Raw genomic sequence first — 57,175 nt, 5'->3', positions numbered from 1 at the left:
GCGGAGCGGACGACTCCCGGGGCGCCGGTGACGGGACGGGGCCGCCGAAGATCCCGGTGAAGTTCCAGTCGATCACGGTGGGCTGAGGCGGTGCTGGCAAAAATCTCCGAGTGAAGGGCCTTTCCCGGCATCCGGGGACCCGGCGAGCGAGGGGTTCAGGGCAGGAGCACGTCGACCCGCAGGCCGCCGTCCTCGCCGGGAACGGCCGAGACCCGGCCGTGGTGTGCGGTGGCTATCGAGTGCACAATGGACAGTCCGAGACCGGCGCCGTCGCGGTGGTACGGCGGAACGGCTGGAACAGCGTGCCGGCCGACTCGGACGGCACCCGTTCGCCGAAGTTGCGCACGCTCAGCGCGGGTTCGTCGCCGACGGTCACCTCGACCCAGCCGCCCGGCCGGTTGTACTTGATCGCGTTGTGCGCCACCCACCCCGATGGGACGACGTTGCTGCCACCGTGGGGTGACGGCGCGGGAAACACCGCGAGCGTCACCGAAACTCGCCGGGACTCAGAGCGGGTTGTAGGCCCCCAGCGGAGCGGTACAGAACGGCCCGCCGACGTACTCCGCCGCGGCGCCGGTCGGCGCGGGCTTGTCCGCCAACTGGTCGGCGTAGGCCTCCGCGTTGTCGAGCGACTTGTAGCCCAGTTCCTCGGCTTCGGCGAGCGAGTAGATCCGGCGCGTGTTGTCGGAGACGCCCCAGATCAGCCGGTAGCCGGGGGAGGGGTAGCTCAGGCACGCCTCGAACAGGCGGGCGCCGTCGTCGGGGGAGAGCCAGGTCGTCAGGCCGCGCGGGCCGAGGACGAGCGGGTCTTCGAAGCACGAGCCGATCCGGATGACGATCACGTCCATGCCGAACCGCGAGTGGTACAGGCTGCCGAGTGCTTCGATGGCCGCTTTGCTGACGCCGTAGTAAGTGTCGGGGCGGGGCGTCGAGTCGGCGGGAAGGCCGTTCTCGCCTGCCTGGTCGTTGCGACGGAAGCCGACGGAATGGTTGCTGGAAGCCAGGATCACCCGCGGTACCCCGGCCGCCCGCGCGGCTTCGAGGACGGTGTGGGTGCCGTTGATGTTGACGTCGAGTGTGGCTTCCCACGTGTTCTCGCGGCTGTGCCCGCCGAGGTGGATCACCGCGTCGACACCGGCGCACGCCTTGGCCATCGCCTCCGGGTCGGTCACCGACCCGATGATCAGCTCGACGTCCTCGCCGCCCGCGGCTTCGGGCTGCGCGGCAAGGTCGAGCAGCCGCAGCACCCGGCCGGAGCGGCGCAGCCTCGGCCGCATCAGGGTGCCGACGATGCCCGCCGAGCCGGTGATCAGGACGTGCTGGTCTGCCATGAGTACCCCTTGTCAGTGGAAGAACGGGAATGATCAGCGGATACCGGCGCGGCGCAGTTGCTGGCCGAGTTCCGCGGTGATTTCGGCGAGGAGTTCGCCGACGCGTGCGGCGTCCGCGTCGGTGACTTCGGTGACCGGCATGGAGCAACTGATCGCGTCCGTGCCGGGGATGCGGTACGGGATCACAGCCGCGACACACCGGACACCGAGGCTGCCTTCCTCGATCTCCGACGCGTAGCCGCGCTCGCGGGTCTTCGCGCATTCGGCGTGCAGCGACTCGGCCGAGGTGATGGTGTTCGGGGTCAGCGCCGACAACTCCCCGGTCAGGAGTCCGTCGATCTCGTCGTGCGTCAGTTCGGCCAGTAAAGCCTTCCCCAGCGCGGTCGCGTGGGTGGGCAGGGTGCGGCCGACGCGGGAGACGAGATGCGTCGAGTGCCGTGATTCGCGGGTCTCCAGGTAGACGACGTCGGTGCCCTCACGGCGCGCGAAATGCGCGGTGAAACCGGTCTTCTCCCGGATCCGCTCCAGTGCCTCGGTCGCGAACGGGACGACCGGGTCGCGGTCGAGGTAGGCCGTGCCGCAGATCAGCGCGCGGACGCCGAGGCGGTAGCGGGCGGTGTTGGTGTCCACTTCCAGCCAGCCCGCTTCGAGCAGGGTGCGGAGCAGGCCGTGCAGGCTCGACCTGGGAAAACCGGTCCGCGCGTGGAGATCCGACAGCGAAAGCCAGACGTCGTTCGCGGCGAAGGTCTCGATGAGATCGATCGCCCGCCTGGCCGACTTGACCCCGGCGGGCTCGGGTGTGGCGGACGCGCCGTTCGCCACCGTGACAGCGGCTTCCTGCTGGGGCATCCGCACTCCTCCATCCGGCCGTTGACTTGTGACCTCGGCCATATTAGCGTCCCGAACAACGTTCTTATAGATGAACATAATCACTATAACAGACTCCGTTCATGGATGTGAACAGGTCGGGTGGGCCGCATCGCCGTGGACGCGGAAAGGAGTCAGCGGTGCATTTGCTGGACTGGATCATGGTGTCCGCGTATTTCGTGCTGATGGTGGTGATCGGCCTGTGGTCGCACAGCCGGGTCAACACGGTCAGTGACTTCTTCACCGCCGGCGGGAAGATGCCGTGGTGGCTGGCCGGGATCTCCCACCACATGTCCGGCTACAGCGCGGTGCTCTTCGTCGCGTACGCGGGCGTCGCCTACACCGACGGCATCACGGTCTACTTCTGGGGCATGGCCAGCATCGGTATCGGCGTCGGGATCGGCAGCTGGCTGTTCGCCGCCCGATGGAACCGCCTGCGTTCGAAGCTGGGCGTCTCCTCACCGCTGGAGTACCTGGCGAAGCGCTTCAACGTGCCCACCCAGCAGGCACTGGCCTGGAGCGGCAGCCTCCTGAAGATCTTCGATATCGCGGCCAAGTGGTTCGCGGTCGCGACGATCCTCAACGTCTTCGCGGGCGTGCCCTACACCTGGGGCATCATCATCACCGGTTCGATCACGCTGATCTACTGCACCGTCGGCGGTCTCTGGGCCGACGCGCTCACCGACTTCGGCCAGTTCGTCATCCAGGCCATCGCGGCGATCGTGATGCTGTGGGTCGTACTGGACAGGCTCGGCGGAGTCTCCGGCCTGTGGACCGTGTGGGGAGACCTCCCGCCCGCCCACCTGAACCCGACCACGTCGAAGTTCACCACGGTCGTGTTGCTCGTCTACGTCCTGGTGAAGACGCTGGAGTACAACGGCGGTATGTGGAACCTGGCGCAGCGCTACATGGCCGCGCCGAACACCTTCGAAGCCCGGCGCAGCGCACGGCTGTCTTCGATCCTGTACCTGGTGTGGCCGCTGGTGATGATGTTCCCGATGTTCGCCGCGCCGCTGCTGATCCCGGACATCTCGAACCCCAACAACGCCTACGCGATCATGACCACGACGTTCCTCCCGCCGGGGCTGGTCGGGCTGGTACTGGCCGGGATCTTCTCGCACACGATGGCGATGGTCTCCTCGGACGCCAACGCGATCTCCGCGGTCATCACCCGTGACATGATGCCGGTGCTGTGGAAGAAGGCCCGTAGCTTCACCGAATCACAGGGGCTGCTCGCCGCGCGCGTTTCGACGGTGGTCTTCGTCGTGCTCACCATGGCGGTCGCCACGCAGGCCGAGAAACTGGGCGGTGTGCTCGGTATCGTGGTGCTGTGGGTCGCGGCGCTGATGGGCCCGATCTCGGTACCGTTGCTGCTGGGCATGCTCCCGGCGTTCCGCCGCTCCGGCTCCCGCGCGGCGCTGATCTCGTGGGCGGGTGGTCTCATCGCCTACGCGATCGCCTACTACGGCTACAACGCCACCCTCGCGGTCACCGTGTCCACCCCGATCCTGGTCTCGCTGGCGCTGTTCATCGGGCTCGGCTACCTCATGCCCGAGCGCAAGACCACCACCGACGAGATCATCGACACGATCGACCGTGACGACGACCTCACGTCCAGCAAGTCGCGGGACGGCACCACCGTGCCTGCCTGACCGGGCCCCGAACCCGGGATCAACCACAGAGAACGAAAGAGAAATCCATGGCACAGCCCAAGATCGAACTCGACGGCCTACTGGCGTTCCCCTTGACCCCCTTCACCGAAGGGCTGGAACTGAACCTTGACGCGTTCGCGGAAAACGTCGAGAGCCACGTGGCCGCCGGAGCCGGCGCGCTGTTCGTCGCCTGCGGTACGGGCGAATTCAGCTCGCTGTCCCCGGACGAGCACGCGGCGATCCTGCGTAGGGCTCGTGAGGTCGTCGCCGGGCGCGTGCCCGTGTGGGTCGGGGCCGGTGGTGGCGCGGCGTCGGCCCGTGCCGGGATCGCGGCGGCGGAGGCGGGCGGCGCGGACGGCGTCCTCCTCCTGCCGCCCTACCTGGTCACCGGCCCGCCGTCCGGGCTGGTCGACCACGTCCGGTACGCCGTCGGGGATTCCTCGATCCCGGTGATCGTCTACCACCGGTCCACCGGGGTGTTCACCCCGGACTCCGCGGTGGACCTCCTCGACATCCCGTCGGTGGTCGGGCTCAAGGACGGTTTCGGCGACGTCGAACTGATGAGCCGGATCATCACCACGATCCGCTCCGTTGACAGCGACCGCGCCCGGGATTTCCTGTTCTTCAACGGTCTTCCCACCGCCGAGGTCTCCGCGCGCGCGTACGCCGCCATCGGGGTGGCGCGGTACTCCTCGGCCGTGCACTGCTTCGCCCCCGAGATCGCGGCGCGCTTCCACCGCGCGCTCGCGGAGAACGACGACGCCGTCATGGAGGCGTTGCTCGCCGGGTTCTACCTGCCGTTGGTGGCGCTGCGGGACGAGGGACAGGGCTTCGCCGTGTCGCTGGTCAAGGCCGCCGCGCGGTCGCGCGGTGACAAGGTCGGCTCGATCCGGCCGCCGCTGGTCGAGCCCACCGCGGACCAGATCGCGCGGCTGGAGAAGATCGTCGACGACGGATTCGCCGTCCTCGAGTCCGTCGGGACCGGTGCCTGAAAGATGAAGGTTCTCGACGTCGTCCTGACCCCGGTCGCCTTCGCCGACCCGCCGCTGCTCAACGTGATGGGCGTGCACGAGCCCTTCGCGCTGCGCGGTGTCGTCCAGCTGATCTGTGAAGACGGTGTGGTCGGCCTCGGCGAGTCCTACGGTGACCTCGCGTTCCTCGAACAGGTCCGGAAGGTGCTGCCAGAACTCAAGGGACAGGACGTGTTCGACCTGCCCGGCCTGCGCCGGAAGGTCGCCACCACACTCGGCGAGGTCGTCTTCGCCGACGCACACGGGCTCACCGGCGGTTTCTCCGTCAGCAAGACGGTCGCCAGCGTGTACTCGCTGTTCGAGGTGGCCGCGCTCGACGCGCAGGGCCACTACCTCGGCAGGCCGGTCGTGGACCTGCTCGGCGGCAAGGCACGCGATGCCGTCGACTTCTCCGCCTACCTGTTCTACAAGTTCGGCGCCCACATCGGCGCCGAAGAGGACTCGTGGGGCGAGGTGACCACGCCTGAGGCGCTCGTCGGCGAGGCGCGGCGCATGGTCGAGGAGTACGGCTTCTCCTCCATCAAGCTCAAGGGCGGTGCCTTCGACCCGGATCAGGAGATGGACGGCATCCGCGCGCTGGCCGAGGCGTTCCCGGACCACCCGCTCCGCATCGACCCGAACGCGGCTTGGACCCCGGAAACCGGGATCCGGGTCGCCGAAGAACTCGACGGCGTCCTGGAATACCTCGAAGACCCGACGCCGGGCATCGAGGGCATGGCGCGGGTCGCCGAGCGCGCGAGTATGCCGCTGGCCACGAACATGTGCGTCGTGCGCTTCGCCGACATCGAGCCCGCCTTCCGGCAGCGAGCGGTCGGCGTAATACTTTCGGACCATCATTACTGGGGTGGCCTGCGGGACACCCAAGCCCTCTCCGTCACGGCGGAATGCTTCGACGTGGGGCTGTCCATGCATTCGAACAGTCATCTCGGGATCAGTCTGGCCGCTATGGTGCACGTGGCCGCGGCGACGCCGCACCTGACCTACGCCTGCGACACCCACTGGCCGTGGAAGACGGCCGACGTCATCGCCCCGGGTGCGCTGGAGTTCGTCGACGGTGCGGTCGCGGTGCCCGACAAGCCGGGGCTCGGGGTCGAACTCGACCCCGACGCGCTGGCGCGGGCCCATGAAGACTATGTCCGAAGTGGACAGACCAAACGGGATGACGTGACCTATATGCGGAAGTTCGTCGGAGACTTCGAACCGAACACGGCGCGGTGGTGACAGGGTGAAGGTCACCGGATACGCCTACCCCTGGGACGTCGTCGACGACCCGGGGTTCGTCGAGCGCGTACGGGAACTCGGCGTCGACGAGGTCGCCGTCGCCGTGTCGTACCACAGCGCCCGCGCGGCGACGCCATGGTCGCCCGACCGCACCTCGGTCGTCGCGCGCCACGCGGCGCTGTACCGGCCGGTGCGCGAGGAGGCCTGGGGCGAGCTGCGGCCCGCCGAACCGGACTGGGTCGAGAGCCGCGACAGCGCGGGCGACGCCGTCCGGCTGCTGAACGAGGCGGGGATCCCGGCCGCGGCGTGGCTCGTGTTGACGCACAACTCGCGGCTGGGCACGGAATTCCCTGATTTCACCGTGCGCAACTGCTTCGGCGAGCGGTATCCGTGGGCGTTGTGCCCCGGGCAGCCGGAGGTCCGCGAGTACGCGGCGAACGTGGTCGCCGAGAGCCTCGCGGGGCTCGACTTCGCCACGGTCATCCTGGAGGCGTGCGGCCCGCTCGGCGCCGTCCACCAGCATCAGCACGAGAAGACCGACGGCGTCTGGTCGCCCGCCGTGGCGCGGTTGCTGTCGGTCTGCTGCTGCGACGCCTGCCTGGAGTCCTGGGCCGCCGCGGGCAAGGACCCGGCGAAGGCGCTGGACAAGCTGCGCGCCGAGGTCCGGCGGCTGATCGACGGCGGTGACCTCCGCGCGACCGAGGACAAGATCCTGCCCACCTTGCGGCAGGTCCTGCTCGACACGCGGCAGAAGGCGACGGACGCGCTCCGGCGTGAAGTGCTCGCGAAGATCCCGTCCGGGCCCAGGATCGTGCTCCACGGCGCGATGGACCCGTGGGTCACTGGCGCGTTGCCCGGGCTGACGCCGTCGGTCCCGGAGGACGTCGACGCGGTGGTGCTCCAGAACTGGGTACCTGGGCACGCCAGCCGGGAGTCCGTGGCGACAGCGCGGGCAAAACTGCCGCGCAAGGTCGCCGTCGGCAGTTACATCACCGCGGTGGCGGCGAGCCCGGTGCCCGACATCGAGGCCTACACCACCGAACTCGGCAAGGCAGGCGCCACCGAACTGCACCTGTACCACCTCGGACTGGCAGGCCCGGGGCGCTGGGCGGATCTCATCGCCGCCGTCAGCGCCGCACAAGAACTCTAGGAGAAGCAAGAAATCATGAGCCAGGCAACAGATCCCGCCACGCTCGAACAGATCCTCGCGGCCGCCGCCGCAGCGGCAGGCACGGCGGCGGCNNCGGCGGCCGCGACCCCAGCCCAGCGGGCCGAATGGCTGAACGCGGCAGCGGACGCCCTCGACGCGTCCGCCGACGAGCTGATCGCGCTGGCCAACCAGGAGACACATCTCCCGGCCTCCCCGCGATTGCAGGGTGAACTGAAGCGCACGACGTTCCAGTTGCGGCTGTTCGGCGAGGTGCTCGCCGACGGTGCGTTCCTCGGCGCCACCGTCGACCACGCGGACGCCGCGTGGCCGATGGGGCCGCGGCCGGACATCCGGCGGCTGCTCACCCCGATCGGGCCGGTGCTGGTGTTCGCCGCCAGCAACTTCCCGTTCGCCTTCAGCGTCGCGGGCGGTGACACCGCGTCGGCGCTGGCCGCCGGGTGCCCGGTCGTGCTCAAGGCGCACTCCGGGCATCCGGAGCTGTCCGCCCGCACCGGCGAGGTCCTGCGGGCGGCGCTGGTCAAGGCCGGTGCGCCGGAAGGGATCTTCGCGGTCGTCTACGGCCAGCAGAACGGTGTGACCGCGTTGAAGGACCCGCGGATCCAGGCGGCGTCGTTCACCGGTTCGGTGCCGGGCGGGCGCGCGCTGTTCGACATCGCGACCTCGCGGCCGTCGCCGATCCCGTTCTACGGCGAACTCGGCAGCGTGAACCCCGTCGTCGTCACCCGGACGGCGATCGAGGCGCGCGGCGAGGCCATCGCCAAGGGCTACGCGGGCTCGTTCAGCCTCGGTGCCGGGCAGTTCTGCACGAAGCCGGGTCTGCTGTTCCTCCCCGAGGGGCACGGTCTCGAGGACGTGCTGCGCGAAGCCGTCTCGGCGATCCCTGCGCAGCCGATGCTCAACGAGCGCATCGCGGCCGGTTTCGCCGACGGGCTGGCGAAGCTGCGTGACGTGGCGGGTGTCGAGGTGCTGTCCGAATCCGGTGGCACGGAAGGGATCTCTCACGGCGCGACCCTGCTCGCCACCACCGCCAAGGGCTTCCTTGCCGACGCCGACACGGTCCGCGAGGAGTGCTTCGGCCCGGCGTCGCTGATCGTCACCTACGCCGACCAGGCCGAGCTGATCAGCCTGCTCGAGGTGATGGAACCCGGGCTCACCGCGACCATCCAGGGTGAAGAGTCCGATGTGGACTGGATCCGCCCTGTCCTTCCGTCGCTGACCCGGGTCGCGGGTCGTCTGCTGTGGAACGACTGGCCGACCGGCGTCACCGTCACCTGGGCACAGGAACACGGTGGCCCCTACCCGGCGACCACCGCGCCGACCAGCACCTCGGTCGGCACCGCCGCGATCGAGCGGTTCCTGCGGCCGATCGCGTGGCAGGGCTTCCCCGACGCGCTGCTGCCGGAACCGTTGCAGGAGAACAACCCGTGGGGCCTGCCCCGCAGGACCGACGGGAAACGCTAGAAAGCTCGTGAGGCCCTGCCCCGGGCCGACCGTTTCGCGTGATGGGATGGACGACACGCCGCGCGGTGGGCTACGCGGCGTGTCGTCCCTCTGGACACGCGTGTCGTCCATCCCGTCACACGTGTCGTCCATCTGAACACGCGAAACCGCCACCTGCACACCTCGGTAGGCCCTTGCCCCTGACCGTTCTTGCCACTCACGACGCCCCACCTCACGCCGCCGCCCCTAGTTGCCGTCTTTTGACCCCTTGGGAGGCATGTCATGTCCGGATTCGGTTATGTCGGCAGGAGAACCGCCCTGCGCTCCGGAGCGGCAGCGGCCGCTTCGGTGGCGCTCACGACGGCGATCGGGAGCCCTTCGTCGGCGCGGCCCGCGTCCTCGGTTCCGGCGGGCACGGCCTCGATCGTCACCGGCTATCGCGAGCTGCAGACCGGGATCAACCGGCCGTCGGCGGAACGGGCCGCCGCACTGGCGAACCTGGACAGGGTCGCGAGGGCTTACTACGACAGCATGACGGTCGGCGGCGGTCCACTGTGGAATGACCTTCCGCTCGGCCCCGGCAGCGAGTTCACGACGTCGATGTACGCCCGGCTTCGCGCGATCGCGGTCAATTGGGGCACCCCCGGCGGCGCGCTGGCGGGTGATCCGGCTGTGCTCGGCCGGCTCAAGGCGGCGCTGGAACTGTTGTACGCCGGCGATCAGTACAGCGAGAAGACCGCCGAGATCGGCAACTGGTACACCTACGAGATCGGCATCCCGCTCTACCTGCTGCACATTCTGTCCACAGTGGCCAATGAGCTGACCGGGGACGAACTCGCCAAGTACCTGAAGCCGGTGCTGAAGTTCTCCGGCAACCCGAACCTCCGTACGAACAACCCGAGCGTCGTCGAGACCGGCGCAAACCGCGCGGACAAGTCAACGATTTCCATCGTCTCCGGCGCGATACTCGGTGACACCGAACGGATCAAGCGCGGCGTCGGGGCGTTCACCGACGTCGAAGGCGGGGGAGCGGCGAGCGTCATCGCCAAACTGCATCGCGCGGCGGGCGACGGATTCCACACCGACGGCTCGTTCATCCAGCACGATTCGGTGCCCTATCCCGGGCACTACGGGATCGTCCTGCTCACCGCCGTCGCGTCCGCCATCCACGTCACCAAGGGCACGGAGTTCGAACTGGCCGCCGACGTCCGCGAGGCGGCGTACGCGCTGGTCCCGGACACGTTCGCGCCCTTCGTCTACGCGGGTGCGCTGATGGAGTCGGTCCGCGGCCGGTTCCTTTCCCGGCAAGGGGAATCCGCGCACGACATCGGACATCAGCTCACCGGGGCGGTCGTGCTGCTGGCGCGGTCGGCGAGCGGGAAACGCAAGGAGGAACTCGGCGGGCTCGCCGCGAAGTGGATCACCGAGGACACTTTCGCGCCGTACCTGAAGATTCCCGACCCCGAGCGGTTCGCGCCGGGCCCGGACCTCGTCGGCATCCCCGGCATCGAGTTCGCGCAGGAGTTGCTGGCGACCAAGATCCGGCCGGCGCCCACGATCGCGGCGCACCGCGTATTCGCCCAGCAGGACCGGATGGTGCACGTCACCGAAGGCTGGTCGGCCTCGCTCGGCGTCGCCTCGTCGCGGATCTCGCGGTACGAGTCGGTCAACTCCATGAATCTGCACGGCTGGTACACCGGCGACGGTTCGCTGTACCTGTTCCTGCCCAAGGCCAAGGGGCACTTCACCGATGCCTACTGGCCGACCGTGGACCCGCTGCTGCTGCCGGGCACGACCGCCAAGGCCGGGCCGACCCCGAAGCTGGAGCAAGTGCCGCTCACCGGCAAGGACCACTGCGGCGGCGTCCGCTGGGACGCGCGACACGGCGCGCACGGCCTCGACTTCGTCTCCCAGGACGGCACGCTGACCGCGAAGAAGTCGTGGTTCTTCACGCCGTCGGGTGTCGTCTGCCTCGGCGCCGGGATCACCGACACCTCTGGCGAGCGGATCCGCACCACGATCGAAAACCGCAACCTCGGCGAGAACGGCTCAGGTGTCCTGCTGGCCGACGGCCGTCTGGTCGGCGGCTCGGAGTCGTTGCGGCGCAAGCGGTGGCTGCACCTGGAGAAGGTCGGCGGGTACGTCCTGCTCGACGCCTCCGAGGTGACCGCGCTGCGCGAGGACCGGACAGGGACCTGGCGCGACGTCGACAAGGGCGCCAACACCAAGGGCACCACGGTGCCCTACACCCGGCGTTACCAGAAGCTGGTGATCGAGCACGGGGCCAACCCTTCCGGGGCGAACTACGCCTACGCCGTCTTGCCCGCCGCGTCGGTGCTGGAGACGATCGCCTCGGCCTGGACATGGCGCGTGCGGTCCAACACCGCGACGGCGCAGGCCATCCGGCTGTGGGACGCGACGCTGCTGGCGAACTTCTTCGCCGCCGGCTCGGTCGACGAGGTGTCGGTGTCCGGTCCGGCGTCGGTGGCGCTGGGGCGGGGGAGCAACGGCTGGCGGCTGGCCGTCTCGGACCCGACGCAGCGGCAGGACGTCATCAAGGTGACGGTGCGGCGCAAGACTGTCGAGGTGCCGGTGAGGGGCACCTTCGGTGCTACGCAGGTAGTCTCGCTGGGCCGCTGACCCTGCCGACGCCGGGATCGGGACCATTCAGGACAAGATCTGACCTAAAGCGCCCATACGGTCACCCCATGACCGACATCGAGCAGTTCCGCATCGACATCCCGCAGTCCGATCTGGACGACCTGGCCGACAGGCTGGCCCGCACCCGCTGGCCGTCGGCGCTGCCCGGTGCCGAGTGGAGCCGAGGCGTCCCCGTCCCCTACCTCAAGGACCTGGCCGAATACTGGCGAGACGGCTACGACTGGCGCGCGTTCGAGAAGCAGCTCAACGAGTTTCCGCAGTACACCACCGAAATCGACGGTCAGCGCGTCCACTTCCTGCACGTCCGCTCACCCGAACCGGACGCGATCCCGCTGATCATGACGCACAGCTGGCCGAACTCGATCGCCGAGTTCCTGAACGTCCTCGGCCCCCTGACCGACCCGCGGGCCCACGGTCTCGATCCTTCGCGAGCGTTCCATGTCGTCGCGCCTTCGCTGCCCGGCTTCGGGTTCTCGACGTTCCCGGAACCGGCCGACGAGCGGCCGTGGGACATCGCGCGGGTGGCGCGGACCTTGGCGGAGCTGATGAGCCGCCTCGGCTACGAACGTTATGGCGCACACGGGAACGACGCCGGCGCGTTGGTGACGCCGTGCTTGGCGGTGCACGCGCCCGAGCACGTCATCGGCTCGCACATCACGTCCGGGCTCGGGATTCCGATGGGCGATCCGGCCGACTTCGAGGGCCTCGACGACGAAGAGCAGGCGAGCCTGCGAGAACTCGCGGCACGCTTCGCGGGCGGCAGCGGGTACGCGCCATATCTGACGAACAGGCCGCAGACGCTGAGCTTCGGTTTCCTCGATTCGCCGGTCGCGCAACTGGCCTACCTGGTCGAACGGTTCAAGGAATTCGACGGCTGGCCCGACGGTGGCGCACCCGCCGAGCCGATCGACCGCGATCTCCTGCTCACCAACGCGACCCTGTACTGGCTGACCGCGACCGGCGGCACCGCGCTGTGGCCGTACTACGAGGGCGCGGCCGCGATGCCGATCGACCAGACCGTGGTGCCGACCGGCGTCTCGCACGGCGGGCCGCCCGTCCTGCGCAAGATCGCGTCGCGCAAGAACGACATCGTGCGCTGGGCGGATCACGAGAGTCCCAGTCATATGGTCGCGATGGCCGTCCCGGACGACGTGGTGACCGAGCTCCGGGAATTCTTCGGAAATCTCACGCGGCCCGTGGAAGCCCGGTAACGGTCTGGGGAGCCTGAGCGACTGGTCCCGCGTGCCGACATCGTGACGATCCGGGGAACGGGATTCGATGCAACTGATCGTGAAGCGTGATCAAGCTGACCGGCGTGGGGTTTTCGGCGGGCACAAGGGAGTCGACTTCTCGTTGTTCTTCAAGCTGGTCTTGTCGCCCGAGGAATTGAACCTGGTGCACCGCTACAAGTTCGAGGACCATCCGCTCGGCTGGTGGTTCGCTCAGGGCGCGGAGATCCCCATCGCGTCCGTCGCCGAGGCGCTGGCCGGTAAGACGATGCAGTGGCCGAGCGTGGTGGAGCTGGTGACTCGTGAGCGCGAGCTCAAGCGGGCATGCCGGTCCTTGAAGCTTCTGATCGAGGTGGCCGCCAGCTTCGGCGGCGAGGAGGTGTTCGACATCGAAGTCGATGACGTCGACGACGAGGGTCTGTAGCGTCCGGGAATTTCTCCGGCGGCGATGTCGAGGGGTGGTCATCGGCTCCGACTCAGGGGCGACGCTAAAGTCGACGTGACCCTGTGGAGGACCTGATGACCACCTCGTTCGAGACCGTGACCTCGGCCGACGGCACCCCGATCGCGTTCGAGCGCTCCGGGGAAGGCGCGCCGGTGGTCCTGGTCGGCGGCGCGTTCAACGACCGGACGACCGTCGCCGCCCTCGCGGCGACGCTGGCCACGGACTTCACCGTGTTCGCCTACGACCGGCGCGGGCGGGGCGACAGCGGCGCGGGCGCGGTCTATTCGGTGGAACACGAGGTCGAGGATCTCGCCGCGGTGATCGACCACGTGGGTGGTCCGGCGGCGGTGTTCGGGCATTCTTCGGGAGCCGTGCTGGGACTGGAGGCCGCGGCCCGGGGTGTCGCCATGACCAGCCTCGCCGTGTACGAACCGCCGTACGTCGTCGACGACAGCCGTCCGAAGCCCGCAGTCGACCTCTTCGACCGCGTCCGGACGTTGATCGCCGACGGCGATCGCGACGCCGCGGTGGAACTCTTCCTGGTCGAGGGCACGGCCACCCCGGCCGAGATCATCAAGGGGATGCGGGACGCCCCGGTCTGGGGCTGGTTCACCGGACTCGCCGACACCCTGCCCTACGACCTCGCCCTGTGTGGCCCCGGCAACGTCCTTCCCGCCGACAGGCTGGCCAAGATCTCCGTACCCACGTTGGTCATGGACGGCGGGGAGAGTGACGCCTGGATGCGTGCCGGTGCCCGCGCCGTCGCCGGCACGATCCCCGGTGCCCGGTACGTCACTGTCGAGGGCCAGGACCACGGAGTCCTTCGTGAGCCGGATGTTCTGCGCGGGCTGCTCACCGAGTTCCTCAGGTGACGACCCTCAGCGGCTCGGCGGGCAGGCCCATCGCGACGTGGTGATCCCGTGCGGCGCGGGCTTGCCCGAGCCCGGCCAGCGCGCGGGCCTCCTGGAGGCGGTAGCCGATCCGCCTCGCCGTTTCGAGCGCGAGCCGATGCTGCCGGTGCCCCGCCGACGGCTCGCCGAGCGCGAGACAGGCGGTGCCCAGGCTGTTGGCCGCCATGGCCAGCAGCGGCGGTTGGTTGAGCCGGGTGAGGATCGCGCACGCGCGTTGGGCGTGCTCGCGTGCCTCGGCGGCGCGCGGTGGACGAGCAGGACGATCCTGCAACCGCTGCGCAAGTAGTCCTCTAGTTGCGGTAGTTGCGTCTGCAAGGACCGCAACTAGAGGACTACTTGCGGTCGGTGGGCGAGGTGCCCCTACGGTTTGCGGCCGACCCCGGCGTACGGGAGCGCGTTGATCGCCGGGTCCTCGGACATGTCCCCGGCGCCCTGCGGCTTCCACATCGCGCAGCCGACGACGCCGGGCTCGACGACGTCGAAACCGTCGAAGAACGACAGGACCTGGTCGTGGGTCCGGGGGATGGGGTCGTTCCGCGTGCCCTTGTAGGCCTCGATCGCCTCGTCGAGCCCGCTCGAGTCCGCGTCGGCGGCGACGTGCGAGAGGGCGAGGAAGCTGCCGGGGGCGATCCGTTCCCGGTAGCGGGACAGGATCGCGTGCGGTTCCCACGAATCCGGCACGAAATGCAACAGCAGCAACATGAACACGCCGACCGGCTGGTCGAGATCCAGCAGTTCCTGAGCTTCGGGCGCGTTGAGGATGTCGTTGGCGTCGCGGAGGTCGGCCTGGATCGCCGCGCACCGGTCGTTGCCGCGCAGCAGGAGCTTCGCGTGCGCCACCGCCACCGATTCACGATCGACGTAGACGACCCGGCAGGACGGGTCGACCTGCTGGACGATCTCGTGCAGGTTGCCGACGGTCGGGATGCCGGAGCCGATGTCGAGGAACTGCCGCACGCCGGCTTCGACCATGTACAGGGCGGCACGGCGGAGGAAGGCGCGGTTGAGCCGGGCCGCGTCGCGGACGCCGGGCATGATCTTCAGTACCTGATCACCCAGGTCGCGGTCGGCCTGGAAGTTGTGGTCACCGTTGAGCCAGTAGTCGTAGACCCTGGCGGGATTCGGCACGCTCGTGTCGACCTCGGGGGGCACCCAGCTCAGGTTGGAAGTCACCGTCGTCGCCACCGTTTCCGTTGGGATTGGCGTTGGGGCACAGGAGTCTAGCGGGCGTCGGTGCCGGGCTCGCCATCGTCCGATCGTGTGGACATGCGGCGGCGGAACCCATTCCGCCGCCCGGCGGTCCTAAGGTGGCCGGGTTCAGCGTCCAGGCACCGGGAGACCAGCACGATGGCACCACCTCCGGACGTCCCCGTCGCACCAGGCCGGTGGCCGCTGCTCGGCCACACCGTGCCGATGCTCCGTGATCCGCTGAAACTGTTGTCGGAGCTGCGATCGCACGGTGACGTCGTCCGCCTCGATTTCGGCCCGATGCCGGTTTACCTGGTCACCACGCCGGAACTGGCCTGGCGGCTGCTCGCCGCCGACGCCGGGAAGTTCGACAAAGGCATTGTGTTCGACAAAATGCGGCCGTTGTTCGGCGACGGGCTCGCGACTTCCAACGGCGCCTTCAATCAGCGGCAACGGCGGATGATGCTGCCCGCCTTCCAGCGAAGCCGCATCGCGCTCTACGCCGAGACGACGATGACGAAGCTCGCTGTAGAGCTTGCCGACTCGTGGAAACCGGGCGAGGTGGTGGACTTCGACCGCCGGATGCAGGATCTCGCGCTGACCATCTCCGGGCGCACGCTGTTCTCCACGGAACTCGGCGACGACGCGCTCGCCGAAATCCAGCGGTCGATCCCGATCATGCTGAAGTACGTCATGGTCCGCGCCTTCTCGCCGAAATTCGTGGAACGGCTGCCGATCCCGGCGAACCGTGAGTTCGACGCCGCGGCCGCGCGCCTGAGGCGGGTCATCGGCGACGCCGTCCTCAAGGCCCGCGAGAAGGGCGGTGATCAGGGCGACCTGCTGTCGATGTTGTTGCTGGCCAAGGACGACGAGACCGGCGAGAAGATGACCGACCGGCAGGTGGAGGACGAGGTCATCACGATCCTCACCACCGGGGCCGAGACCACCGCCGTCGCGCTGGCGTGGTTCTTCCACGAGATCGGGCAGCGGCCGGACATCGAGCGCCGGTTCCACGCCGAGGTCGACGAGGTGCTGAACGGCGGGCCCGCGCTGTTCGAACACCTGCCACGCCTGGTGTACACACAGCGGATCATCAACGAGGTCGTCCGCCGGACCCCGCCGGTGATCCTGATGCGCCGCGCGCGTGAGGACGTCGAACTCGGCGGTGCGCGCGTCCCCGCCGGTACCGAGGTCGCGGTCAGCCAGCACACGCTGCACCGCGATCCGCGCTGGTTCCCCGAACCCGGCCGGTTCGACCCGGACCGCTGGGAGCCGGAGCGGGCCGCCGCGATACCGAAAGGCGCGTTCATCCCGTTCGGCGCCGGGCCCCGGCTGTGCCCTGGCCATCAGTTCGCGCCCACGGAGATCGCGTTGGTCGCGGCGACGATCGGGGCGCGGTGGCGGCTGGTGCCGGTACCAGGGGTGAAGGTCTTTCCCAAGATCAAAGCGACGATGCAGCCGAACCGGTTGCCGATGACCGCGCTGCCGCGAACATCGGGCTGACGGTGAGCGTCCGGCTACCAGGTGTAGGGTTCGTGCTCCTTCCGAGCGTTCCGATTCCGGAGAGGGTTCTGTGAGAATGCCGCTCAAACTGGCCACGGCGGTGGCTGCCTGCTGCGTGCTCCTCGGTGGTTTCCTGGTCGCCGCTCCGGCCGCGGCCGTCGAAATCCATTGTTCCGACCTGGACGTGCCGGTGACCGGCCCACTCGGCGAACCCGCGACGGTGCACGGCCGGTTCTGCCTGCCCGACGGTCCCACGCCCGAGGCGGTCCAGCTGCTGGTGCACGGTGGCACCTACAACAGCGCCTACTGGGACCTGCCCTACGATCCGGACCGCTACTCCTATCAGCGCGACATGGCCAAACACGGCTACGCGACGTTCGCCGCGGACCAGCTCGGTTCGGGTGGGAGCAGCAAACCGCTCAGCCTTCCGCTCCTGCTGCCGGTACTGGCGCGATCGATGCACGAAGTGGTCGGCCACCTGCGCGCCGGACGGGTCGGCGGCACGTCGTTCGAGAAGGTCGTGATCGTCGGGCATTCGGTCGGTTCGGGCATCGTCGCGGCGGAAGCGTCGACATACCAGGACGTCGACGGCGTGATCCTGAGCGGAATCACGCATCTGCCGTCGGTTCCCGCCTTGACGCTCGGCGTGCTGTTCGGCCTGCAACCCGCTTTCGCGGACGACCGGCTCGGTTCGCTCGGCAGTGATCCGCTCTATTTCACGACGAAACCGGGAGCGCGCGCCGGACTGTTCTACGCGACGGAAAATACCGACCCGGGCGTCATCGAGGCCGATGAAGCGACCAAGGATCAGGTGTCGGTCCCGGGAATGGGAACCGTCGCCGTGTTCGGCATCGTACTGCCGGCGACGAAGGCCATCCGGGTGCCGGTCTTCCAGGCGGTCGGGGAGAAGGACGTCCTCTTCTGCGGTCTGTTCGCGCTGCGGAACTGTTCCGACGGGGCGACGCTGCGGCCGGCGGAAGCGCCGTATTACCGGCCCGAGGCGGAACTTTCCACCTATGTTCTGCCCGGTGCCGGACATTCGCTGGCGCTGCATCGCACCGCGTCCCAGTATCGGGACGCCACCCGCGTTTGGCTGAGGGATAAGGTCGGTGTTGCAGTACCGTAGGGTTACCACCCGATTGGGTGTCCGGTAAACCGTGAGTGCCGAACGAGAATCGTGGAGGATGTTTCTCCACCACGGAACGCGAAAACGACCCCAGGACCGGCAGACGTGACTGCCCCATTTCCGGACGGCGACGAGCACCCCGCATCGCCGGACGCCCCGAAGAGAACTGCGTCCTCCGCCTCGCCGAAGAGGAAGAGTGCCGCGCCGACGCGGGCAACGCTCGCCCGCAAGTGGGCCTACCTGGTCACCGGTACGGCGTATCTTCCGTATACCCATGCCCAGATCGAAGAGCATTTCGCCGCACTGCTGGACGAGGTGTTCGCGGCGGTGCTGAGTGACGACGCCGAGCCCGCGCAGGCCACCGAGGCAGGCGCGCGGCTCGTCGCGCTCAGATGCGTCGGGCCCGACAGCCTGCGTCGCACGATGGAGGTACTGGGCAAGGGGCTCCTGCACGAACCGGAGCTGCGGAGCGTGAAGTCGCTCCCCGAACGAGTGCTGCAAGTGCTCGGCGCGCTCGCGTCCGGCTACGGCGAGGCCTTGCGCGAGAGTATCCAGACGCAGCAAGAGGATCTGACGCGCACGCTGGTCACCCTCGAACGCGAGACGCGGCGTGAACTGGTGCTCACGCAGGCGCGCTTCGAGCAGCTGTTCACCGGTTCGAAGACCGGGGTGGCCGTCACCAGGGTGGACGGCCGCGTACAGCGGGTGAACCCGGCGTTCGCCGAAATGCTGAACCGGCCCGTCTCGGACCTGATCGGGCTCAATCTCCACGACCTGGTCCACCGGGAGGACGCCGACGGCCTGCGTGAGGGCTACCGGAAGCTGCTGGAAGGCAAGAGTCAGCGGCTCGAGCTGTCGCGAAGACTCGTGACCGAGGACGAGGAACCGACCTGGGCCGGATTCACCGGTGCGGTGATCCGTGATCCGGCGGGCGAGGCCCAGCAGCTGATCACCCTCGTCGAAAGTGATACCGACGTCTCGCTGCTCCACCGGCAGTTGAGCCGCCAGGCCCTGCACGATCCGCTGACCGGCCTGCCGAACCGGCAGTTCTTCGGCACCCGCCTCGAGCGGGCGCTGCGGCACGCCGACCCGGCCTTCGGCGTCACGGTCTACCACCTCGACGTCGACGGATTCTCCCTGATCGCGGGCGGGCTCGGCCAGAAACAGAGCGACGACCTGCTGAAGAACGTCGCCGCGAAGCTGCGGGCCGTCGTCGGCGGCGAGGACGCGCTCGTCGCCAGGATCGGCGGAGACGAGTTCGGCATCCTCATCCAGAACACCGCCACCAGCCCGGACGTCGCCACCGTCATCGGCATGATCAACCAGGAACTGGCCGAACCGGTCTACCTCGAAGGCGGGAGCGGGGTCGCGGTCTCGGCCTGTGTCGGCGTCGTGCACCGGCCGCCGAGGGACATCGCGCCGAACGAACTGCTGCGCGTCTCCGACATGACACTGCGCCGGGCACAGTCCAACGGCTACCGGCAGTGGGCGCTGTCCGACTCCACCCTCGACACCAGGGAACGGCACGAGTTCGGCCTGGCCGTCTCCATGGCCGGTGCGTGGGAGATCGGCGAGATCGAGGTCCATTTCCGGCCGCTGACCTGGCTCTCGGACAGCACACCCGCGGGCATCGAGGCGAGACTCGCGTGGAACCATCCCCGCCACGGCCGGATCGGTCACGACACCTGCGTCCGCTTCGCCGACGAGACGGGTCTCGTCGTGCCGCTCGGCGAGTGGCTCATCCGCACCGCGTGCGAGGAAGCGGACGACAGGCTCCCGATGGTCGTGGGACTGACCCCGCACCAGGTCGCGGATCCGGATCTCGTCGGGTCGGTGCGGCAGGTACTCACCATGACCGGTCTCGGGCCGTCACGACTGCGCCTGGGTTTCCCGGCCGGTGCCGTGCTCGCCGAACTCGGGGAGACCGTCGACAACCTGCATCTGCTCGCCGAGATCGGGGTGGACGCGGAACTGCAGGACTTCGGCGCGGCCGGCGACGTCGTCTGTCTCGTGGACGTGCCCGTGCGGACGGTCCGGATCGCTCCGCGGCTGGCCGAGCGGCGGACGGAACCGTTGGCCGAACGCTCACTGCGGAACCTCATCGAGACCGCGACCATCGCGGGCACGACGGTGATCGCGGACGGGATCGACTCGACCGGCGACGCCGGATGGTGGCAGAGCGCCGGTGCCCACATCGGGGCGGGCCGGTACTTCGGTTAGGCCGCTTCTTTCACAGCGCGTGCCTACCTAGCAGAAGCCCTCTTGCGGAGTCGGACACTGCAGGTGGTGCGGCCGAAACCCGGTGGGGCGACCGGCCCCGCCCCTCGGCCAGCGCGGTCAGCGCCCGGTCGAGATTTGTCCGGCAGACCTGGCGCAACTCGTCCGGCGCGGTGCTGTCGACCTGGTGATAGAACTCGGCCTCGTCCCTGAGCAGCCGGGCGAGGCGGTCGCTGAACTCGGTGCTGAGCGCGTCTGGCAAGAAGGAAACGCCGCCGGACGAGGACGCGAGCGTCCGGCGGCGTTCCCCGTGGTCCGAATCAGTGGTTGATCTTGAACCACGGCTGCGACCAGCCGAGATAGGTGTAGTTCCACTTGCTCTTGATCTGCGCGATGGTGGTCTCGGTGAAGCTGCCGGGACCGTTGATGTCGTTCGACAGGAACTTGCCGCCGCCGATGGAGATCATGGTGTGTCCGGTGCCGCCGTTGCTGAAGAAGGCGAGTCCGCCCGCGGGGACCTGCGTGTCACCGGGGTGCTTGAACGAGCCCGGGAGCTGGGTCCAGTGCACGTAGGCCGTTTCCGAGCCGCTCGCGGTCCAGCCGTAGGCCCACGAGTTGATCCGGTCGCACCAGCGGTAGTAGTCCGGGTCGTTGTTGGTGTGGACGTGCGCCTTCGCCCACGCGACGGCCTCGGCGCAGGTCCTCGGGTTGCCGGTGCCGGCGGTGGAGCAGGAGAGGGTGCTGCCGGCGCAGTCGGGGGCGACCCGGCCGTCGGAACCGGTGTAGACGTAGGCGTCGCTGATGTAGCCGCCCTTCGACGGCACGTAGTCCCAGATGTCGGTGGTGCCGTACTTCCCGGTCACCGTCGACCCGTTCGTCTGGCAGTCGATCGTGACGGCGGTGCCGCTCGCGACCGTGCCGACCGCGTTCCCGCCGGCGCTCGGGGTCGACCGGACGGTCACGGCGACGCCGGAGTCGGTGTTCACCGTGCCCGTCGCCGCCAGCGCCTCACCCGCGCCGCCGAGCATGATCGCCCCGGCCAGCGCGATCGTCGCCATGGCGCCTCTGGCGATCCTCGATCGGATCTTCATCTCTGTCCTCCAGTGGTTTCCCCAGATAGAGGGACAGGATGCACGGCGTCCGTACAAGCGGCGTACAAGAAACGATCGTCCGAAGTGGACGGTTCTATACCGGCACGAGCTCGGGTTCGGCGACCTTGTCGATGGCCGGGACATCGGTCGTGTGACGGGCGTCGCGCTCGGTGAGCAGGGCGCGCAACCGCGCCAGTGCGCGGAGCTGGGCCGCGCGGACCGCTCCGGCGCTCGGCAGGCCGAGCCGTTCGGCTGTCTCTTCGGCCGAAAGGCCGAACACGAACCGGAGGGCGAGCACCTGCCGGTGCGGCATCGGCAACCTGGCCAGCAGGATCCCGGCCTGCATCCGGTGCTCCAGCCGTTCCAGGTCGTCCGGGTCGCGGCGGGTCCAGAAGGTCAGGCCGTCGCCGATCTCCGGGACGCAGGCGACCGGTTCACAGGCTCGGCGGCGGTAGAGGTCGGCCACCTTGTGCCCGGCGATCCCGAGGACGAACGCGAGGAACCGGTCCGGGCGGTACCGGTAGCGGGGCAAGGCGATCAAGACCGCCTGCAACACCTCCTGCGCGCAGTCCTGTGCGTCGCAGGCACCCGTTCCGGCGCTCCCGAGCCTGCCCGCGCAGTAACGGAACACGTGCGGGGAAAGGAAACGGGCCAGTTCCCGCACCGCGTCCGGATCACCGGCCACGGCCGCCCGGACCAGCCTGCTGTCGGGGTTGGGCAGCCGCCCCGCCGTCGCGGCGGCACGGGAGTCCGCGGGTACCGTCGATGGCGCTACCTCGTCCAAGTCAGCACTCCTGGTTCGGGGAAATCTTCCGCCAAGGTGCGCCCGTCATCGGGGACTGGGACTTCGTGCGCGGTTGTCCAGCTTGCCCTGCCACGCAAGGGATGTCCACACGTGCGGCGGGAAGTCATCCGAACCGCTCAATGTCTACTGTGGACGATAGGGCAGCGACCCCTTGAGGCAGGACAGCACCGGGGGATAGGCGGTGGTGTCGGTGCTGAGGAAATCCGACGTCCAGACCAGGCAGTGCGCGAGCACCCGGATCCGCTGGTCGAGGTCGGCGTTCCCGCAGGCCGCGCCGATCTGGTCGGCGCAGGTGACCCGGTCGTCGCGGACGCTGGCGGCGATGGCGCGGACGATCGCGGCCACTCCCGGGTCGAGTTTGTCGGGCCGGACCGTCACGCCGGCGGGGTCCCGCAGGCGCAGTGTGAACGGTTCACGGATCCGCAGCGAACGACGACGATCCTTGGCGGCCAACGAGAAGGTGTCGACCAGCCGTCCGACGACGTCGTCGAGAGCCGGTCCCTGCCGTCCGGACGAGGCGATGGACACCAGTGCGGTGGCGAGCTGGTCCGCCTCGCCCGATCTGGTGAGGGAAAGGAGATCGCGGGCGACGGTGTGCGCGCGTCTGGGACTGGGTTTCATGTCGGGCCCCTCGCTTGGTCGTGCGGACAACCGATACCCCGTAAGGGGAAGGTTAAACCCGAATGGGTGGCGGATGGGGCGAATGGCCGTGCGGATTGTGCCATTCGCCCCGATCCGGAGGGTCCTAGCGCACCAGTAGCTCCCGTAACGCTTTCACCACCTCCGACGGTGACTCCTCGGCCATGAAGTGGCCTGAGGTGACCGTCCGGTGGTCCAGGTCCTTCGCCCACGCCTGCCAGAGCGCGACGGCGTCGTAGCCGAGTGCGGCTCCCCAGTCCTGCTGGAGCACGGTGAGCGGCATCGCGAGCCGGTTACCCGCTTCGCGGTCCGCCGTGTCGTGTTCGACGTCGATGCCCGCCGACGCGCGATAGTCGGCGACGATCGAGGTCACCGCGTTCCGTGACGCCTCCAGGTACGCGGCCCGGACGTCCGTGGGGATCGCGTCGTCACGCTGCGTCCACGCGTCGAGAAAGTGCCCGAAGAACGCGTCCGGCGCGGCGCCGATCAGTTGTTCGGGCAGTCCGGGCGGCTGGGCCATCAGGTAGAGGTGGAAGCCGACCGCGGCGGTGGTGCCGTGCAGCACGTCCCACATGTCGAGGGTCGGCAGCACGTCGAGGATCGCGAGGTGACTCACCTTGTCCGGATGGTCGAGCCCGGCCCGCAGGGCCACCAGCGCGCCCCGGTCGTGTCCGGCGAGGGCGAACCGGTCGTGGCCGAACGCCTTCGCGACGGCGACGACGTCGGCCGCCATCGTGCGCTTCGAGTAGGTCTCGCCGGTGTCGGCGGGTTTGTCGCTCGCGCCGTATCCTCGCAGGTCAGGGCAGAGGACGGTGTGGTTCGCCGCCAGATCCGCCGCCACGTGCCGCCACATGAGGTGGGTCTCGGGGAAACCGTGCAGCAGCACGATCGGGCTGCCGCTCCCGGCGACGGCGACGTCGAGTGCCACGCCGTCGGCCACGGGCACACGCTGATAGTCGAATCCGGTGATGCGCATGGGTACCTTCCTGGTCGTTCGCTGTCACGGCCAGCGTCCCCGTCCCGAATCAGCACCCGGTCAGCGACGACCGAGTGGCCGGGGCACGATGATCACTGTCGGTGAGCCAGGAGGTGGCGATGCGGTTCGGGGTGCTCGGCCCGCTCGTGGCCGGGGACGCGCGGGGCGAGGTCGGGCTCAAGGGCCCGCGGCACCGAGCGGTGCTGGCAAGGCTGCTGATCGCGCGCGGCCGGGTCGTACCGGTGGAAATCCTGGTCGACGACCTGTGGGAGCGTCCGCCGGCGGGCGCGATCGGCGCCGTCCAGACGTTCGTCGGTGCCTTGCGCCGCGCACTGGAGCCGGACCGCGCGCCCCGTGAGCCCGCGCGGCTGCTCGTCACGGTCGCCCGCGGCTACGCCCTGCGCGCGGACTCCGTCGACGCCTGGGACTTCGAGGCCGCCGTCGCCGCTGCCCGCGAACTGATCGACGCCCGACGGGCGGACGCCGCACTGTCGCAAGTGGACACCGCGCTCGCGCTGTGGCGCGGGCCCGCCTACGCCGAGTTCGCCGAGGAGGGCTGGGCGCGTGGCGAGGTCTCCCGGCTGACCGAACTCCGGTTGCTGGCGAGGGAACTCCGCGCCGAAGCCCTCCTCGCGCTCGGGCGAGCGGCCGAGGCGATCCCCGACCTGGAACCGCAGGTGCGTGAACATCCGTTGCGGGAGAACGGTTCCCGGCTGCTCGCGCTGTCGCTCTACCGCTCCGGACGGCAGGGTGACGCGCTGGCGGTGTTGCGGACCACGCGCAAGCTGCTCGCCGACGAACTCGGCGTCGATCCCGGCGCGGGACTGCGTGACCTGGAAGCCGACATCCTGGCGCAGGCACCCCGGCTGGAGCCGTCCTTACCCAAGACCGCCGAGCGGCCACTGGTCGGCCGCGACGCGGAGCTGGACCGGCTGATGGAGGCCGTGTCCAGCGGACGGTCGCGGCTGGTGCTCGTCTCGGGTGACGCCGGGGTGGGGAAGACCGCGCTCGCCGAGGCGTTCTCCGCCCGGCTCGCCGCGCAGGGCTGGACCACGGCCTGGGGGAGCGATCCCGACGACGAGGGCTTGCCGCCCGCCTACGCGTGGAGCCGGATTTTGGCCTCGCTCGCCGAAGCCGGATACGGGGCGCCGCCGACGGCGGATCCGGGCACCGAAGACCCGATGGCCGCGCGCTGGCGATGGCATCGGGCGGTCGCGTCCTATCTGGCCGGTGCCGCACCTCTCCTGCTCGTCCTCGACGACCTGCACTGGGCGGGTGAGGAGACGCTGGCGTTGCTGATTTCCGTGCTCGCCGAGCCAGTGCTGATCGTCGCGACCCATCGCGGCACCGACCCGTCCCCGCGCCTGACGGACTTCCTCGGCCGGGCCGCCCGCGCCGATCCGGTGCGCGTCTACCTCGGCGGCCTGCCCGAGACCGCGATCGCCGACCTGGTCCGCGTCACGACCGGGCAGGAAGTCGACGCGGAAACCGCCGGGATGATCCATCGGCGCAGCGGTGGGAACGCCTTCTTCGTCCGTGAACTCGCCCGGCTGCTGGCCGCCGAGGGGCCGTCCGCGCTGGACACGGTGCCGCCGGGCGTCCGCGACGTCGTCCGGCATCGGGTGGAGGCGCTCCCGGACGAGGCTCGCGGCGTCGTGCGCCGGGCCGCGGTGATCGGCACGGACTTCGACCTGGCCCTGCTCGAAGCCCTGGCCGGGGAAACCGCCCTCGACGCGGTCGAAATCGCCGTTCGGCAAGGATTTCTGACTGAGCGGGCACCGCACCGGTTCCGGTTCGCGCACGCTCTCGTGCGGGACACGCTCTACCACGATCTTTCCCGTTCGCGGCGGGCCCGCGAGCACGGAAAGATCGCCGAAACGCTGGAAAGCCTGCGCCCGGACGACGTCGACGCGCTGGCGCACCATTTCGTGCTGTCCGAGGAACACGCCGACCGAGCCGCGCACTACGCGCGAGCGGCCGCGGAAAAGGCGGAAAGCCGTTTCGCCCCAGCAGAAGCGGCGAAGCTCTGGGACGCCGCGCTCATCGCGTACGACCGATACGGCGCTTCGGACGCTGAAAAGCGGCTGGAGCTGATCATGGGCAAGGCCCGCGCGTCGGCCGTGTCCGGCAGTCTCGGCCAGGCCCGGCGACACCGGGCCGAAGCGCTGGAACTGGCGGAAAAACTGGACGACCCGCTCCTGACCGCGCGAGTGATCGGCGCCTTCGACGTCCCCGCCGTCTGGACCGAGAGCGACGATCCGGAACTGGCTTCCCGGATCGCGGACGCCGTCGAACGGACCCTTGCCGCGCTGCCCGCCGAACGGACGGCCGAGCGATGCCGCCTGCTGGCCACGCTCGCCGTCGAACTGCGGAACGCGGGCGGGCGACGGGCGCGCGACGCGGCACGGGAAGCCGAGGCGCTCGCACGACGGCTCGACGACCCCGCGTTGCTGGCGTTCGCGCTCAACGCCCGGTTCCTGCACTCCTTCGACCGGGCGGGGTTGGCACCCCGGAGGGCGGAGATCGGCACGGAACTGGTCGACCTCGCATCGCGGCACCGGCTGGTGACGTTCGAGATCCTCGGGCACCTGGTGCTCATGCAGGCGAAGAGCGCGCTCGCGGATTTCGCGTCGGCGGACCGGCATGCCGCGTCGGCGGACGAACTCGGGGAGAAGTACGGCTCTCCGCTCGTCGGCGTCTTCACCCGGTGGTATCGCGCGACGCGGACCGCGATGACCGGTTCCGGCGGGGAAGCCGCCTATCGCGCCGCGGCGGCGGGGCTCGCCGGAACGGCCATGTCCGGAGTGGACAAGGGAATCCTGGCTCTCGCCTTGCACTGCGACCGGATCCAGCGGGGCTTGCCGCCGGACGCGGGCGAAACGCGTTATGGCGCTTACGAAAGCTGGTGCCGACCGGTACTCCCGATACCGGAGTCGCCCCGGGATCTGCTGTACGAGGCCCGCACCTGCCTGCACGCCGTCGTCGCGATCGAACGCGGCGACCGGCCGGTGATGGAACGCCTCCACGCCGCACTCCTGCCCGCCGAGGGCGAGATCGCCGGGGCGGGGAGCGGGATGGTCACCCTCCGCCCGGTCGCCCAGTACCTCGGTGACCTCGCCGCCGCTCTAGGTCGTGACGAAGCGGCCGCCGCGCATTACCGGCGGGCGCACGCCATCGCGGTCAAGGCCGGTTCGCCACACTGGGGCTAGCTCAGGCGCGGTTGTGTCGCGAAAGCCACTTCCGAGGCATCAGACGTCGCGAAAGTGGCTTTCGCGACACTCCGGGACCCTCACCGGCTCACTGTTCCCGCATCGCACGGCGGATCTCGGCCAGCTTGTCCTTGGCCGCCTTGTCGCGGTCGGCGATCTTCTTGTCAAGCGAGGCCACGTCCTCCTTGCCGCCGAGACCGGCGAGTTCGGTCGAGCCCAGCGAGGTCGTGTACCGCTGCTCGATCCGGTGGCGCACGTGGTCGAACGAGGGCACCCCGGACTCGCTGTAATCCGGGTCCGGAACCTCGACAGGAGGGGTCGGGGCCTCTTCGACGATCTCGGCGTCGAGGATTTCCGGCTTCTTCTCCGGACTGTTCTCACTCATGGTCACTCCGTTCTTGGTGCCAGGGCACGGCTTCGGTCATCAAACCGAGCATGCCCGAGAGCAGGCGCATCTGCTCGACCGTGCGGATGTCGGCCTCGACCAGCCTTGGCGAACAAACCACGATGGCGAGCGCCTGCGCCCGCGACAGGGCCACGTTGAGCCGGTTGCGGGAGAGCAGGAAGTCCAGGCCACGCGGCAGATCGACCGCCGACGACGAGGTCATCGTCGTGATCACCACCGGCGCCTCCTGTCCCTGGAACCGGTCCACGGTGCCCACCCGCACGCCGGGATACCCGGCCTGGTCCAGGGCACGGGCCACGACGCGGGCCTGCAGGTTGTACGGCGCCACGACCAGGATGTCCTCGTCGCCGAGCGGCCGGGGCTCACCGTGGTCGGTCCAGGCCCGGCCGTGGAGATCGGCCACGAGCGCGGTGACCGCTTCGGCTTCCTCGACCGAACGCGTCGTGTTGCCGTGATGGTCGACTTCGGCCAGGTACAGGCCCGCTTCGACGCCGTCGATCGCCCGCTCGGCCGCCGAGGGATGCGAGTGCAGGCGGCCCGCGTAGGACAGCCGCGAGACCGGCGCGCAGACGGTTGGGTGCATCCGGCGGGTCTCGTCGAGGAAGTAGCCGAGTTCGGCCGGGATGATGTCGGCCTCGCCGATCAGATGCCCCAGCGCGGACGCCTCGGCGCCCGCGGGATGCGTCCCCTGCACGACCTGCGGCAACTGCTGCGGATCGCCCAGCAGCAGGAGGTTTTTGGCGCACATCGACACCGCGAGCGCGTCCGCGAGGGCGAACTGGCCCGCCTCGTCGATGATCAGCAGGTCGAACGGCTCCTCGCGGATCGCGGTGTTCGCGAACGTCCACGCGGTCCCGCCGACCAGATGGCCGGTGTCGTGCTCCTCGCGCCATTTCACCAGCGCGGGATTGGTCTTCGGCTGCTCCCACGGCGCGGCCGGATCCGGGGTACGCTTGGCGCGTTTGGCGCACGGCAGGTCCGGCGCGTTCTTCAGCGCGGCGGACAGCACGTTCTCGACGGCCTTGTGACTGGTCGAAGTGACGGCGATCGTCTTTCCCGCGCGCACGAGTTTCGCGATCAGCCTGCCGGCCAGGTAGGTCTTGCCCGCGCCGGGCGGACCCTGGACGGCCAAGGCGGAGCCGTCCAGTTTCCCGACCGCGTCGATCACGGTGTTCACCAGGTCGGCGCCCGGTTCGGGCAGGGGCTGGTCGTCACGCAGCCGGGGCGTCGTGCGCCGGAGCAGGTCGACACCGGGATGGGCGGGCAGGGTCGGCAGCGCGTCGACGACCAGGCGGGCGAGGTCCGCGACCGCGTCGTCCTTGGGGGAGGGCCGGACCGGGCTGCCGGGCAGCACCGCGACCGGCCGGTCGGCGGTGGTCTCGTCGGGCGGGCAGCTTTCCTCGAGGGTCAGTTCGACGGCGGTGGCCGAGACGACCTTGGCGTCCCGCGCTGCGGCCCCGTAGCGCAGGCGGACGTCGTCGCCGGGAGCGAAGGGATGCGGCCGGTCCGGGTCGCAGCGGAGCATCAGCGACCGCTTCGCCTTGCGGACCCGGCCCGAAGGCGGCACCCATTCCCCGGCTTCCATGGCCACCGGGACGGTGCACGCGTTGTCGGTCTCCAGATCGCCGAGCGGGGCGGCGAGCTGGCGGAAGTACTCCCACCACGCCGGATTCGTCTCGCGGCGGTGGTAACCGACGGACGCGGCCAGCAGCGCGCGGGCGCGGTCCTCGCCGGTGAACTCCGCCGGGTCGTCGGGCAGCCCGTCCAGCAGCGGATCGACCAGCGCGGCCAGCTGCGCGGCGCGTTCCGCGCGTTTCTGTGCCGCGATGTCCTCTTCGGTATCGCGGAGCAGAGCGTCCACATCGGACTCTTCCGGCGGCTCCGCGAGCGGGATCCCTTCCTCCGCGCGGATCTTGTGGAGGAATTCGAACAGCCGCAGCGTGGAGACGCAGTCGTATTCGTTGTAGTCGCTGATCCCGCGCAGCACTTCGTCCGCGTGCTCGGTCTCGCCGGAGGCGGTGAGCGTCAGGTACTCCTCGTAGGCCTCGATGCTCGAAACCGCCGTCTTCACGTCGCCGTCGCGGGCCTCGGGCATGTAGAGCGGTTCGAGGTACTTGATGGAATACGACCGTTGCGAGACCCGGAGTGCCTTGCGAACCACGGCATACAGATCGACGAGTCCGCCACTGCGCAGCAGGTGGTCGACGGCGTCCTCACGGGTCCCGTGCACCGCGGCGAGCCGCTTGATCGCGGTGACCTCGTACGGCGCGTAGTGGTAGACGTGCGAACCGGGATGTTCCGTGAGCCGCGCGGTGGCGAAGTCGACGAACTCCTCGAAGGCCCGCTTCTCCTGCGACCGGTTGTGCGCCCAGAACGGCGTGAACTTAGTGGTCTCTTCGGCGGTCACCGCGCCGAAGAGGTATTCGAGCCCCTCACCTGCCAGCGCGTAGGGGTCGCCTTCCATGTCGAAGAAGACGTCACCGGGCGCGGGCGGCGGAAGTTCCGCCAGCGCGCCGGGATCGATGATCTCGTAGGCGATCTCACCGGTGGCGTCCTGGCGGACCTGGATCGCGGCCTGCGCGCGCAAGGTGGTGAACGACGTCACCGAGATGTCGCGCGGCCGGTCTTCCGGCGTCGCCTTCGCGAGGGTGTCGATGGTGTCCAGTCCGGCGGCGACGAGTTTGCGCCGCTGGTCACCGCGCATCCCCGCCACCAGCGAAAGATCGCGATCGGCCTCGCGAGCGCTCGCGCAGTGCGCGGCGTAGGAGCAGCCGCCGCAGGCGGGCCGTTCGTCGGCCCACAGCGGGACCGGCAGGGTGGGCGGCCGGTTCCGCAGGCGGGCGCGGAGCCGGTCCACCAGCGGGAGGAAGTCGTCGACGCGGAACGAACGGGTGCTGTGATCGCCGAGCAGCAGGTGCATCCGCGGACCGGCGGGCCAGCCCGCCCGGCGCAGGGCGTCGGCGTAAGCGGTCAACTGGACCACCGCGGCGGGCTTCGCGTGCCTGGCCAGCTTCGTGTCGTACACCTCGTAGCGGCCTTCGTCGTCCCGCATCAGGAAGTCGGCCCGGCCGGAGAACTCGCCGTCGTGGAAGACAGCCTGGTAGATCACCGGAGCCCCGGCCCGTAGCGCTTCTTCGGTGGCCTTCGCGGCGACGACCGGGTCTCGTTCGTCGATCTCGACGACCGCGCTCTTCTCGCCGCGCAGCTTGTCCAAAGTCGCGGCCTCGTGCGCGCGCCCATGGGTGACCGCCAGCTGATCCGGCCCGGAGCCCGGCCGCGGCGCCCCGGGGAGATCGGCGGCCAGCGCCTGGTTCAGGACGCTGCGGTGCTCGCATTCGAGCAAGTCGGCGAGATCGGACGGGGTGTACATCGCCCGGGAGTCTGACATGGACTCCCGCCCGGGCGGCCCCGGCACGCCGGAGTCAGCCGGAGGTGTGGTCGAACTTCAGGTGCGTGGTGATCCGGTAGCGGTCGCCCCGGTAGATCGAGCGGGTGTACTCGATCACGCGGCCACCGGGGTCGCGGGTGGTGCGTTCGAACAGCAGCGCGGGGGAGTGCTGCGGGACGCCGAGCAGGCTGGATTCGCCCACGTCGGTGACGGTCGGTTCGGTGATCTGCACGGCCGTCGACGGCCGGACCTCGTACCGCGTGCGGAGCAGTTCGTAGAACGAGCCCGACTCGAAGTCGGCGCACGTGATGTCCGGCACGATCTCGCGTGGGACGAGGATCCGTTCGATCGCCATCGGCGCTTCTTCGACGATCCGCAGGCGCGTGACGGCCACCAGCGGGCGGCTGGGGGAGACCTCGAGCCGTTTGCCGAGCCTCGCCCCCGCCGGCGTGATCTGGAAGTCGACGACCTTGCTCGTCCAGTGGCCATCGGCGGGCGGGGCGAACTGATCGCCGCCAGTGGCGGGCAGAAGGTCCTGGGAGATCTTGCGTGGCGCGGTGAATGTGCCGCGGCCGTGCTCGCGGACGACGAGACCGTCCCTCGCGAGTTCGTCGATCGCGGCTCGCAAGGTAGGGCGCGAGACACCGATCTGGGTGCTCAGCGCGCGTTCCGAAGGCAGGACCTCGCCCGGTTGCCGCCGCTCGATGAGCTTGCGCAGCCGCTCCTTGACCTCTGTCCGCCGCATGACCACAGCCTACCCAGTGGTCGTCACGAATTGGCTGGTGGACGACTTGTCTAGACCTATTGACTTCACCACTTCCCGGCGGGACCTTGAAAGAAGCTGACCACTGGTAAAGGAGAGTGCGATGTCGAACACTGCTTTGTCGACCTCAGGGAAGTTCCGGTTCGCCGCCGTCGCCGCGCTGTCGGTCGCCGCGCTCGGGCTGGCACCGGGTACCGCGACCGGAGCGGCCGCGTGCGGGGCGTTGTTCGACGACTTCCACTATGCGTCGCACACCGACGGGCTCCTCTCGCGGCACGGCTGGCAGGTGCGCTCCGGTGGCGGCGGGCCCGGCGTCGCGGGCGCGCGATGGGCTCCGGAAGGCATCACTTTCCCGACGTCCGATGGGGACAAGGTGCTGCAGCTGGCCTCGGCCACCGACGGCACGCCCGCCGGTACGACGCAGACCGAGATCATGCAGTCCGACCGGCGGTTCTTCGAAGGGACCTACGCCGCGCGGATCCGGTTCTCCGACGCGCCGGCGTCCGGCCCCGACGGCGACCGGATCAACCAGACGTTCTTCACGATCAGCCCGTTGCGCTACGACAACGACCCGATCTACAGCGAGCTGGACTTCTCGGAGTACCTGCCGAACGGCGGCTGGGGCGAGGCGGGACCGGTCAACTTCCAGACCAGCTGGCACACCTACACGCCGGACCCTTGGTACGCCGAGAACAAGAGCAGCTCTCAGCGCCGCGGCATCGATGGCTGGCATTCCGTGGCCGCGACCGTGTCCGACGGCCATGTCCGGTACTACATCGACGGCGAGCTGGTCGCCGACCACGATCGCGGCGGGCCGTTCGACGTGTACCCGCGGCAGGACATGTCCTTGAACGTCAACCAATGGTTCATCGACCTCACCCGGCACAGCGGCGGCACGAGCACGTACCTCGAACAGGTTGACTGGGTCTACTACGCGAAGAACGAGGTCCTGACCCCGGCGGTGGCCGTCGAACGGGCCGCTTCGTACCGGTCTTCGGGTGTGCGGTTCACCGACGATCTCGGGGGTTGTTAGATGTGAACGGGGTTCTGCGGGAACGAGGAGTGCGGTGGACGAGCGGGATCGGCTGACGGAACGGTTCGAGGAGCACCGGACGAGGCTGCGGGCGGTGGCGTACCGGATGCTGGGCTCGGCCACCGAGGCCGAAGACGCCGTCCAGGACACGTGGCTTCGGCTCAATCGGACCGACGCCGCGGAGATCGAGAACCTCGGCGGCTGGCTGACCACGGTGGTGGCCCGGGTGTGCCTGAACGTGTTGCGCTCACGCGACCATCGGCGGGAAGAGCCGCTCGACGCCGCGTCGTCCGAGCCTGTCGACATCACGGTCGACCCCGCCGCGGACGCTGTGCTCGCCGACTCGATCGGGCTGGCGATGCTGGTGGTCCTGGACACCCTGGCCCCGGCCGAACGGCTCGCGTTCGTGCTGCACGACATGTTCGCGGTACCGTTCGACGAGATCGCCCCGCTGATCGACCGCACCCCGGCCGCCGCCCGGCAACTCGCGAGCCGCGCCCGCCGCCGCGTCCAGGGCCGCTCCGCCGCCGCGGAACCAGACCTCGCGCGACGGCGCCAAGTCGTCGACGCCTACCTGGCCGCCGCCCGGGGCGGGGACTTCGAAGCGCTCCTCGAACTGCTCCACCCCGACGTCGTCCTCCGTGCCGACAAGGCGGCAGGCCCCTCGCGCACGCCGGTCTTCCTGCAAGGGGCTTCCGTCGTGGCCCGCGGCGCCGCGGCCGCCTCGGTGCGGGCGCGGATCACGCGACTCGCGCTGGTGAACGGTGGTGTCGGTCTCGTGATGGCCGACGAGGGACGTCCTTCGGTGGTGCTCGCGTTCTCGTTCGTGGACGGGAAGATCGCCGAGATCGACGTCATCGCCGACCGGGAACGGTTGCAGGGACTGGACTTGGTGATCTTGGACTGATGGAGCTGTATGTTCGTGGAACAGCTGGGAAGGCGAAATCCGGGCTCACCACGCCGATCGGTACGACGCGATGGCGGAAGGCTTCAACCAGGCTTTGTTCACCGCGGCATCGATCGCCGCAGGTGATCGGGTTCTCGACATCGGTTGCGGTACCGGGCAGACCACCCTGCTCGCGGCCGAGCAAGCGGTCCGCGGTCAAGTCACAGGCGTCGATCTGTCGGATTCGATGCTGGCCATGGCACGCGTGGACGCGGCCGAACGGAAGCTGGCCAACATCGAATTCCTACATGCGGACGCCCAGGTGCATCCATTCCCGGAAGCCGGTTTCGACGTGGCGATCAGCCGATCCGCACTCATGCTCTGCAGGGACCGGACCCCGACAGTGACTACTCTCGGGCGACCGCTCCGCTGCACCCTTTATGCAACGGTTGTCGCCAGCACAGTGCGGTGTCAACTCCCTCAACGACGTAACGCGTATCCATACGCTGCTCAACGAAGCAGGCTTCACCGAGGTCAGCGTCGGCTCGGTCGAGGCGCCCATCCTGCTCGGCAGGGACGCCGCCGACGCGGCCGACTTCCTCTTCAGCACGGGCCCAGTCCGGTACAACCTCGAGGGCGTCGACTTGTCACGGCGTCCAGGCGGCAGAACGCCAGTGGCTGACTCAACGCCGCGCGGACAGCCTGCTCGGCCCTTCCGGGCATGCCGAAGGGCCCGTCGCCGGTGTGGTGGCGGGCTCGTCGGGGTCAGCTGTGGATCGCGTTGCGCCTGGGCTTCTGTAGCGGGTCCAGGTATTGCGGCGGAATGAATTCCGGTCGGCAATCGGCCGACATTCGGACTTCCCAGCCGGAAAGTCCATGGATGACCATGTGGTGGTAGCGGCAGAGCAGGCACAGGTTGTGCAGGTCGGTGTCGCCGAGTTCGCCCCACGGCAAAATGTGGTGGGCTTCGCACTGTTTCGGCCGCCGCCGACAGCCGGGGAAGGCGCAGCCGTGATCCCGGAGGTTCAGTGCACGGCGTTGGCCTGGAGTGACAGTGCGGGCAGCTCGGCCGATGTCCAAAGGCTCGCTTTCGGTGCCGAGCACGGCGGGGATGATTCTGGCGTCGCAGGCGAGCATGCGGGCGTGGCGGGCGGTGATCTGGGAGACCCCGTCCACGCAGGCGGCTCCGAGCCCGGTTCGCAATGAGTCCAGGGGGATCGTGACGACCACGGTGGTGCGGTCCCCGGACAAGGTCGGGGCCTTGTCGTTGGTCATGGCGTAGTGGATGGCGTCGAAGAGGGCGTCGCCGTGGCGTTCGGCGGGAGTACGCGGGTCGCGGTTGCCGTCGTCATCGACGGGTCTTCGCTGTCCCCAGGTCTCGAACAACGCGTTCGCCCGTGCCCCGAATTCGGGGTCGAGCAGGCCGTTGAGTCGCCACCACCCGTCGTCACGTTTGCGGAGGAACACCTCACGCGAGGGTGGTTTGAGGTCTTCGTCTTCGGGTTTGCTTCCGTCAGGGTCGAGGTGGGCCAAGAGATCCGCACCGGCCTTGGCGATCTCCTGAGGTCCGGCCCGGCGGGCGAGGTCGACCAGGATCTGTTCCGCGCCGGTGCGACCCTCGGCCGAGATCTCGGCGGGAATCTTTTTCAGTACTGCCAGAAGCGGGTCGAGTTGCTGGTGGCCGAGGTCGCCCTCGGCCGCGGCGGCACCCGCGATCGGCGCCGAAGCCGATGCGGGAGTGCCGTCGAGGTTGCGGCCGTCGTTCACCGCCAGCGCCCGCGCTACTGTCTTACCCGCTTCCTCGGGTGTGATGCGGGCCGTTTCGGCGAACCAGCCCGCCGTCGAGCCGTGTCCGAACAACTCCATCGGGCCCCGCGACTCGATCTCCACCAGGAACTGCCCGACCTCCGCCAAAGCCTGCCGTGCCAACGACATTCGCTCGACCACACCGTGCGCGAGTTCTCGCGCACCGGCACGCCACAGCTCCTGTGGCGGTTCGAGGGTTCGTCTGCTGGACACCACATCAGAATACCATCAGTCGAACATATATTCGATCATGGAATCACGTTTTCGAAGGTTTGCAAGATTTATTTGGGCCGATGGTAGGCGAAGGCCTCCTTTCTCGCTTGGGTGACCTCGCGGCCATGAAGGAATGGGACACTTCGCGATGCCGTCGGCGAATTGGTGGCAAGATGAGGAAACTCCAAGTCTGCCGCCGAGGTTCCTGGAAGTACATGAAGGCCCCCTTCCTTGCGCCTAGCGCAAGGAAGGGGGCCTTCATGTACTTGAAATCGGGGTCGGGCAGCCTCAGGTGCCATCAATGCCGGTCCGCTCTGACTGTCCCTGCCACTCAACCCCACCAGAGAACCGCCCAAAATCACCACCACCCCAGCACCCGAATCGGCCTAAGGTGATCCGGACGCCGCAGTCACCCGGGAGGCACGCATGTCGTTGTTGGCCCAGTTGAGCACCGCGATCACCCAGGGCGCGGTCGAGGTCGTGGACCTCACCGCCCCGTTGAGCGCGAGCACGCCCATCCTCCAGTTGCCGGAGCCGTTCGCGAACACGATCCCGTTCGGCCTGGAGGAGATCAGCCGGTACGACGAACGCGGGCCGCGCTGGTACTGGAACAACATCCACACCGGCGAGCACACCGGGACCCATCTCGACGTCCCGGTGCATTGGCTGTCGGGAAAGGACGGCCACGACGTCTCCGAGGTGCCGTTGCGGACGCTGGTCGCGCCGGCGGTGGTGCTCGACGCGTCGGCCCGCGCTGCCGAAGATCCGGACTTCCTGTTGTCGGTCGACGACATCCGTGCGTGGGAGCGCGAGAACGGGCCGCTTCCCGATGGCGGCTGGCTGCTTTACCGCACGGGGTGGGACGCCCGGTCGCACGATCAGGAGGCCTTTCTCAACAACGACGAGAACGGTCCGCATTCGCCGGGCGTCTCGGCGGAGTGTGCCCGCTGGCTCGCGGAGGAGGCGCCGATCACCGGGTTCGGGGTGGAGACGGTGGGCACCGACGCGGGACAGGCGCTTGCCATCGAACCGGCGTTTCCCTGCCACGAACTCCTTCTGGGCGCCGGAAAACACGGCTTGACGCAGCTGCGGAACCTGGCGAGCCTGCCGCCGACCGGCTCCCTGCTGGTCGTCAGCCCGCTCCCGATCGTCGGCGGCTCCGGCAGTCCCGCCAGGGTCTACGCGCTGGTGGAGCGGGGATGAAGGTCGCGGAGCTGGTCGGCCGGACCCTCGCGGAACTCGGGGTGGGAGCAGCGTTCGGGGTTGTGGGCAGCGGCAACTTCGTGGCCACCAACGGGTTGCGGGCGGGCGGAGTGCGGTTCGTCGCCGCGCGGCACGAGGGCGGCGCGGCGAGTATGGCCGACGCCTACGCGCGGATGAGCGGCCGGGTGTCGGTGCTGAGTCTCCACCAGGGTGTCGGGCTGACCAACGCGCTCACCGGGATCACCGAGGCGGCCAAGAGCCGGACACCGATGATCGTCCTGACCGCCGACACCGCGGCGTCGTCGGTGCTGTCGAACTTCCGGATCGACCAGGACGCGCTCGGAACCGCCGTCGGCGCCGTGCCGGAACGTGTCCACAGTGCGGCGACCGCGGTCGCCGACACCGTCCGCGCGTACCGGACGGCTTGGCAGCAGCGCCGGACCATCCTGCTCAGCCTTCCGCTCGACGTCCAGACCCAGGAAGCGCCCGAAGCGGTCCCGATACCGGAAATCACCGGTCCGGCGCCGATCCGGCCGGACGCCGAGGCGGTCGCGAAGCTGGCCGATCTCCTCGCCGGGGCGCGGCGGCCGGTGTTCATCGCCGGTCGTGGTGCGCGGGCCAGCGCGGCACCTCTGCGGGAACTCGCGGAAATTTCCGGCGCGCTCCTGGCGACTTCGGCGGTGGCGCACGGCCTTTTCCACGACGATCCCTTTTCGGTCGGGATCGCCGGCGGGTTTTCGTCACCGTCGGCGGCGGATCTCATCGGCGACGCCGACCTCGTGATCGGCTGGGGTTGCGCGCTGAACATGTGGACCACCCGGCACGGCATGCTGCTCGGCCCGGACGCCCGGCTGGTCCAGGTCGACGTCGACCAGGCCGCGCTCGGCGCCCACCGGCCGATCGACCTCGGTGTCGTCGGTGACGTCACCAGCACCGCCGCCGACGTCCACGCGGAACTCGACAGGCGCGGCCACAGCGCCGGGAGACAGCGCGTCCCCGAGGGAACGCGGTGGAACGACGTCCCGTATAACGACCTATCCGGCGGCGGGAGGATCGATCCGCGCACACTCAGCCGTCGCCTCGACGAGATCCTGCCCGCCGAACGCGTGGTCTCGATCGACTCCGGCAACTTCATGGGCTACCCGAGCGCGTACCTGTCCGTCCCCGACGAGAACGGTTTCTGTTTCACGCAGGCGTTCCAATGCGTCGGGCTCGGCCTGGGGACGGCGATCGGCGCGGCGTTGGCCAGATCGGACAGGCTACCGGTGCTCGGCGTCGGCGACGGCGGGTTCCACATGGCCATTTCCGAACTGGAAACGGCTGTACGCCTGAAGATCCCGCTCGTCGTCATCGTCTACGACGACGCCGCGTACGGCGCGGAGATCCACCACTTCGGCGACGCGGACATGACCACGGTCCGGTTCCCCGACACCGACATCGCGGCGATCGGACGCGGCTTCGGCTGCGACGGCGTCACCGTGCGGTCGGTCGAGGACCTGGGCGCCGTCACGGAATGGCTCGGCGGACCACGGGACGCGCCGCTCGTCATCGACGCCAAGATCGCCGACGACGGCGGCTCGTGGTGGCTCGCCGAAGCCTTCCGCCACTAAGCCTCAGACACCCCAGTCCGGCCGCAACGGCATCCCCGAGTCCCCGTCCGGACCGACCTTCACCCCGAGCACCTGGTGCAGTTCGATCTCCCGCCGTTCGAACGCGAGGCGGCACGCGGCCATGTACAGCGCCCAGACCCGGCTCCGTCCGGCGCCCGCTTCGGCGACGGCCTCGTCCCAGTTCGCGTCGAGGTTGGCGCACCACGCGCCGAGGGTGGTGGCGTAGTGCTCGCGGAGGTTCTCCGAATGCCGCACTTCGAGCCCGCTGTCGTGCATCGCGGTGGCGATCTCCCCGACGGATTCCAGTTCGCCGTCGGGGAACACATACCGGTCGATGAACCCGCGCGAACGGTGCGCGACGGAGGTGTCCGGGTTGGTGATGCAGTGGTTCAGCAGGCGTCCGTGCGGCTTCAGTTTCCCGGCGAGGAAACGGAAGTACGACGGCAGGTTCCGTGCGCCGATGTGCTCGGTGAGCCCGATCGACGACACCGCGTCGAAGTCCGTTTCGGTGACGTCGCGATAGTCGAGGTGCCGCACCTCCGCGCGGTCCGCGAGCCCCTTGGTCACGATGTCCTTCTGCGCCCATTGCGCCTGTTCACGGGAAAGGGTGACGCCCAGCGCCTCGACCCCGTAGTGCGCGACGGCGTGCTCGACCATCCCGCCCCAGCCACAGCCGACGTCCAGCAGCCGCATCCCCGGTTTGAGGTCGAGTTTCCGGCACACCAGGTCGAACTTGTGCGCCTGCGCCTCTTCCAGTGAGGAATCGGCGGACGGATACGCGGCGCAGGTGTAGGCCATCGACGGACCCAGCACCAGTTCGTAGAACCGGTTCGAGACGTCGTAGTGGTTCGCGATCGCGTTGCTGTCCCGCGCCTTGGAATGCCGTAACCCCTCGAGGCCGCGCTTCAGGCGGCTCGGCAGTTCTTCGGCGGGCGGTGCGACGCGGCGCAGGTGGGTGGGGCCGAGTTTGCGCAGCAGCCACAGGCGATCCGCGGAGCTGAGCTGATCGACCTGCGCCACCAGCGCCCGCAGCGCCGAGTAGAGGTCACCGTCCACATCGAGCGCGCCGGCGACGTAGGCACGCGCGAGCCCGAGGTCTCCCGGGGACGACATCAGGTACGTCAGCGCCAGTGGCGACCGCACCTGGATCGACACCGGCGCGTCAGCGGGTCCGCTCGTGCTGCCGTCGTAGGCGGTGATGGACACTTCGGCGCTCGGGCCGAGCAACCGCTCGAAGATCTTCCCAACCGTCGTCGTCTCAGCCATGTTCGTCTCTCTTCTTCCCAGCCCGGGTCACCGCCGCCGCACGCATTTCGCGTACAGGTCGAGTAGGCGGCTGTCCGGGTCGTAAGCCGTCTTCAGTTTTCGGTAGGCGTCACCGTTGTACAGGCGCCAGAACTCGTCTTCGGTATAGAAACTGTCGGAGTACAGCGATTTCCGCCCGCCGAGTCGGGTCACTTCGGCCTCGATCAGCCGATTGTGCGTATCCGGTTCCTCGCCGGGGTCCAGTGGGACCGCGGACCAGAACCCGAAGTTGACGTACAGCGTTTCGGGGTCCATTTCGTACAGTGGCGAGTTCACGCCACCCGGCCGCTGCTTGAGCGGGCAGACCCACACCGGGTTGATCGGGATCTCACGGCGGAAGAAGTCCAGGAACTCCGCGGCCCGCGAAAGCGGCACCTCGATGTCCTGGACGACGGTCTCTTCCGGGGGAAGCCCGCGCAATTTGAGGAGTTTCGCGGCGACCCCGAACCGGCGGTCGAGCGCCACCAGCTTCCAGTAGACCGACGACCGCAGCAGTTTCCTGCCCAGCAGCAGCCGGGGGAGCCTGCTTTGGACGCCGAACGCGCGCGAGCACCAGAACCAGTCCGTGTCCCAGCGCCACAGGTAGTCCCGGACCGTCAAATGGTCGGTCCCGCGTTCGCGGATCGACTTGTAGTAGATGTCGAGCCAGGTGTAGTCGCTGGTCGCGGGCGCGGACGTGGTGAACGTGCCCAGTGTCAGGTACTGCTCGCCCGGACCGAAGACCGTTCCGTCCACGAAGTCGGCCGACCCGTCGCGGCAGGCTTCGCCGAGCGCCGCGAAGTACTCCTCGGTGTCGTCGTACCGGACGTGGTCTAGCCGTACGTACGGCTTCACCGGCTCCAGTTCGATCTTCAGCCGCAGCGCGTAGCCGAGCGTCCCGTACGAGTTCGGAAAACCGTGGAACAGGTCGCTGTGCTCGTTGTCCGGCCGGGCGAGGACGATCCGTCCGTCGCCGGTGAGCAACTCCATCTCCAGCACCGACTCGTGCACCAGGCCGTTGCGGAACGACGAAGACTCGATGCCGAGGCCGGTGACCGCGCCGCCGAGCGTGATCGTCTTGAGCTGCGGCACGACCAGCGGCATCAGCCCGTGGGGCAGGGTCGCGTCCACCAGCTGCTCGTAGGTGACCATGCCTTCGACGTCGGCCGTGCGCGCCAGCGGATCGACGTCGAGCACGTGCGTGAACCCCGAGACGTCCAGCCCCGGCGTGCTGGTCGCCGTCCGCGCCCGGAAGAGGTTCGACGTCCGTTTCGCGAGCCGGATCGTGCCGTGGAGGCCAGCCAGCTGAGCCCGGAGCGCTTCCGCCCGCGCTTCGTGCTCGGCGAATCGGACAAGTCGCGCTGTCGCCCGGGTTCCGCCGTCGCCGTTAATCATTCCTGATCGCCATCAGTTCATCGTGCCCCACGGAACCGCCTGGCGCAGCCCTTATTCCTACCGGAGTCCGGGCAGCGGGACGGCGTTCGCCATGGCGGTGAAGCCCTTGTCGCCGGGATGGAGGTGATCACCGGAGTCGTACTCGGGTTTGATCCGCTGCGGGTCGGCGGGATCCCGGATCACCGCGTCGAAGTCGATGTAGCCGTCGAACAGCCTGCTGGTACGGATGAACCGGTTGACCGCCTGCCGGGTCTCCTCGAGCTGGGGCGTGTACGAACCCCAGCCCTTCCACGGCGTGATCGTCGCGCCGAGCACCCGCAGGCCGCGGTCGTGCGCCCTCGTCGCGATCTGCTTCAGCGCCGAGATGATCTTGTCCGGGTCGGCCTGGTGCGGTGTCTGCTGGATGTCGTTGATGCCTTCGAACACGATCGCCGTCCGCGCGCCGGACTGGGCGAGCACGTCCCGGTCCAGCCGGGCCAGCGCGTTGACGCCGTAGTCGCCGCCGTCGAGCAGGAGCCGGTTCCCGCTGATCCCGGCGTTGAGCACGCCCAGGCGTGCACTGATCTTGTCGGCGAGCTGGTCGGGCCAGCGCAGGTTGGCGCCCCAGGTCGAGACGGCGCCGTCGGTGATCGAGTCGCCGATCGCGACGACGCTGCCCCGCAGCCCGGGGCCCCGGACGTCCACTCCGGACACGTAGTGCCACACCGTGGTCTTCTCGGGGAACGCCGCCGCGGACTCGTCGGCGGCTTTGTCGCCGTCACGGGTGAAGTACGAGTTCTGCATCGTCAGCGGGTGGTAGGTGACCGGCCCGGACGGCGTCGGGGTGTACGTGGTCACCAGGAGGTCGCCGTCCCTCGGCACCCTCAGCGCCGCGCCGTCGCTGAGGACGTCGGCCCCCGGCGGCACGGTGATCTCGCGGTCGCCGCCGAAGGTCAGCGTGCGCATCGTGCCGGGGACCGCCCGCGCGGTGTCCGGACCGGCGGCGACCGCGACGGTCACCCGGCCGAACAGCACCGGCGTCCGGCCGAACGCGTTGGACAGCCGCACGCGTACCTCGTGCCCGCCCGCGCTGGTGTGCACGATGTTGCGGATCGAGAAGTTCGGGTAGCCGCTGTCGGTCCCGGCGACCCCGGCCGCGGGCGCCGCCGCCCAGGTGCCCACCCAATCGCTCGTGGCGGCGGTCTCCGCCGGAGCCGCGGCGGCTCCCGGAACAACGCCCAGCACCAGGATTCCCGCGATGGCGAGCTGCTTCACGCGCATGTCGGTTCTGCCTCCACCCAGTCGGCTCCACCCATCGTCAATGAATCACCGACAACCGGTCAACGCCCTGGACAGGACAGGTTTCTGTCGGAGGGTGCGGTTAGCCTGAACGCCATGACACCTGCCGCTCTCCGGAAGATCTGCCTCGCCTTCCCCGGTGCCCGCGAGGAGTTCCCTTTCGGCGCGGACACCAGCGTGTTCAAGGTCGCGGGCAAGGTCTTCGCGCTCGGCCCGCTCAAGGCGAAGCCGCTGCGGATCAGCCTCAAATGCGAGCCCGACCTGGCGGTCCGGTTGCGTGCCGAGCATCCGGCGATCATCCCCGGGTACCACCTGAACAAGCAGCACTGGAACACCGTCGAGCTGGACGGTTCGCTGACCGGCGACTTCGTCCGGGAGATGATCGAGGACTCCTATGACCTCGTCGTCGCGGGCCTGCCGAAACGGGAGCGGGAGAAGCTGAAGTGGGTCGGGCTCAGCCAGGAGTGAGCGTCCCGCGTTTCATCCGGATTTCATCGGACCGTGCACACCCCGCCTCCTACCGTGGGCGGAGACGGGTGCCGCCCGCCGCACGATGACGCGCCTCCCGGCACTTCCTAGGCTGATGCCGTGCTGAGGATCTTGCGGGACCGGTTCCGGGCACGGGTGCAGGTCAGCCTCACCCGTGCCGGGCTGACCCTGCCGTGGTGGGGGGCGCTGTGCGCCAGCGCGGTGAGCTTCGTGTTCACCGCCGTGGCGCTGGTGCAGCGGGACGCCTTGCTGCCACCGGAGCCGATCGCGCTCGCCGGGCTGCTCGTGATCGCGCCGTCGGTGATCTGGACGATCACGAACTGGATCATGCCGTGGGTGCGGATGACCGCGCTGATCGTCGCGGCCTCGATCCTGCTCCTCGAGCCCGTGCTCCCGGATTTCGCGCCGTTGCTGCTGCTGGTCGCGGCCACCGAAGCGGGCAGTGTGCTGCGGACGACCTGGGGAATCGCCATCGTCACCGTCGCGGGCGAGGCGGTCCTGGTGGTGGCCGGGATCTGGGGCGGGCTGATCGGCGGGCCGGTGTACATGGTCGCGATCCTGCTCGGCCTCAGCGGCGGGCTCATGGTCCGCTGGTACACCCGCGTGCTGGACGCCGAACGCGTCAACCGTGACGCGTCCCGCGATAAGGCGTTGCTGGCCGAACGCCAGCGGATCGCGCGTGAGGTGCACGACGTCGTCGGTCATTCGCTCAGCATCACGCTGCTGCATCTGACCGGCGCCCGGCGCGCCTTGCAGCAGGACCGCGACGTCGACGAGGCGATCGAAGCACTCACCGAAGCCGAACAGGTGGGGCGTGCCGCGATGGCCGACATCCGCCGCACGGTCGGCCTGCTCGCCGACACCCCGTCGGGGAGCACCCCGCTGCCGGGCGTGGAGGACATCGCGACGCTGGTGGAACGCACCAGGGTCGCCGGACTGGCGGTGCGCTATACACAGGAAGGTGACCTCGGCAGGGTAGGCGCCTCGGAAGGATTGGGTCTCTACCGGATCGTGCAGGAATCACTTGTCAACGTCGTCAAGCACGCTCCCGGCGCGACCGCGGAGGTCCGGCTGAACGCCGGCCGGTCGGGCGCGAAGCTCATCGTCAGCAACACCCTCCCCGCCTCCGTCCGGCGCTCGTCCGAGGACGGATCGGGGCTGGCGGGAATGGCCGTCCGCGCGGCCCAGCTCGGCGCCGACCTCAACGCCGGGCCCAGTGGAAAGCAGTGGATCGTGGAAGTCACCGTGCCGGGAGCCCCATCGTGACCGCCGCCGAGGAGATCCGGGTGCTGCTGGTCGACGACCAGGAGCTGGCCAGGTCCGGGCTGCGGCGCATCCTGCGGCGTCGCGACGGGTTCGTCATCGCGGGGGAATGCGGCGACGGCGCGGAAGTGCCCGCCGCGCTGGCCGCGCACGAGGTCGACGTCATCGTGATGGATCTGCGGATGAAGAACGTCGGCGGGGTCGAGGCGACCAGGCGGCTGCGGCGGTCCGATGGGCATCCGGCGGTGCTCGCGCTGACCACCTTCGACGACGACAGCCTGCTGGCCGACGCGTTGCGGGCGGGCGCCGCGGGCTACGTCCTCAAGGATTCCCCCGCCGAAGACCTTATCCGCGCCGTACGCGCGGTCGCCGCGGGCGACGCCTGGCTCGACCCCGGGGTCACCGGCCGCGTGCTCGCCGCGTACCGGCAGGCCGCCGGAAACGGCAGCGGCGGGCGTTCACCCGACCTGCTGACACCGCGGGAACAAGACGTCCTCCGGGCGATCGGCCGCGGGCTGACCAACGCGGAGATCGCGGCCGCGCTCGTGATCTCGGAGGTGACCGTGAAAAGCCACATCGGCCGGATCTTCACGAAGCTCCAGCTGCGCGACCGGGCGGCGGCGATCGTCTACGCGTTCGACCACGGGATCGTGGTGCCGGGCTAGTCATGGGAAACGAAGGGGGGATCATGCCGGACTCGCGGCTTCGCTTCGAGGTGCTCGGCCCGCTGAGAGCCTGGCGAGGGGAGACACGACTGGACCTCGGTCCGGTCCGGCAGCAGGCCGTGCTGGCCGCGCTGCTGCTGCGCCCGGACGTGACCGTCAGCCACTATGAACTCACCGACGGCCTCTGGGAACGGCCACCGGAGTCGAATGTGCTGCCGGTGTATGTCCGCCGGCTGAGGCAGTGCCTGGACACCGCCGGGCAGAAGCCGAAGGATTCGGTGATCGTGTCCGACCGGGGCGGTTACCGGTTCGCCGGCGGCGGGGTGCGGCTGGACGTGGCGCGGTTGGAGGAGGTCGCGGTCGTCGCGGCCGCCGCCGAGGAGGCGGGGGACCTCATCACCGCGGTGGACACCTTCGCCGACGCGCTCCGGCTGTTCCACGGTGAGCCGCTGACGGGCCTGCCCGGCGCGTTCGTCCAGGGCGAGCGGCGACGGCTGGAGGAACGGAAACTCCTGCTGCTGCGCCGGAAACTGCGGGCACAGCTGAAACTCGGCCGGTTCGACGAGGTGATCGGCGAGCTGTCGGCGCTGGTGTCCGCCGATCCGCCGAGCGAGCCGCTGGCCGCGCTGCTGATGCGTGCGCTCTACGGCGGTGGGCGACAGGCGGAGGCGCTGGAAGTGTTCACCGACGTCCGCGAGCGGCTGGTGGAGCAACTCGGTGTCGAGCCGGGCGAGGAACTGCGGCAGGTGCAGGAAGCGGTGTTGCGCGGGGACGACGCGCTGCTCGGCGTCACCCAGCGCCGGGAGGCGTCGCGCCGGGTCCGCAACGAACTGCCTGCCACGAACGGTGAACTCGTCGGCCGGGACCGCGAATTCGCGCTGCTCGTCGAGGACGGCGATCCGGAGGCGGTGACGGTCGACGCCGTCGACGGCGTTCCCGGCGCCGGGAAGACCACCCTCGCGGTGCGCGCGGCCCACCGGCTCCGTGAGTCCTGTCCGGACGGTGCGCTGTTCGTGGATCTGCACGGGTACACCGAAGGCCGCGAGCCGGTGACACCGGAACGCGCGTTGCGGCGGCTGCTGCGCGCGGTCGGCGTCGAAGACGGCGCCATGCCGGACGATCTCGACGAACTGGCCGCGTCGTGGCGGGCGGCGACAGCGCACCTGAAGGTGCTGCTGGTACTCGACAACGCCGAGTCCGCCGGGCAGGTGCGGCCGCTGCTGCCGTCCGGGCCGGGCAGCCGCGTGCTGGTGACCAGCCGTCGTCGTCTGTCCGGTTTGGACGCCGACCGCCGCGTTTCCCTTGGCGCGCTGGGCCTCGAAGCCGCGGAACGGCTGCTCGGCCGGATCGTGGGGGTGCCGAGGGCCGAGGGTGAGCGGTTCGCCGTCCGCGCGCTGGCCGGGTTGTGCGGACGACTGCCGCTCGCGCTGCGGATCGCGGGCGCCCGGTTGCAGAACCGTCCGATGTGGACGTTCAAGGACCTGGTGGACCGGATGTCGGACGACGAGCGGCGGCTCGGCGAACTGACCGCTGAGGACCGCAGCGTCGAGGTGGCGTTGCGCCTGTCGTACGAACAGCTGCGGCCCGCAGGGCAACGCGCGTTCGCCGCGCTCGGCCTGTCACCGACGCCCGAATTCGACCGGCTTTCGGTCGCCGCGCTGCTGGACTGCTCATCCGCCGAGGCCGAGCGCCAGCTGGAAAGCCTCGTCGACGCGAGCCTCGTGCAGGAACCGGCGAGCGGCCGCTATCGGATGCACGACCTGGTGGCGGTCTACGCGCGGCGGCTGGCCGTGGAGATGCCCGACGACGTCGTCGAAGCGGCGCGGAAACGGGTGTACGGGCTGTACCTCGGCGCCGCTCGCCGGGCGAGCGAATGGGGCGTCGCGCGGTTCCCGCTGGAGTCCGGCGGACCGTTCACCGGGCAACGGGACGCTTCCGCCTGGCTGGACGCCGTCGGCGACCTGCCGGAAGTGGTCAGCCAAGCGGCGGAGGCGGGGCTGGACGACATCGCCTGCTCGATCGCCGAGGGGCTGGTCGACTACCTCGCGCGCCAGCAGCGCTACCACGAATCCCGGACGGCGCTGCAAATCGCGTTGCCACTGGCCGAACGGGCCGAAGACGAGCGTTTGGTCTCGTCGCTGCGGTTCTGCCTCGGCTACGCCTACGCCACACAGGGCCGGCTGGACCGGGCGCGCGGCTGGTTCGACGACGCGCTGCGGGCGGGCCAGGCCTCCGGTGACCGCGGCGTGGAGGCGCGGGCTCTTGGCGGGCTGACCATGGTGGATCTGATCGCCGGGCGCCACGACCTCGCCGGCCTCGGGATGCGGCAGGTGATGAGCATGGCCGACGAGGCGGGGGACAGCTGGCTCGCCGAACGGGCGTTGTCCGCGCTCGCCTTTCTCGCCTATCTGAACGGCGAGCACGAGGAGGCGCTCGTCCACCTCGGCCGCGCCCGTGACCTGAGCGAGGAGATCGGCAGCCCCGGGATGCTGGCGAGGGTGCTGTGCCACAGCGGCACCGTGCGGCTCGAAATCGGCGCGTTCGCCGAAGCCGCGTTGGACCTCCGGCGTTCCGTCCAGCTCGCGGAGGAGACCACGGACGGCCTGCTGGTCGCGACCAGCCTCGCCCGGCTCGGCGCGGCGGAACTGGAACTCGGGAACCTCGGCGAGGCGTTCGAACTCCAGCGCCGGGCGCTGACGGCGGTCACCGAGGAGACCATCGTCGGGATGGAGTCCGAGATCCGCAACCGGCTCGGCCGCACCCATCTCGCCGCGGGCGACCCGGTGGCCGCCAGGGAACACTTCGAATGGGTGCTCACCACCATCGGACCCGACGGAGATCCCCAGCAGCGTGCCCTCGCGCTGGAAGGTCTGGACCTCACCAGACAGTGGGTACACCGGCGTTGATGATCGTGAAGCGTTGTCCTTCCATAGTCGCCCGCCAGCGCGCGAAATAGGCGTCACCGGCGTCGGTCAGGTGAATCCCGGCACGCACCTCGTGCACGACGCACGCCCAGTCCGCGGCGTCGCACAGCACCAGTTCCCGCGGTGCCCCGCGCTTCCGGAGCACGGACGAGCACAGGGCACCGCGCCTGCTGACATTGCCGTCGTCCAGGCAGCGCCGCAGGTCGTCGACGGCGTGGGCGGCGGTCTCGAACAGCGTCCACCGATACCGGGGCGACGGGCGGCCGTCGGCCCACGGGGTGAAGAACGCAGCCCAGCTCCAGCCCGGGCCGACAAGCCCGTCCCGTTCCCCCGGACTCGGCCGGTCGTCCCGGGGCAGCACCATGTTGTACGGGGTCCGGCTCGCCGGGCTCATGCGCGTCTCCTCGTGGACCACCGGTCCGCCGATGCGGATCCGTGCCCGGAACCGTAGGGCGGCGCCATGAAATCCGGATGAAACGCTTGCGGTGCTTCAGGTGACCTGGGTGCCGGTACCCGACCGACACGCCACCTGCCCTTACCGCTGCTGGATTCGCGGTACCGCGGACTGGCGATGATCATGGTGACGGACCGGCGCCGCTCCTTGCCGGGACGGGAACTGCGGCTGGGGAGGTCGAGCGGGGAAGATTCAGGACGTTCAACGTCCTGAATCTTCCCCGCTCGGCTGTGCTGGGTGTGGTTTGGGCTTGGGCAACGGAGGATCGGGCACACTCGATGGCCGCCGTGGCGTAGTGAAGGACGCTCTCACAACTTGCAGGGCAGTCAAGGAGGCCTTCACAGCCATGCCTCCGCAACTACCGCGCCGGGGTATGTGATGAGCGATACCCCACGGGGGTAGGCTCAGGCCGTTGCAGTACCCCCCTGGGGTATGTACGGTAGCTGCAAGAGCGGCACCGAAGTCGCCTGGACAGCGAGGAGAGCCACGATGAGCGAGACGACCTACACCGTCACCGGGATGACCTGCGACCACTGCGTCCGTTCGGTCACCGAAGAAGTCGCCAAGATCGACGGCGTCACCGGCGTCCGGGTCGATCTGCCGACCGGCGCCGTGACCGTCACCGGCTCCCGTGAACCCGCGGCCGCGGACGTCCGCGCCGCTGTCGAAGAAGCCGGATACACCTTGACCGCCTGAGCTCCATGATCGCGGGTGGCACCCGCACGAAGGACTGCACGATGAACACAGCAGCGAAGCTCTCCGCCTACGGTGTGGTGCTCGCCCTGGTCGCCGGTGGCGCCTGGGCGGCCGGAACCGCTGTCGGTCCGTTCGCCGGCGCCGCCGGCGCCGCCGGCGAGGACGCCGGGCACCGAAACGATCACAGCGGTGACTCTCACAGCGGCACTGTCGCGGAAGCAGCGCAGGTCAAGCAGGACCACGAGCCCGCCGGGCTCGCGTCGTCCAGGGGCGGCTACACCCTCACGCCCACCACCACGACGCTCACCCCGGGCACGACCCGCCCCTTCACCTTCCGGATCCTCGGCGCCGACGGTGCGCCGGTGACCGCCTACGACGTCGAACACGAAAAGCGGATGCACCTCATCGTCGTCCGCCGCGACACCGCGGGCTTCCGGCACATCCACCCCGAACTCGGCGAAGACGGCACGTGGACCGTGCCGCTGGCCGTGGGCGAAGCGGGTGTCTACCGCGTCTTCGCCGACTTCAAGCCCAGTGGCGGTGAGGCGACGACCTTGGGGGCCGACGTCTTCGCCAGTGGCGACTTCCACCCCGCCGAGTACCGGCCCTCGCACAGCGCGGAGGTCGACGGCTACCAGGTCCGGCTCGATGGCGAACTCGCACCGGGCACGGCGTCGAAGGTGACGCTCACCGTGACCAAGGACGGCCGCGACGTCACGGACTTGCAGCCGTATCTCGGCGCATACGGGCACTTGGTCGCGTTGCGCGGCGGCGACCTCGCGTACCTGCACGTCCATCCGGACGGCGAACCCGGTGACGGCCGGACCGCGCCCGGGCCCGCCGTCACCTTCCACGCCGAGGTCCCCACGCACGGTACTTACCGGCTGTTCCTGGACTTCCGGCACGAGGACAAGGTCCGTACCGCCGAATTCACCGTCACCACAGGGGAAGGGAGTCACCGATGAGCACGCGGACCGAGACTCCCACCGCCGAAGTGGAACTCGCGATCACGGGGATGACCTGCGCTTCGTGCGCCATGCGCATCGAGCGGAAGCTGAACAAACTCGACGGGGTCACCGCCACGGTCAACTACGCGACGGAAAAGGCGAAGGTCAGCTATCCCGCGGACGTCGAACCGGGACTGCTGATCGAGCAGGTCGAGGCGGCCGGGTATTCGGCCGCCTTGCCTGCCGGGGAAGAGGAGGAACCTTTCGAAGAAGCCGCCGATCCCACCGCGCCGTTGCGGCAGCGGCTGATCGGGTCCGCCGTGTTGTCGGTGCCGGTGATCCTGCTCGCGATGGTGCCCGCGGCGCAGTTCACCTACTGGCAGTGGATCTCACTGACGCTGGCCGCGCCGGTGCTGGTGTGGGCGGCGTTGCCGTTCCACAAGGCGGCGTGGGCGAATCTGCGCCACGGTGCGGCCACAATGGACACTCTGATCTCGATGGGCACGCTCGCCGCGTTCCTGTGGTCGTTGTACGCCTTGCTGTTCGGGACCGCGGGAACGCCGGGGATGACGCATCCCTTCGAACTCACCGTCCAGCGGATGGCCGGTGACGGCAACATCTACCTCGAGGTCGCCGCCGGCGTCACGACGTTCATCCTCGCCGGACGGTATTTCGAAGCGCGGTCCAAGCGGCGGGCCGGTGCGGCACTGCGGGCCCTGCTCGAACTCGGCGCGAAGGACGTCGCGGTTCTCCGTGACGACAAGGAAATTCGGGTCCCGATCAGCGAACTCGCGGTGGGCGAGGAGTTCGTGGTGCGGCCGGGGGAGAAGATCGCGACCGACGGCGTGATCACCGAGGGCGCGTCGGCGGTCGACGCGAGCATGCTCACCGGTGAGAGCGTTCCGGTGGAGGTCGTCCCCGGTGACACGGTGGCGGGCGCGACGGTCAACGCGGGAGGCAGGCTCGTCGTCCGGGCGACCCGGGTCGGCGCCGACACGCAGCTGGCGCAGATGGCGAAGCTCGTCGAGGCGGCCCAGACCGGAAAGGCCCAGGTCCAGCGGCTGGCGGACCGGGTTTCGGCGGTCTTCGTGCCGATCGTGATCGCGCTCGCCGCCGGCACGCTGATGTTCTGGCTCGGCACCGGCGGTTCGGTGGCGGCGGCGTTCACCGCGGCGGTCGCCGTGCTGATCATCGCCTGCCCGTGCGCGCTGGGCCTGGCGACCCCGACCGCGCTGCTCGTGGGCACCGGACGGGGCGCGCAGCTCGGGATCCTGATCAAGGGCCCGGAAGTGCTGGAATCGACCCGCGCGGTCGACACGGTCGTCCTCGACAAGACCGGCACCGTGACCACGGGCCAGATGTCGCTGGTGGCGGTCCACGTCGCCGACGGTGTCGACGAGGCGGTGACGCTGCGGCTGGCCGGGGCGCTGGAGAACGCGTCGGAGCACCCGATCGCGCAGGCCATCGCCCGCGCGGCCAGGGAACGCACCGGGGAACTCCCGGCCGTCGAGGAGTTCATCAGCCTCGAAGGCCTTGGGGTGCAAGGAATCGTGGATGGTGCGGCGGTGCTGGTCGGCCGGAGCGCGTTGCTGGAGCAGTGGAGCCATAATCTGCCCGCCGAGCTGGCGGAAGCCAAGGCAGCGGAGGAAAAGATCGGCCGTACGGCGGTCGTGGCCGGCTGGGATGGCGAGGCAAGGGCGGTCCTGGTCGTCGCGGACACCGTGAAGCCGTCGTCCGCCGAGGCGATCCAGCGGCTGCGCGAGCTGGGGCTGACGCCGGTGCTGCTCACCGGGGACAACGAGCCCGTGGCCCGCGCGGTGGCCGCCGAGGTCGGGATCGACACCGTGATCGCCGAGGTGCTGCCGAAGGACAAGGTCGACGTCGTCAAGCGGCTCCAAGGCGAGGGCAAGGTCGTGGCGATGGTCGGCGACGGCGTCAACGACGCGGCCGCGCTGGCACAGGCCGACCTCGGCCTGTCGATGGGCACCGGTACCGACGTCGCCATCGAGGCGGGGGACCTGACCCTGGTCCGCGGTGACCTGCGGGCGGCGGTGGACGCGATCAGGCTGTCCCGGCGGACCCTGCGCACGATCAAGGGCAACCTGTTCTGGGCCTTCGCCTACAACGTCGGCGCACTTCCGCTGGCGGCGGCCGGTCTGCTCAACCCGATGATCGCCGGTGCCGCGATGGCCTTCAGCTCGGTCTTCGTGGTGTTCAACAGCCTGCGCCTGCGCGGGTTCCGGAGCATCACGGCTTGACGACCGGATCGGACCTCCTCCATTATGAACATGCGTTCATAATGGAGGAGGTCCGGCGTGCCCGGCATCGTCAACACCGCTCAGGCGGAAGCGTGGAACGGCTACGAGGGGTGGCACTGGGCGGCGCACGACGAGCGCTACGACGCCGTGAACGGCGGATTCAACGAAGTCCTGTTCGAGGCGGCGGGAATCGGCGAACGTGACCGGGTGCTGGATATCGGCTGCGGGAACGGCCAGGTCACCCGCCTCGCCGCGGGCCGTGCCCCGCTCGGGGGATCGACCGGAATCGACCTGTCCGCGCCGATGCTCGCCACGGCGCGGGTCCGCGCGGAGGCCGAGGGCGTCGCGAACGTGGCGTTCGAGCAGGGTGACGTCCAGGTCTTCCCGTTCGCGGAAAGCGCTTTCGACGTCGCGCTCAGCCGGTTCGCGGTGATGTTCTTCGCCGATCCGGTCGCCGCCTTCGCCAACGTGCACCGCGCGCTGCGTCCGGGCGGCAGGCTCGCGTTCCTGTGCATGACCGAACTCGCCGGAACCGATCTCGGTGCCGTTTTCGGCGCGCTGGCACCGTTTCTGCCGACGCCAACCGGTGCGGACGGAACGGGGCCGACCTCGTTCGCCGACCCGGACAGGGTTCACTCGGTGCTGACGGACGCAGGATTCCGCGACGTCACCTGCACACGCGTCGAGGCCGATCAGGTCTGGGGGAGTGACGTGCCCGACGCGGCCGGATTCATCGCGGACTGGGGGCCGGTCAAGTACCACCTCGGCCAGGTCGACGCGGGAACCGCGAACGAGGCGCGGGAAGCGCTTTCGACCGCCCTCCAGCCGTTCGAGAAGCCTGACGGCGTCCGGCTGCGTGGCGTTGCGTGGCTGGTCACAGCGTCCGCACTACGCTGAGCCCGGATGTCACCGAGAAAAGCGGCGGTCCTGCGCCACACCGAAGACGGCCGCAGCCTGCGCGAGCATCTGATCGCGACGGCCGTGAACCTGATTTCCGCCGGCGGCACCGCGGAACTCACGGTGCGGGCCATCGCGCGCGCGGCCGGGGTCGCCGACGGCGTGCTGTACAACCATTTCGCCGACAAGGAAGAGTTGCTGGCCAACGCCTTGGCGGCGCACGTGCGGCGAGTCGAAGCCAAGCTCGGTGAGCTGCCCGTGGCCGGTTCGGGTACGGTCCGGGACAACCTTCTCGCGCAGCTGGCCTACGGTTTGGCTCTGCACAAGGAAATCTTGCCCGCGTTCGCCGGGCTGCTCGCCCGCCCCGCCGTGCTCGCGCGGTTCGGGGAGCTGGCCGAGGACGGCGAGACCTGGCGGGATCGACTCGCCGGATACCTTCGTGCGGAAAGGGATCTCGGCAGGCTGGACGGCGATGTCGAGGCGGCGGCGGCGATACTGGTCGGCGTCTGCCACGAAACCGTGCTCTCCGGCCTGTTTCCGCACGGTCCGCGAGTGGTCACCTCGCCGGACGCGAATGCCGTGGTCACAGCGTTGCTGGAGGGCATCACGGCCCGCTGAAGCGGTGTCGTGTTCGCCACGGGTTGATCGATGGACGTTCTGGGTAACCCGCTTGTGCGACTTCAGCAGCGAGGCCGCGTAACGGGAGGGTGGCTCCATGATCAGTATCGCGGAGCATCCGGTGCCGGGAACCTGGGTGCTCGACCTGCGAGCCACGACGCCACGAGCGTTGCCGGACATGCGTGCCTGGGTGGTCAGATGCCTTCCCGATCTCGGGGAAGGTCATCGTGACGACGTCCTGCTGGCGGCGACGGAACTCGTCGCCAACGCTTACGTGCACGGAGGTGGCGCACGCCACATCCAGCTGTGGCGCGGCGTCACCCCTTGCGCGGTCCGCATCGAGGTCGCGGACGTCAGCGTCGGACAACCCCGGGCTCGTCTTTCCCAGATCGAGGATCCACGCGGACGCGGACTGCTCGTCGTCGACGGGGTCGCGGTGCAGTGGGGTGTCCGGCGTGAGCCGGTGCGCGGCGAAAAGATCGTCTGGGCGCACATTCGCTGCGACGGCGGCTGCCCGATCGCCGTCCGCGCCCCGCGTGACCGGCGGCGGCACTGAACGCCCGCGAACTCGCCGAGGATCGGTGACCCCCGGCGAGTTCGAGTTCACCGTTGTCGCGCCGTAAAGACACCGAGGGCGGCGATGGTCGCGAAGCCGAACAACAGCCACCTCGCCGAAGTGACCACCGACGGAGCGCCCAAGTTGACCAGGAGCCCGGCGATTGCCGCGCCGAAAGCGGTCGACATCGTCAGGATCGTCGCGATCGCGGCGGCGGCCTTCCCGCCCTCACCGCCCGGGGCGGAGGTCATCGCCGCCACGGACAGATGCGGCATCGCGATGCCGATTCCCGTGCCACCGAAGAAAAGCACGGGCAGCCAAAGGAGAACGACGAGCAGCGGCGGATGTTCGCTTTGCAGCGCGCCCAGCAGGGCGAATCCGGTGGCGAGGCAGACGGGCCCGGCGATCAGCAGCCGCCGGACCGTCTCCGGCCGGTGGACCGAGGCACTGAACAGTTGGCTCACCGACCAGCCCAAGGACAGGGCGGCGGCGAGGAATCCGGCCGCCGCGGGCGGGAGGCCGCCCAGTCGCTGGCCGAACAACGGCAGGAACGTCTCGACGGCGACGCCGGACGCCAGGACCATGATGCTCAGGTAGATCCACCGCAACCGCGAACCAGGCTGGTACACCGAGCGGGGGAGCACACTCGCCGTCGCGCGCTTCTCAGCCAGGAGGAACGCGGCCACGAGCGCGAGACCCAGCGCGATGAACGCCGCCATCGCGGCGATCCCGGTCAGGATCCCGGCGACGCTCACCGCGCCCGCCGCGCCGACCACCAAGGCCAGTGAGACGACCGGGACCGGCGCCGCCTGCGCCGGACGGTCATCGCCGGAGAGCGCCCTCCCGGCGATGACCGCCAGCACGGCGGCCGCCACGGCCAGTACGGCGAACGCGGACCGCCACGAGCCGAACTGCGCCGAGAATCCGCCGAGCGCCGGGCCCGCGAAGTTGCCGACCCCGAACATAGCGGAGATCAAAGCGCTCCCTCGGCTCCACAGCCGGGGCGGCAGCGCCGAATGGATCAGGGCGAAACCGAGGCCGGTCAGCAGACCGGCACCGAGTCCCTGGATCCCGCGGCCGAGCAGGAGGACCGGCATCGACGGGCTCGCCGCGCACACGACCGAGCCCGCCGCGAAGACGCCGAAGCCGATCAGGTAGGAAACCTTGCCGCCGCAACGGGAAAGGGCCCTGCCCACGAGCATGGTCGCGACCACCTGTGCGACCAGGAACGCCGTCATGGCCCAGGCGTACAGGGCCCTCCCGCCGATCTCCTGTACCGCTGTCGGCAGCAGGCTCGCCGCCACGTAGATGGTGATCGCGCCGACGAGTACGCCACCCGCCAGCACCGCCGCGGTACTCGTATGGCGGCCCAGTTCCCGCCACGTTCCGATGTCTTGCTCGACGCTCACGCGTTTCTCCTCGCTGTCGAAAAAGGATTGCGCTTCGCATCCTGTCGGCGCGGGGAGCCCCGGTAATCGGACAAATCAGACGTGAATCACGTCACATTCTTCCGCGGCCCTCAATGGCGGCGCGGGCGGCCTCCGTCGACTTCCGGACGACGACTTCCTCGGAATAGCCCTGTTTCGTGAAGACGCCGTCGAGATGGAACGTGCCGTAGCCGTGTGCCTGGGTGAACAGCTGCTCCATCAGTTCGAGCCCGTCCTGTGGCCGGTCGGCGACGGTCAGGCAGAGCATGACGAACTGGGCGGTCAGCCGGCGGGTCTGTTCGTGCAGGGCCGCGTGTTCCGGGCCCTGGAGGCCGTCGGCGTAGATGATGTTCATCCCGGCACGGCGTTCGATCAGGTACTTCGTGTACGCGCCGGCGGCCGCGGCGAGCGCCGAGACCGGGTCGCTCTCCGCTTCGACGGCGTCGTGCACCCGGTCCGCCAGCTGGCAGGCCACGGTGGCGGCGATGGCCGCCATCAGGCTCTCTTTGTCCGCGAAGTGCCGGTAGGGCGCGCCAGGGCTGACCTTCGCCCGGCGGGCGACCTCGGCGACGGAGAACGCGGCGAGTCCTCGTTCTGCGATCAAGTCGAGCGAGACGCGCACGAGTTCGGCGCGAAGGTCGCCGTGGTGGTACTTGCCGCCCATGTCGTGGATCACACCGTCCCGGTCGCGGAATAGGTAAGAGCCCTCTTACGCTGGTTGTAAGTGGACTCTTACATGGTCTCACTGTTTCTCGGAGGGTTTCATGACGACGACCACGCACGCCATCGCCGCGCCGTCCCCGGGCGCCGCCCTGTCGCCGACGACGATCGAGCGCCGCGACCTGCGTTCGGACGACGTGCTGATCGACATCGCGTTCGCGGGGATCTGCCACAGCGACATCCATCAGGTCAAGGAGGACTGGGGCGGCGCGATCTTCCCGATGGTGCCAGGGCACGAGATCGCCGGCGTCGTCGCCGCGGTCGGGTCCGGTGTCACGAAGTACCAGGTCGGCGACCGCGTCGGGGTCGGCTGCATGGTCGATTCCTGTGGCGAGTGCGAGTACTGTCTCGCGGGCACCGAGCAGTTCTGCGTCAAGGGCAACGTCCAGACCTACAACGGCGTCGGCTTCGACGGCGAGAACACCTATGGCGGCTACAGCCGTCAGGTCGTCGTGAAGGACGCTTTCGTCTGCCGGATCCCGGAGGGGATCGGCCTCGACGTCGCCGCCCCGCTGCTGTGCGCGGGCATCACCACCTACTCGCCGCTGAACCGCTGGGGCGCCGGACCGGGTAAGAAGGTCGCCGTCGTCGGCCTCGGCGGGCTCGGGCACATGGCGGTCAAGATCGCGGCCGCGATGGGTGCGGAGGTCACTGTGCTCAGCCAGAGCTTGAAGAAGCAGGAGGACGGCCTGAAGCTGGGCGCGAAGGACTACTACGCGACCGGTGACGCGTCGACGTTCCAGACGCTGCGCGGCCGCTTCGACCTGATCCTCAACACCGTTTCGGCGACGCTGCCCGTCGACTCCTACCTCGGCATGCTGCGCGTCGGCGGGGCGATGGTGAACGTCGGCGCGCCCGGCGAACCGCTGTCCTACAACGCCTTCTCGCTGCTCGGCGGGAACAAGGTGCTCGCCGGTTCGATGATCGGCGGCATCGCCGAGACCCAGGAGATGCTCGACTTCTGCGCCGAGCACGGGATCGGCGCGGAGATCGAGACGATCTCGGCCGACCAGGTGAACGTGGCCTACGACCGGGTCGAGAACAGCGACGTGCGCTACCGGTTCGTCATCGACGCGGCGACCATCGGCGCGTAAGCGGAGAGGGTGGTCGTGAGTGGCGATTCGTGTTTCAACCCGAAACGTCACTCACGACCAACCCGACCCGAGCCGGTGGTTTCGCGTGATTGGCTGGACGACACGCGTGATGGGGCGGACGGCACGTGGAGTTGCCCCCGGATGGCGGACACGGGGTTTTCACGCGGCTTGTTGGTGAGTGTAGCTGGT

At 69.3% G+C, this 57,175-nt stretch carries 50 protein-coding genes (1 of these 50 cut by a window edge); 30 read left to right on the top strand and 20 right to left on the bottom strand.

Annotation, left to right across the window (positions count from 1 at the left end):
* Positions 1–86 carry the 3' portion of a peptidylprolyl isomerase gene (locus BS329_RS37980; RefSeq protein WP_076167966.1) on the top strand. It extends 868 nt beyond the left edge of the window, so 86 of the gene's 954 nt are visible here — the last part of the coding sequence; the start codon falls outside the window, past its left edge; the stop codon is at positions 84–86.
* A gap of 146 nt (positions 87–232) precedes the next feature.
* On the opposite strand, the gene BS329_RS44040 is transcribed toward BS329_RS37980, so the two are convergent.
* Genes BS329_RS44040 through BS329_RS37965 form a run of 3 tightly spaced genes read right to left on the bottom strand, consistent with a single transcriptional unit; the run spans position 233 to position 2,180 of the window.
* Positions 233–490, bottom strand: coding sequence for an ATP-binding protein (locus BS329_RS44040; RefSeq protein WP_167480059.1), 258 nt, complete (start codon positions 488–490; stop codon positions 233–235).
* Between the two features lie 16 nt (positions 491–506).
* Positions 507–1,331, bottom strand: coding sequence for an NAD-dependent epimerase/dehydratase family protein (locus BS329_RS37970; RefSeq protein ID WP_076167963.1), 825 nt, complete (start codon positions 1,329–1,331; stop codon positions 507–509).
* Between the two features lie 33 nt (positions 1,332–1,364).
* Positions 1,365–2,180: an IclR family transcriptional regulator gene (locus BS329_RS37965; protein WP_076167961.1), complete on the bottom strand. Its 816-nt coding sequence runs from the start codon at positions 2,178–2,180 to the stop codon at positions 1,365–1,367.
* A 158-nt stretch (positions 2,181–2,338) separates the two neighbouring features.
* Between BS329_RS37965 and BS329_RS37960 the strand changes: the two genes are divergently transcribed.
* The 9 genes from BS329_RS37960 to BS329_RS37920 all read left to right on the top strand — a co-directional run bounded on the left by BS329_RS37960 (position 2,339) and on the right by BS329_RS37920 (position 13,920).
* The gene (locus tag BS329_RS37960; RefSeq protein ID WP_076167960.1) at positions 2,339–3,850 is read left to right on the top strand and encodes a sodium:solute symporter family protein; all 1,512 of its coding nucleotides are present in this window, start codon (positions 2,339–2,341) and stop codon (positions 3,848–3,850) included.
* A gap of 47 nt (positions 3,851–3,897) precedes the next feature.
* A complete protein-coding gene (locus tag BS329_RS37955) occupies positions 3,898–4,842 on the top strand; it encodes a 5-dehydro-4-deoxyglucarate dehydratase (RefSeq protein WP_076167958.1) in 945 nt (314 codons plus the stop codon).
* Between the two features lie 3 nt (positions 4,843–4,845).
* On the top strand, positions 4,846–6,102 hold the full coding sequence (locus BS329_RS37950) for a glucarate dehydratase family protein (protein ID WP_076167957.1): 1,257 nt from the start codon (positions 4,846–4,848) through the stop codon (positions 6,100–6,102).
* A 4-nt stretch (positions 6,103–6,106) separates the two neighbouring features.
* On the top strand, positions 6,107–7,252 hold the full coding sequence (locus BS329_RS37945; protein ID WP_076167955.1) for a hypothetical protein: 1,146 nt from the start codon (positions 6,107–6,109) through the stop codon (positions 7,250–7,252).
* 15 nt (positions 7,253–7,267) lie between these two features.
* Positions 7,268–8,734: an aldehyde dehydrogenase (NADP(+)) gene (locus BS329_RS37940; RefSeq protein ID WP_076167954.1), complete on the top strand. Its 1,467-nt coding sequence runs from the start codon at positions 7,268–7,270 to the stop codon at positions 8,732–8,734.
* Positions 8,735–8,995: 261 nt separating this feature from the next.
* Complete coding sequence (locus tag BS329_RS37935) at positions 8,996–11,353, top strand: polysaccharide lyase 8 family protein (RefSeq protein WP_076167952.1); 2,358 nt, start codon at positions 8,996–8,998, stop codon at positions 11,351–11,353.
* A 68-nt stretch (positions 11,354–11,421) separates the two neighbouring features.
* A complete protein-coding gene (locus BS329_RS37930) occupies positions 11,422–12,585 on the top strand; it encodes an epoxide hydrolase family protein (protein ID WP_076167950.1) in 1,164 nt (387 codons plus the stop codon).
* Positions 12,586–12,652: 67 nt separating this feature from the next.
* Positions 12,653–13,027, top strand: coding sequence for a hypothetical protein (locus tag BS329_RS37925; RefSeq protein WP_076167949.1), 375 nt, complete (start codon positions 12,653–12,655; stop codon positions 13,025–13,027).
* A gap of 95 nt (positions 13,028–13,122) precedes the next feature.
* Positions 13,123–13,920: an alpha/beta fold hydrolase gene (locus BS329_RS37920; RefSeq protein ID WP_076167947.1), complete on the top strand. Its 798-nt coding sequence runs from the start codon at positions 13,123–13,125 to the stop codon at positions 13,918–13,920.
* Here the strand turns inward: BS329_RS37920 and BS329_RS37915 are convergent.
* Positions 13,913–14,230 (bottom strand): hypothetical protein, encoded by a 318-nt coding sequence (locus tag BS329_RS37915; protein WP_244197455.1) that lies wholly within the window; start codon positions 14,228–14,230, stop codon positions 13,913–13,915. The genes BS329_RS37920 and BS329_RS37915 overlap by 8 nt on opposite strands.
* Positions 14,231–14,319: 89 nt before the next feature.
* On the bottom strand, positions 14,320–15,132 hold the full coding sequence (locus BS329_RS37910; RefSeq protein ID WP_076168016.1) for an SAM-dependent methyltransferase: 813 nt from the start codon (positions 15,130–15,132) through the stop codon (positions 14,320–14,322).
* A gap of 174 nt (positions 15,133–15,306) precedes the next feature.
* Here BS329_RS37910 and BS329_RS37905 point away from each other — a divergent pair, with 174 nt between their 5' ends.
* The 3 genes from BS329_RS37905 (at position 15,307) to BS329_RS37895 (ending at position 19,996) form a co-directional block, all read left to right on the top strand.
* On the top strand, positions 15,307–16,650 hold the full coding sequence (locus BS329_RS37905; RefSeq protein ID WP_076167946.1) for a cytochrome P450: 1,344 nt from the start codon (positions 15,307–15,309) through the stop codon (positions 16,648–16,650).
* Between the two features lie 76 nt (positions 16,651–16,726).
* Entirely contained in the window at positions 16,727–17,776 is a 1,050-nt protein-coding gene (locus tag BS329_RS37900) for an alpha/beta hydrolase (RefSeq protein ID WP_143253380.1), read from the top strand.
* 105 nt (positions 17,777–17,881) lie between these two features.
* Positions 17,882–19,996, top strand: a complete 2,115-nt coding sequence (locus tag BS329_RS37895; RefSeq protein ID WP_076167943.1) for an EAL domain-containing protein — start codon at positions 17,882–17,884, stop codon at positions 19,994–19,996.
* Between the two features lie 10 nt (positions 19,997–20,006).
* On the opposite strand, the gene BS329_RS37890 is transcribed toward BS329_RS37895, so the two are convergent.
* The 5 genes from BS329_RS37890 to BS329_RS37870 all read right to left on the bottom strand — a co-directional run bounded on the left by BS329_RS37890 (position 20,007) and on the right by BS329_RS37870 (position 23,504).
* The gene (locus tag BS329_RS37890) at positions 20,007–20,255 is read right to left on the bottom strand and encodes an RsbRD N-terminal domain-containing protein (RefSeq protein ID WP_076167941.1); all 249 of its coding nucleotides are present in this window, start codon (positions 20,253–20,255) and stop codon (positions 20,007–20,009) included.
* A gap of 58 nt (positions 20,256–20,313) precedes the next feature.
* A complete protein-coding gene (locus BS329_RS37885) occupies positions 20,314–21,084 on the bottom strand; it encodes a hypothetical protein (protein WP_076167940.1) in 771 nt (256 codons plus the stop codon).
* A 94-nt stretch (positions 21,085–21,178) separates the two neighbouring features.
* The gene (locus BS329_RS37880; protein WP_076167938.1) at positions 21,179–21,868 is read right to left on the bottom strand and encodes a sigma-70 family RNA polymerase sigma factor; all 690 of its coding nucleotides are present in this window, start codon (positions 21,866–21,868) and stop codon (positions 21,179–21,181) included.
* Positions 21,869–22,012: 144 nt separating this feature from the next.
* Entirely contained in the window at positions 22,013–22,510 is a 498-nt protein-coding gene (locus BS329_RS37875; protein ID WP_076167937.1) for a hypothetical protein, read from the bottom strand.
* A gap of 124 nt (positions 22,511–22,634) precedes the next feature.
* Entirely contained in the window at positions 22,635–23,504 is an 870-nt protein-coding gene (locus tag BS329_RS37870) for an alpha/beta fold hydrolase (protein ID WP_076167935.1), read from the bottom strand.
* A 119-nt stretch (positions 23,505–23,623) separates the two neighbouring features.
* Here BS329_RS37870 and BS329_RS37865 point away from each other — a divergent pair, with 119 nt between their 5' ends.
* On the top strand, positions 23,624–26,713 hold the full coding sequence (locus tag BS329_RS37865; RefSeq protein ID WP_208619354.1) for an ATP-binding protein: 3,090 nt from the start codon (positions 23,624–23,626) through the stop codon (positions 26,711–26,713).
* Between the two features lie 88 nt (positions 26,714–26,801).
* Here the strand turns inward: BS329_RS37865 and BS329_RS37860 are convergent, their stop codons facing one another.
* Genes BS329_RS37860 through BS329_RS37850 form a run of 3 tightly spaced genes read right to left on the bottom strand, consistent with a single transcriptional unit; the run spans position 26,802 to position 31,252 of the window.
* The gene (locus BS329_RS37860; protein WP_076167932.1) at positions 26,802–27,098 is read right to left on the bottom strand and encodes a hypothetical protein; all 297 of its coding nucleotides are present in this window, start codon (positions 27,096–27,098) and stop codon (positions 26,802–26,804) included.
* The gene (locus BS329_RS37855; protein ID WP_076167931.1) at positions 27,091–30,489 is read right to left on the bottom strand and encodes a TM0106 family RecB-like putative nuclease; all 3,399 of its coding nucleotides are present in this window, start codon (positions 30,487–30,489) and stop codon (positions 27,091–27,093) included. The genes BS329_RS37860 and BS329_RS37855 overlap by 8 nt, the downstream gene beginning before the upstream one ends.
* A gap of 52 nt (positions 30,490–30,541) precedes the next feature.
* Positions 30,542–31,252: a GntR family transcriptional regulator gene (locus BS329_RS37850; RefSeq protein WP_076167929.1), complete on the bottom strand. Its 711-nt coding sequence runs from the start codon at positions 31,250–31,252 to the stop codon at positions 30,542–30,544.
* Between the two features lie 121 nt (positions 31,253–31,373).
* Between BS329_RS37850 and BS329_RS37845 the strand changes: the two genes are divergently transcribed.
* From BS329_RS37845 to BS329_RS37835, 3 genes are all read left to right on the top strand, one after another.
* On the top strand, positions 31,374–32,303 hold the full coding sequence (locus tag BS329_RS37845; RefSeq protein ID WP_244197454.1) for a glycoside hydrolase family 16 protein: 930 nt from the start codon (positions 31,374–31,376) through the stop codon (positions 32,301–32,303).
* A gap of 34 nt (positions 32,304–32,337) precedes the next feature.
* Positions 32,338–33,210, top strand: coding sequence for a sigma-70 family RNA polymerase sigma factor (locus BS329_RS37840; RefSeq protein WP_076167928.1), 873 nt, complete (start codon positions 32,338–32,340; stop codon positions 33,208–33,210).
* A gap of 70 nt (positions 33,211–33,280) precedes the next feature.
* Complete coding sequence (locus tag BS329_RS37835; RefSeq protein ID WP_244197453.1) at positions 33,281–33,871, top strand: class I SAM-dependent methyltransferase; 591 nt, start codon at positions 33,281–33,283, stop codon at positions 33,869–33,871.
* Positions 33,872–33,954: 83 nt separating this feature from the next.
* On the opposite strand, the gene BS329_RS37830 is transcribed toward BS329_RS37835, so the two are convergent.
* Positions 33,955–35,208: an HNH endonuclease signature motif containing protein gene (locus BS329_RS37830; RefSeq protein WP_076168013.1), complete on the bottom strand. Its 1,254-nt coding sequence runs from the start codon at positions 35,206–35,208 to the stop codon at positions 33,955–33,957.
* A 426-nt stretch (positions 35,209–35,634) separates the two neighbouring features.
* Between BS329_RS37830 and BS329_RS37825 the strand changes: the two genes are divergently transcribed.
* Positions 35,635–36,411, top strand: a complete 777-nt coding sequence (locus BS329_RS37825; protein WP_076167926.1) for a cyclase family protein — start codon at positions 35,635–35,637, stop codon at positions 36,409–36,411.
* Complete coding sequence (locus BS329_RS37820; protein WP_076167925.1) at positions 36,408–38,021, top strand: thiamine pyrophosphate-binding protein; 1,614 nt, start codon at positions 36,408–36,410, stop codon at positions 38,019–38,021. Before BS329_RS37825 ends, BS329_RS37820 begins: the two co-directional genes overlap by 4 nt.
* Before the next feature lie 3 nt (positions 38,022–38,024).
* Here BS329_RS37820 and BS329_RS37815 read toward each other — a convergent pair whose 3' ends face one another.
* Genes BS329_RS37815 through BS329_RS37805 form a run of 3 tightly spaced genes read right to left on the bottom strand, consistent with a single transcriptional unit; the run spans position 38,025 to position 41,960 of the window.
* Positions 38,025–39,287, bottom strand: coding sequence for a class I SAM-dependent methyltransferase (locus BS329_RS37815; protein ID WP_076167923.1), 1,263 nt, complete (start codon positions 39,285–39,287; stop codon positions 38,025–38,027).
* A gap of 27 nt (positions 39,288–39,314) precedes the next feature.
* Positions 39,315–40,700 (bottom strand): FAD-binding oxidoreductase, encoded by a 1,386-nt coding sequence (locus BS329_RS37810; protein WP_076167921.1) that lies wholly within the window; start codon positions 40,698–40,700, stop codon positions 39,315–39,317.
* Positions 40,701–40,757: 57 nt separating this feature from the next.
* On the bottom strand, positions 40,758–41,960 hold the full coding sequence (locus tag BS329_RS37805) for an SGNH/GDSL hydrolase family protein (RefSeq protein ID WP_076167920.1): 1,203 nt from the start codon (positions 41,958–41,960) through the stop codon (positions 40,758–40,760).
* Between the two features lie 114 nt (positions 41,961–42,074).
* On the opposite strand from BS329_RS37805, the gene BS329_RS37800 reads away from it, so the two are divergent.
* The 4 genes from BS329_RS37800 (at position 42,075) to BS329_RS37785 (ending at position 47,301) form a co-directional block, all read left to right on the top strand.
* Complete coding sequence (locus BS329_RS37800; RefSeq protein ID WP_076167918.1) at positions 42,075–42,446, top strand: MmcQ/YjbR family DNA-binding protein; 372 nt, start codon at positions 42,075–42,077, stop codon at positions 42,444–42,446.
* Between the two features lie 120 nt (positions 42,447–42,566).
* A complete protein-coding gene (locus BS329_RS37795; RefSeq protein ID WP_076167916.1) occupies positions 42,567–43,733 on the top strand; it encodes a sensor histidine kinase in 1,167 nt (388 codons plus the stop codon).
* Positions 43,730–44,395 (top strand): response regulator, encoded by a 666-nt coding sequence (locus BS329_RS37790; RefSeq protein WP_076167915.1) that lies wholly within the window; start codon positions 43,730–43,732, stop codon positions 44,393–44,395. The genes BS329_RS37795 and BS329_RS37790 overlap by 4 nt, the downstream gene beginning before the upstream one ends.
* A 2-nt stretch (positions 44,396–44,397) precedes the next feature.
* The gene (locus BS329_RS37785; protein WP_076167913.1) at positions 44,398–47,301 is read left to right on the top strand and encodes an AfsR/SARP family transcriptional regulator; all 2,904 of its coding nucleotides are present in this window, start codon (positions 44,398–44,400) and stop codon (positions 47,299–47,301) included.
* Here BS329_RS37785 and BS329_RS37780 read toward each other — a convergent pair.
* Positions 47,273–47,713: a hypothetical protein gene (locus BS329_RS37780; RefSeq protein ID WP_076167912.1), complete on the bottom strand. Its 441-nt coding sequence runs from the start codon at positions 47,711–47,713 to the stop codon at positions 47,273–47,275. The two genes, BS329_RS37785 and BS329_RS37780, sit on opposite strands and share 29 nt — an antisense overlap.
* Positions 47,714–48,262: 549 nt before the next feature.
* On the opposite strand from BS329_RS37780, the gene BS329_RS37775 reads away from it, so the two are divergent.
* The 6 genes from BS329_RS37775 to BS329_RS37750 all read left to right on the top strand — a co-directional run bounded on the left by BS329_RS37775 (position 48,263) and on the right by BS329_RS37750 (position 53,745).
* Positions 48,263–48,469, top strand: coding sequence for a heavy-metal-associated domain-containing protein (locus BS329_RS37775; protein WP_076167910.1), 207 nt, complete (start codon positions 48,263–48,265; stop codon positions 48,467–48,469).
* A 41-nt stretch (positions 48,470–48,510) separates the two neighbouring features.
* Positions 48,511–49,434: a hypothetical protein gene (locus BS329_RS37770; protein WP_076168011.1), complete on the top strand. Its 924-nt coding sequence runs from the start codon at positions 48,511–48,513 to the stop codon at positions 49,432–49,434.
* A complete protein-coding gene (locus tag BS329_RS37765) occupies positions 49,431–51,674 on the top strand; it encodes a heavy metal translocating P-type ATPase (protein ID WP_076167908.1) in 2,244 nt (747 codons plus the stop codon). Before BS329_RS37770 ends, BS329_RS37765 begins: the two co-directional genes overlap by 4 nt.
* A gap of 57 nt (positions 51,675–51,731) precedes the next feature.
* Positions 51,732–52,571: a class I SAM-dependent methyltransferase gene (locus tag BS329_RS37760; RefSeq protein WP_076167907.1), complete on the top strand. Its 840-nt coding sequence runs from the start codon at positions 51,732–51,734 to the stop codon at positions 52,569–52,571.
* Between the two features lie 6 nt (positions 52,572–52,577).
* Positions 52,578–53,189, top strand: a complete 612-nt coding sequence (locus BS329_RS37755; RefSeq protein ID WP_076167905.1) for a TetR/AcrR family transcriptional regulator — start codon at positions 52,578–52,580, stop codon at positions 53,187–53,189.
* Between the two features lie 97 nt (positions 53,190–53,286).
* Complete coding sequence (locus BS329_RS37750) at positions 53,287–53,745, top strand: ATP-binding protein (protein ID WP_076167904.1); 459 nt, start codon at positions 53,287–53,289, stop codon at positions 53,743–53,745.
* A gap of 47 nt (positions 53,746–53,792) precedes the next feature.
* Here BS329_RS37750 and BS329_RS37745 read toward each other — a convergent pair whose 3' ends face one another.
* Together BS329_RS37745 and BS329_RS37740 are read right to left on the bottom strand one after the other, a co-directional pair.
* Positions 53,793–55,154 (bottom strand): MFS transporter, encoded by a 1,362-nt coding sequence (locus BS329_RS37745; RefSeq protein ID WP_076167902.1) that lies wholly within the window; start codon positions 55,152–55,154, stop codon positions 53,793–53,795.
* Between the two features lie 91 nt (positions 55,155–55,245).
* Positions 55,246–55,848, bottom strand: coding sequence for a TetR/AcrR family transcriptional regulator (locus BS329_RS37740; RefSeq protein WP_076167900.1), 603 nt, complete (start codon positions 55,846–55,848; stop codon positions 55,246–55,248).
* Between the two features lie 88 nt (positions 55,849–55,936).
* Between BS329_RS37740 and BS329_RS37735 the strand changes: the two genes are divergently transcribed.
* Positions 55,937–56,986, top strand: a complete 1,050-nt coding sequence (locus BS329_RS37735; protein WP_076167899.1) for an NAD(P)-dependent alcohol dehydrogenase — start codon at positions 55,937–55,939, stop codon at positions 56,984–56,986.
* Positions 56,987–57,175 lie beyond the last annotated feature (189 nt).

This window comes from Amycolatopsis coloradensis (assembly GCF_001953865.1).
GTDB classification, from domain to species: Bacteria; Actinomycetota; Actinomycetes; order Mycobacteriales; family Pseudonocardiaceae; genus Amycolatopsis; species Amycolatopsis coloradensis.
Note: the sequence above shows the minus strand (reverse complement) of the source record. Positions and strands in the feature narration are given on the sequence as shown.

What these genes read in the sequence shown, in the direction of transcription:
- BS329_RS37970 (WP_076167963.1), bottom strand. Translation starts at nt 1,331, where the DNA reads ATGGCAGACCAGCACGTCCTGATCACCGGCTCGGCGGGCATCGTCGGC.
- BS329_RS37965 (WP_076167961.1), bottom strand. Translation starts at nt 2,180, where the DNA reads ATGCCCCAGCAGGAAGCCGCTGTCACGGTGGCGAACGGCGCGTCCGCC.
- BS329_RS37955 (WP_076167958.1), top strand. Translation starts at nt 3,898, where the DNA reads ATGGCACAGCCCAAGATCGAACTCGACGGCCTACTGGCGTTCCCCTTG.
- BS329_RS37950 (WP_076167957.1), top strand. Translation starts at nt 4,846, where the DNA reads ATGAAGGTTCTCGACGTCGTCCTGACCCCGGTCGCCTTCGCCGACCCG.
- BS329_RS37935 (WP_076167952.1), top strand. Translation starts at nt 8,996, where the DNA reads ATGTCCGGATTCGGTTATGTCGGCAGGAGAACCGCCCTGCGCTCCGGA.
- BS329_RS37930 (WP_076167950.1), top strand. Translation starts at nt 11,422, where the DNA reads ATGACCGACATCGAGCAGTTCCGCATCGACATCCCGCAGTCCGATCTG.
- BS329_RS37925 (WP_076167949.1), top strand. Translation starts at nt 12,653, where the DNA reads ATGCAACTGATCGTGAAGCGTGATCAAGCTGACCGGCGTGGGGTTTTC.
- BS329_RS37920 (WP_076167947.1), top strand. Translation starts at nt 13,123, where the DNA reads ATGACCACCTCGTTCGAGACCGTGACCTCGGCCGACGGCACCCCGATC.
- BS329_RS37905 (WP_076167946.1), top strand. Translation starts at nt 15,307, where the DNA reads ATGGCACCACCTCCGGACGTCCCCGTCGCACCAGGCCGGTGGCCGCTG.
- BS329_RS37900 (WP_143253380.1), top strand. Translation starts at nt 16,727, where the DNA reads ATGCCGCTCAAACTGGCCACGGCGGTGGCTGCCTGCTGCGTGCTCCTC.
- BS329_RS37885 (WP_076167940.1), bottom strand. Translation starts at nt 21,084, where the DNA reads ATGAAGATCCGATCGAGGATCGCCAGAGGCGCCATGGCGACGATCGCG.
- BS329_RS37875 (WP_076167937.1), bottom strand. Translation starts at nt 22,510, where the DNA reads ATGAAACCCAGTCCCAGACGCGCGCACACCGTCGCCCGCGATCTCCTT.
- BS329_RS37870 (WP_076167935.1), bottom strand. Translation starts at nt 23,504, where the DNA reads ATGCGCATCACCGGATTCGACTATCAGCGTGTGCCCGTGGCCGACGGC.
- BS329_RS37865 (WP_208619354.1), top strand. Translation starts at nt 23,624, where the DNA reads ATGCGGTTCGGGGTGCTCGGCCCGCTCGTGGCCGGGGACGCGCGGGGC.
- BS329_RS37860 (WP_076167932.1), bottom strand. Translation starts at nt 27,098, where the DNA reads ATGAGTGAGAACAGTCCGGAGAAGAAGCCGGAAATCCTCGACGCCGAG.
- BS329_RS37855 (WP_076167931.1), bottom strand. Translation starts at nt 30,489, where the DNA reads ATGTACACCCCGTCCGATCTCGCCGACTTGCTCGAATGCGAGCACCGC.
- BS329_RS37850 (WP_076167929.1), bottom strand. Translation starts at nt 31,252, where the DNA reads ATGCGGCGGACAGAGGTCAAGGAGCGGCTGCGCAAGCTCATCGAGCGG.
- BS329_RS37845 (WP_244197454.1), top strand. Translation starts at nt 31,374, where the DNA reads ATGTCGAACACTGCTTTGTCGACCTCAGGGAAGTTCCGGTTCGCCGCC.
- BS329_RS37835 (WP_244197453.1), top strand. Translation starts at nt 33,281, where the DNA reads ATGGCGGAAGGCTTCAACCAGGCTTTGTTCACCGCGGCATCGATCGCC.
- BS329_RS37825 (WP_076167926.1), top strand. Translation starts at nt 35,635, where the DNA reads ATGTCGTTGTTGGCCCAGTTGAGCACCGCGATCACCCAGGGCGCGGTC.
- BS329_RS37820 (WP_076167925.1), top strand. Translation starts at nt 36,408, where the DNA reads ATGAAGGTCGCGGAGCTGGTCGGCCGGACCCTCGCGGAACTCGGGGTG.
- BS329_RS37815 (WP_076167923.1), bottom strand. Translation starts at nt 39,287, where the DNA reads ATGGCTGAGACGACGACGGTTGGGAAGATCTTCGAGCGGTTGCTCGGC.
- BS329_RS37810 (WP_076167921.1), bottom strand. Translation starts at nt 40,700, where the DNA reads ATGATTAACGGCGACGGCGGAACCCGGGCGACAGCGCGACTTGTCCGA.
- BS329_RS37805 (WP_076167920.1), bottom strand. Translation starts at nt 41,960, where the DNA reads ATGCGCGTGAAGCAGCTCGCCATCGCGGGAATCCTGGTGCTGGGCGTT.
- BS329_RS37800 (WP_076167918.1), top strand. Translation starts at nt 42,075, where the DNA reads ATGACACCTGCCGCTCTCCGGAAGATCTGCCTCGCCTTCCCCGGTGCC.
- BS329_RS37785 (WP_076167913.1), top strand. Translation starts at nt 44,398, where the DNA reads ATGGGAAACGAAGGGGGGATCATGCCGGACTCGCGGCTTCGCTTCGAG.
- BS329_RS37780 (WP_076167912.1), bottom strand. Translation starts at nt 47,713, where the DNA reads ATGAGCCCGGCGAGCCGGACCCCGTACAACATGGTGCTGCCCCGGGAC.
- BS329_RS37775 (WP_076167910.1), top strand. Translation starts at nt 48,263, where the DNA reads ATGAGCGAGACGACCTACACCGTCACCGGGATGACCTGCGACCACTGC.
- BS329_RS37770 (WP_076168011.1), top strand. Translation starts at nt 48,511, where the DNA reads ATGAACACAGCAGCGAAGCTCTCCGCCTACGGTGTGGTGCTCGCCCTG.
- BS329_RS37765 (WP_076167908.1), top strand. Translation starts at nt 49,431, where the DNA reads ATGAGCACGCGGACCGAGACTCCCACCGCCGAAGTGGAACTCGCGATC.
- BS329_RS37755 (WP_076167905.1), top strand. Translation starts at nt 52,578, where the DNA reads ATGTCACCGAGAAAAGCGGCGGTCCTGCGCCACACCGAAGACGGCCGC.
- BS329_RS37750 (WP_076167904.1), top strand. Translation starts at nt 53,287, where the DNA reads ATGATCAGTATCGCGGAGCATCCGGTGCCGGGAACCTGGGTGCTCGAC.
- BS329_RS37735 (WP_076167899.1), top strand. Translation starts at nt 55,937, where the DNA reads ATGACGACGACCACGCACGCCATCGCCGCGCCGTCCCCGGGCGCCGCC.